This window comes from Mesorhizobium shangrilense (assembly GCF_028826155.1).
Lineage (GTDB): Bacteria > Pseudomonadota > Alphaproteobacteria > Rhizobiales > Rhizobiaceae > Arvimicrobium > Arvimicrobium flavum.
Genome location: NZ_JAQGPN010000001.1, coordinates 997,501 through 1,054,308 on the forward strand (window position 1 = coordinate 997,501; position 56,808 = coordinate 1,054,308).

Genomic DNA, 56,808 nt, shown 5'->3' on the forward strand with positions numbered 1-56,808 from the left:
TTATCTCTATGGATGTCTAACCGCGGCCCGTCATCCGGGTCCGGGACAATGTATGGTGGGTAGTTTGACTGGGGCGGTCGCCTCCTAAAGAGTAACGGAGGCGCGCGATGGTGGGCTCAGAACGGTCGGAAATCGTTCGCTGAGTGCAATGGCATAAGCCTGCCTGACTGCGAGACTGACAAGTCGAGCAGAGACGAAAGTCGGTCATAGTGATCCGGTGGTCCCGCGTGGAAGGGCCATCGCTCAACGGATAAAAGGTACGCCGGGGATAACAGGCTGATGACCCCCAAGAGTCCATATCGACGGGGTTGTTTGGCACCTCGATGTCGACTCATCGCATCCTGGGGCTGGAGCAGGTCCCAAGGGTATGGCTGTTCGCCATTTAAAGCGGTACGTGAGTTGGGTTCAGAACGTCGTGAGACAGTTCGGTCCCTATCTGCCGTGGGTGTAGGAATATTGAGAGGATCTGTCCCTAGTACGAGAGGACCGGGATGGACGTATCTCTGGTGGACCTGTTGTGGCGCCAGCCGCATAGCAGGGTAGCTATATACGGACGGGATAACCGCTGAAGGCATCTAAGCGGGAAACCCACCTCAAAACGAGTATTCCCTGAGAGTCGTGGAAGACGACCACGTTGATAGGCCGGGTGTGGAAGTGCGGCAACGCATGAAGCTTACCGGTACTAATAGCTCGATCGACTTGATCGTTCTCATTCTCAATGCTCATCTGCGATGAGCATCCAGCTTTCCTGTCCTCACGGCCGTATCGGCTGGCTCACGCCAGCCTGGCCTCCGGACGGGGCACGCCATCAGGCGCGACGGCCAGTCGGCCTTGCGGGCGTCGCCCGAAGGACGGCTGTGCGGCACGAAACAGACAAAACAGCTTCTCGAAAAACATGCACTTTGCCGACCTGGTGGTTATGGCGGAGCGGCTGCACCCGATCCCATTCCGAACTCGGCCGTGAAACGCTCCAGCGCTGATGGTACTTCGTCTCAAGACGCGGGAGAGTAAGTCGCTGCCAGGTCTGCAAAATGCATGGAATAAGTCTTCTCGATACGCATGCCCGCCGGAAACGGCGGCTCAAGGGCCGCGCAAGCGGCCTTTTGTGTTGCAGCACTTCACTTCCGGTGGGCCAATGCCCATCTGTAAAAGGTTGACGCGGGGTGGAGCAGCCCGGTAGCTCGTCAGGCTCATAACCTGAAGGTCACAGGTTCAAATCCTGTCCCCGCAACCAATCTTCCCGAAACTATCCCAAACGCGTTGTCTGGCGCATCGGCTGCGCCGATGCTGGACAAGGTAGCTCCTCGTCCTGCGGACCATAACCTGAAGGTCACAGGTTCAAATCCTGTCCCCGCAACCAAATACCATAAACGGCCCGGCCCAGCCCGGGCCGTTTTTGTGTTCGACGGTCAACTGCTCGAGACTGTGTGACCAGCAATCAATCCGCCGCATCATCCGTCCTCCGCCTAACCGTTACGTGCAAGCCGAACGACATGGAGGGCCGCAGCACGCTTCAAATCATCTCCCCAGCGCCAAGGCCGCGGCGCATCGCCGCGGGCCTCTTTGCTTTGGCGATTCCGGTCACTGGATGCGGACATCGTGAAGCCTGCTGAGCTTGTCGGGGTTTCGCATGATGTAGATTTCATCTATCCGCCCCGATGCGTCATAAGAGAGCGACACGGTCGCCACCACTATCCCTGCCTGGCGCAGCACAAGTCCCAATGCGCCGTTGAGTTCGGCCAGCCGCCACTCATAGGGCTTCCACCATTCGCTGAACCGTTCAGTCAGGATCCGGATCACCTCCCTGCCGTGGCTGACATCGACCACGGTGGACGCCTTTCCTCCGCCATCCGCGGTCAGCCTCACATCGCTGACCAGCAGTTGCGCGAGGTCGTCGGGCTGACCGGTACGAACTGCGTCTTCGAATGCGGCAAGCAGTTCGCGCTGTCTGTCCCATGAAGGCGGGTGGCGTACCTCGTCGCGGCTGATGCGGGCGTTTGCGCGCGACACCAGCTTGCGACAGGCTGCTTCATTCATATCCAGGGCGGCGGCGACGTCGGCATAACCCACGTCGAAGATCTCGCGCAGCAGATAGGCCGCCCTTTCCTTCGGCGCGAGCCGTTCCAGAACGAGCAGGAACGCCGTCGAAAGAGAGGATGAAAGCTCCAGCATCTCAGCCGGATCAGATGATTCGGTGAGCGTCTGGACCGGTTCAGGAAGCCAGTTTCCGACGTAATCGACCCGCGTCCGATACGCGGACCGAAGCATGTCGACGGCTCGACGGGTGCAGACGGTCGTCAACCATGCGCCGGGTGATTTCATGGTTGCCTTCTCCGCGTTCTGCCATCGAAGATAGGTGTCCTGGACGGCATCCTCGGCCTCGGCATGGGAGCCGAGGATGCGGTAGGCGATGCCAAGCAGGCGGGGTCTCGCGGTTTCGAAGAACGTGACCCCGTGAGGGTCGTCTGTGGTGGTCCCAGCGCGATGGACGTGTTCGGCATCGTCAGTTCCTCTGTCCTCGCGCATCGGTCTGCTCCGCCTCTTCTCTTCTGCCTGGAAGGTGATGCCTAGGCGGTCGTTCCCTTGACCCATTGTGGCGTTGCGGCGCGGAATTCGGACGTGCCTGCAATAAGGGCGGCACTCTCGCGCTCGTAGTCTGCATACCAAGGTTGTTTCATGAACTCACCGGCGCTGTCAGCATCGGCATGGATCTGAAAGACCAGGATCGCGTCGGCATCATTGTCGTCGTAGCAATAGAAGTAGGCGGGTTGCCCGTCACTGCCGGCGACATAACCGCGAACGTACTTTTCCCAGACCTGGCGGAGTTCGTCACGCTTGCCGGGCTTGGCGGTGTGCTTGATGAAGAGGGCATTCTTGCTCATTTCCGGGTTCCTTTTGGTTGGCAACCCCGTGCGCGTTGATGAGGGCCTGGGCTGCTATGTCTTGACGTTCGAGGCCGCAGGTTTGTGACAGGCGAAACGAAATAGGTGCGCGCGGCCGCGGTTTCTCCGCCGCGCAGGCCATCGTGACCGGAGGGAGCACGATGCGAGACATCGCTCGCCGAGCGGTGCCGCTGGGGCGGTGCAGCGACGTACGTGGCGTTGATGTCGCGTCATCGTGGATCGTCGAACCCGGTCGCCCGGGCGGTAGGCGCGGCGGCCTAGTCTGACTTGACGATGAAGCGCAGCACCAGCTCCACCGCATGGCGGCGAAGCGTCTCCTGGCCTTCCGGCCGGTACAGCCTGTCGCCGAAGATGCGTGAGAAGGTCGCGCGGTTGGAGACGTTGAAAAAACTCAGCGCGCTGATCTGCCAGTGCAGTTCGAGCGGTTCGATGTCGTCGCGGAACAGGCCGGCCTCGCGGCCGCGCCGGCAGATGGCCTCGAGCTTCTCGATCGCGCCGGCGTTCAGTCCGGCGATCAGCTCCGACTGCTCCATGTAGACGCCGTGATGGATGTTCTCGATCATCACGATTCGAATGAAGTCGGGGTTGCGGCTGTGGTGGTCGAAGGTGAACTCGACCAGGCGCGTCAGGGCGTCAACGGGCGGCAGGTGCTCCAGATCGAGCTTCTGCTCGCCTTCGCGGACCGTGCGGTACGCTTCCTCGAGCACGCGGCGGTAGAGGCCGTCCTTGTCGCCGAAATAATAGTAGATCATGCGCTTCGACGTGCGCGTCTTGGCTGCGATCTCATCGATGCGGGCGCCGGAAAGACCGTTGGCGGCGAATTCCGCCATGGCGACGGCCAGGATGTTCGATTGGACGCCGGCGGGATCCTGCTTCCAGCCGCCGCGGCCGCCCTTTTCCGCCTCCAGACCCAGGCCGACCATTTTCGCAACTCCTCGTTCGCAGCGGCTCTTACACGATTTAACCGCTTCGTTCAAAGCGCTTGACCGAATTAACCAGGCAGTTCAAAGTGAGCCTTCCCGCATTCTGGCCCGATGCGGGAAATGGGAGGAGTTCCGCCATGGCGGACGGGGTTGTCGACCTTCTGCGTGAAATGGCGGCGCCGCGCGCAGCGGCGGCGTCCGGGGTTCGGCGCGTGCTGGTCGGCCTTGTGGGCCGCGCCATCCAGGCGTCGCGCACGCCGGCCATGCACGAGCGCGAGGCGACGCGTCACGGGCTCGACTGCACCTATGTGCTCATCGATTTCGACCGGCTTGGCCTCGCAGACGACAGGCTGGGCGATGTCGTCGCCGCGGCCGCCGAGTGCGGGTTCGACGGCCTCAACGTCACCCATCCCTTCAAGCAGGCCGCCATCGGCCATGTCGACGCGCTGGCGCCGGAGGCGGAGGCGATCGGCGCCATCAACACGATCGTGTTCGGGGAGGCGGGCCGTACGGGACACAACACCGACAGTTGGGGCTTCTCCGAGAGCTTTCGGGAAGGGCTGCCGGGCGTTCGGCTCGATCGCGTCGTCCAGTTTGGCGCGGGCGGCGCGGGCGCTGCTGTCGCCTGCGCCCTGATGGGGCTTGGCGTCGACGCGCTCGCCATTGTCGACAGCGACACAGCGCGGGCGGATCAGCTCGTGCGGCGCATGGCGCCGCGATTTGCGGGCCGGATCGAGTTGGCGCGCGATGCCGCCTCGGCCCTCGCCGCGGCGGACGGCATCGTCAATGCGACCCCGGTCGGGATGGCGAAATATCCGGGCATGTCGTTCGATGCCCGACACCTCACCCCGCGCCATTGGGTGGCGGAGATCGTCTATTTTCCGGAGGAGACCGAGCTTCTGCGCTGCGCCCGTGCGCTGGGCTGCCGCACGCTGGCGGGGGCCGGAATGGCGATCTTCCAGGCCGTGCGCGCCTTCGAACTGTTCACCGGCAGGACGGCGGACCGGCGCGCGATGGCCAGCCATTTCGAGGCGGCGGCATGACGGCGCTGCCTGAACTGGTCGAATGGGGCAGCTGGCAACGGTTGGCTGGCTGCCATGTCCGGAAAAGGAACACCACGCCTGGGAACTGATACCAACAACACAAGGGAGGAATGACATGAAACTGGATCTTACACGCCGCCAACTGCTCGCCGGGGCCGGCATACTGGCTGTGTCTACGGCGTTTCCGGCGCTCGCGCAGGACAAGCCGAAGCTGCGCTTTTCGGCCGTCTTCTCGGAGCAGGACATTCGCGCCGAGATGATGAAGAAGTTTGCGGAGGGGGTCACCGGCGACTTCGCCTTCGAGGGCTTTTATGGCGGCAACCTCTTCAAGCAGGGCACCGAGCTCGTCGCCCTCCAGCGCGGCAACCTCGAGATGGGCAATATCGCGCCCCAGGACATCTCCAAGCAGATCCCGGCCTGGTCGATCGTGACCGCCGGCTATCTGTTCCGGGACGCGGCTCATGTCAGGGCCTTCTTCAACAGCGAGGCGGGCGCGGAACTGAAGAAGATGGCCGCGGACCAGCTTGGCGTGGTGATCCTCGGTCCCACCTATTTCGGCGTGCGCCAGGTCGGCCTCAAGCCCGACAAGGAGATCAAGACCCCGAGCGACATGGCGGGCGTCAAGCTGCGCATGCCGGGAGGCGACGCCTGGCAGTTCCTGGGCGAAGCGCTCGGCGCAAACCCGACGCCGATGGCCTATGCCGAGGTCTACACGGGCCTGCAGACCGGGGCGATCGACGGCCAGGACAACCCGTTGCCCAACGTCGAGAACATGAAGTTCTACGAGGTGATGTCGCAGATCGTGCTGACCTCGCATCTCGTCGGCTTCGACCTGCTCACCGTTTCGAAGAAGGTGTGGGACGAGATGGGCGCCGAGAAGCAGGCGAAGTTCCAGGCAGCCGCCGATGCGGCGATCGATTTCTCGACCGAAAAGCACCTCGCTCGCGAGAAGGAGCTGGTCGAGACCTTCAAGGGCAAGGGCCTGAAGATCTACGAGCCCGACGTGGCCGCTTTCCGCAAGCACGTTCAGGAGAAGTACCTGGCCTCCGACCTGGCGAAGGACTGGCCGCAGGGCATGGTCGATAAGATCAACGCCCTCTGATCGTCCACGGCGCCGAACGCCCGCTCACCGGCGTTCGGCCGCTCCCGAAGAGAGCGGGGAGAACCATGTTGCAGAAACGGCTGCCCGACCTTGGCGCGTGGCTCTACAGACGGGCCGAGAACCTGCTCGCCGGGATGCTCGGCGCGATGTTCGCGGCCTTCCTGCTGCAGATCGTCTTCCGCTATGTGCTGAACTTTCCGATCGGCTGGACCAACGAGATCAGCGTCGTTCTCTGGCTGTGGCTGGTGCTCTTCGGGGCCGCATTCGTCCTGCGCGAGGAGGAGGAAATCCGCTTCGACCTGATCTATGCAGCGGTCAGCGGGCGGACGCGGCGTGTCATGGTCGTCGCCGCCGCAGCCTGCCTGCTCATTCTCTACGGCATGTCCCTGCCGGCCACCTGGGACTACGTGACCTTCATGAAGGTCGAGAGCATGGCCTATCTGAAGATCCGGTTCGACCTGCTGTTCTCGATCTACATCGTCTTCGTGCTAGCCGCGATCGCCCGATACCTGTGGCTGGCATGGCGGGCGTTGCGGGGCGATGCGCCCGGGGAATTCGATCCGACCAAGGCGGGATCGGGCGTATGAACCTCGCCAGTCCCTTCTCGCTCTCCATCGCGGCCATCACGCTTCTCGCCTTCCTGGGGCTGCCGATCGGCCATGCGATGATCGCGGGCTCGATCTTCTACCTCTGGCTCGCCGGCCTGGACATGGGGACGGCCGCCGAGCAGTTCCTCAACGGGATGTACTCCAACTACATCATCCTGGCGGTGCCGCTTTTCGTGCTCGCTGCCGAGCTGATGAACATCGGCTCGATGACGGAGCGCCTGCTTCGCTTCTGCGACGCCTTCATCGGCCGGTTCCGCGGTGGGCTCGCCCAGGTCAACGTCCTGCAGTCGATCATCTTCGCAGGCATGTCGGGTTCGGCCATCGCCGACGCCGCCGGCACCGGCAAGATGATGCAGAACATGATGACCAAGGACGACAAGTATCCGGCGAGCTTTGCGGCGGCGCTGACTGCCGCGACCGCGGTGATCGGCCCCATCATCCCACCTTCGATCCCGATGGTGATCTACGCGCTCGTGTCGGATGCCTCGATCGGCTATCTGTTCCTTGGCGGGGTCATTCCTGGTCTTCTGATGGCGCTGTCGCAGATGGCGATCGTCGCCGTCGCCGCCCGCCGGCGCAACTTCCCCGTCGAAACGCCGACGCCGCTGCGCGAACTGCCCGGCATCACCTGGCGCGCCTTCCCGACCCTGATGATGCCGGTCGTGCTGCTGGGCGGCATCTACACCGGCGCGACGACGCCGACCGAAGCGGCGGCGATCGCAGCCGCCTATGCGCTGCTCATCTCGGTGGTGCTCTACCGCAGCGTCAGCTTCGGCGACTTCTACCGGTCGCTGCTGGCGAGCGCGCGCACCTCGGCTTCGATCGGCATGCTGATCGCTGGAGCGCTCGTCTTCAACTACGTCGTCACCGTCGAGAACATCCCCAACGACCTGCGGCTGCTGCTCACCGCCTGGGACCTGTCTCCGCTGGGCTTCCTCATCCTGGTCAACGTGATCCTGCTGCTGCTCGGCTGCGTGCTGGAGGGCACGACGATCCTGCTGGTGATCGTGCCCGTCTTCATCCCGACCGCGCAGTCGCTGGGCATCGACATGGTGCATTTCGGGGTGGTCGTGGTGGTAAACATCATGCTGGGCCTCATCACGCCGCCCTACGGGCTGCTGCTCTTCATCATGACGCGCATCGCCGAGGTTCCGTTGAAGGACATCGTCAGCGACGTGCTGCCCTTCCTCTGGGCGATGTTGGCGGCGCTGGCGCTCATCACATTGTTTCCCGACCTGGTGCTTTGGCTCCCGAGGCTGCTCGGCTACGGCGGTTGAACCGAGAGAGGATGACGACATGACTGACAGCAGGCCGATCTTCATCCTCAACGGGCCGAACCTGAACCGGCTTGGCATGCGCGAGCCCGAGATCTACGGCCGCACCACGCTGGCCGAGATCGAGGCCATGTGCCGCAAGGCCGCCGCCGCCCGCCCCGTGCGCTTCCACCAGACGAACGCCGAGCATCAGCTCGTCGACTGGGTCCATGAGGCGATCGACGAGGGAGCCGGGATCCTCATCAATCCGGCTGGACTGAGCTTCCGGTCGATCCCGCTGCTGGACGCGCTGAAGATGTTCCGCGGCCCGATCGTCGAGCTGCACATATCGAACATTCATCGGCGCGAGGAGATCTACCAGAAGTCGCTCGTCTCGACGGTCGCCACCGCGGTCATCGCCGGCCTCGGCGCGCGCGGCTACGGGTTCGCGGTGAAGGCGCTGATCGAGATGATCGAAGAGCGCGCCGCATGAAAACCTCGATCGCCACGGTCTCCATCAGCGGCGACCTGCGCGAGAAGCTGCAGGCGATCGCGGCGGCGGGATTCGACGGTGTCGAGATCTTCGAGAATGACTTCCTCGCCTTCGACGGCAGCCCGCGGGACGTTGGCCGGATGATCCGGGACTACGGGCTGGAGATCACGCTGTTCCAGCCGTTCCGTGACTTCGAGGGTATGCCGGAGCCGCAGCGCGCCCGCACCTTCGATCGTGCGGAACGCAAGTTCGACCTCATGCAGGAACTCGGCACCGACCTGATGCTGGTCTGCTCCAACGTTTCGCCGCTGTCGCTCGGCGGCATCGACCGGGCCGCAGCGGATCTGCGCGAGCTCGGCGAACGGGCTGCCCGCCGCGGCCTACGTGTCGGCTATGAGGCGCTCGCCTGGGGCCGCCACATCAGCGATCACCGCGACGCCTGGGAGATCGTCCGGCGCACCGATCATCCAAGTATCGGCCTGATCCTGGATTCCTTCCACACGCTGGCCCGCAGCATCGACGTGAACTCGATCCGCTCCATCCCGGCCGACCGCATCTTCATCGTCCAGCTTGCTGACGCGCCGCGGATCGACATGGACCTGCTCTTCTGGAGCAGGCATTTCCGCAACATGCCCGGCGAAGGCGACTTGCCCGTCCTCGATTTCATGCGGGCAGTCGCCGCGACCGGCTATGATGGGCCGCTTTCGCTCGAGATTTTCAACGACCAGTTCCGCGGCGGCTCGCCCAAATCGATCGCAGTCGACGGTCGCCGCTCGCTCGTCTACCTGATGGACCAGGTGCGGCGGACCGAGCCGGATATCGCTATTGCCGTGCCGGACATGCCGGACCGCGTGCGGGCAAGCGGCGTCGAGTTCGTGGAGTTCGCCGCCGACGAGGCGGAGGCGGAGGAGCTCTGCGCACTCCTCCATGCGATGGGCTTCGCCAAGGCCGGCCGGCACGTCTCCAAGGAGGTTGTCCTGTGGCGGCAGGGAGCGATCAACCTCGTCGTCAATACCGAGCGCGAGGGGTTCGCGCATTCCTCCTATCTCGTGCATGGCACGTCAGCCTACGCACTGGGGCTGACGGTGGAAGACGCCGCCGCGACGGCAGCGCGCGCCCGTGCGCTCGGAGCCGAGCCATTCGAGCAAGCGACCGGACCGGGAGAGCTCAAGATACCTGCGATTCGCGGTGTCGGGGGCGGAGTGATCTACTTCGTCGACCGCAAGTCGGAACTCGGGCGCGTCTGGGACATCGAGTTCGAACCGGGCGACGGCGAGGCGCCGCCGCAGCCGGTCGGCCTCCAGACTGTCGATCACGTCGCGCAGACGATGAACTACGAGGAAATGCTGACCTGGCTCTTGTTCTACACCTCGATCTTCGAGATGCATAAGACGCCGATGGTCGACATCGTAGACCCCGCCGGGCTGGTGCGCAGCCAGGCGATCGAGAATGCCGAAGGCTCGTTGCGGATCACCGTCAACGGAGCGGAGAACCGCCGCACCCTCGCCGGACATTTCATCGCCGAGACGTTTGGCTCGAGCGTCCAGCACCTCGCTTTCCGCACCGAGGAGATCTTCGCCACGGCTGGAGCGTTGAGAGCCAACGGCTTTGCACCGCTCCCCATCTCGCAAAACTACTATGACGACCTGGAGGCCCGCTTCGGCCTCGACGCGGACCTTGCCGAGAGGCTGCGCGCCGAAAACATCCTGTACGACCGCGACGGGCACGGCGAATATTTCCAGCTCTACAGTCCGAACTACGGCGAGGGCTTTTTCTTCGAGATCGTCGAGCGTCGCGGCGGCTATCGCGGCTACGGCGCTTCCAACGCCCCGTTCCGAATCGCCGCCCAGAAGCGCTACATCAGGCAGAAGGGCATGCCCCGCGTCTGAGCTGTGGCAGACCGCTGGAAACGTCCCCTATGACGCGCGCCGGGGTCAGCCGCAGAGCAGCGGCTCGCAGTGGAGATAACGTGCGACCTTGCGCTTCGCGCCAATGTCGATCCACACTTTCTCGACGTCTTCTTCCCGGAGCGATACCGCCTGCGCCACCTCCGCTGCGGGGATGCCGTGATCTAGGGCGTGGAGGCACAGGTCCATCTTGTCGTAAGGCAGCGCGAAATAGAACTCTTCCTGAGTCTGCGCGAGCGAATAGGTGTCGGTCGTGGGCGGGCGGCGGCGCACCGCTTCCGGTACGCCCAGATATTCGGCGAGCTGGTAGACCTGCGACTTGTAGAGGTGGGCGATGGGCTTTGCGTCTGCCGCTCCATCGCCATTCTTGACGAAGAAGCCCTGGTCGTATTCCAGCCGGTTCGGCGTACCCAGGACGGCGTAGTTCAGCCGGTCGGCGTGGTAGTATTCGAGCTGCTTGCGCGTGCGTTGCTTCATGTTCGTGGCGGCCACGATGCCCAGATAGACAGGGGCGGGCATGCGGACCGTCTGTACATGGCCGTCAGGGCTTTCCACGACGAGCGAGGAGAGATTGTAGCCGCCGGTGCTGAGCACGCTCGCCAGCACGATCTTCGACTTCCAGCCGGGTCCGTATTCCGGCACGGCGTGCCGGATGAAGCTGTCGCGTCGGCTGTAGCAGCCCATCGCCTCCAGGGCCGGGCCGATATCTTCCACGATGCTGGCAAGTCCGAAGGTCTCGGCGACCAGCCGGCCGAGCCGAAGGCTTTCAGGGTCGGAATCATTCTCCGGCATGAAGAGACAAAAGACCTTTTGCGGGCCCGCGGCGCGGGCGGCCAATGCGGCGCAGACGCTGGAATCGATGCCGCCGGAAAGCCCGAGCACGAGGCCCCGCTTGCGCAGGGGCCCGCGAAGCTGGGCGCGCAGCGTGGCCACGATGCGCTCGGTCTCCGCGGCGGGATCGATCGCGAGGGTGGCGGCGGAAAAAGCCGGGGTGGTCGTCTGCATCCGGTCATTCTCCCGTGGCGGTTGTCTGGCGGCGGATGACCTTGCCGCTCATCGTCTTTGGCAGTTCGGCGCGGAACTCGACGCTTCGGGGCACCATCACGTCCGGCAGGAGCTCCCTGCAATGGCGCAGCACGGCGCGTTCGGTCAAGGCAGGGTCGGCGGCGACGACCATGGCGTGAAGCATCGTTCCGAGGACGGGATCGGGCAGGCCGATCACCATCGCCTCCGTCACGCCCGGGCAGGCGTGCAGCACCGATTCCACCTGCAGCGGCGCCACCTTTTCCCCGCGGATCTTGAGGATGTCGTCGTTGCGCCCGACGAAATGTAGAAAGCCGTCGGCATCCGCGCGGAAAAGGTCGCCGGTGCGCAGGCGCCGTTCGCCTGGCCGTCGTCCGGGGGCGATGGCGGCAGCCGTTGCCGCCCCGTTTCGCCAATAGCCCTGCATCACATGCGGGCCGACGACGATCAGTTCACCCACGGCTCCCGGCGCTGCGGGACGGCCTGCCTCGTCGACGACGAACGCCTCGGTTCCGGGGATCGCCTTGCCGACGGATTCGGGTCGCCGGTCCAGCTCCTTAGGCGGCAGATAGGTCGCCCGCGCGCATTCGGTGAGGCCGTACATGGAATAGAGCTGCGCGTCCGGAAAGCGGCTGCGCAGCTCCTTGACATGGGCAGGCGGCAACGGCGCCGCGGCGTTCGTGATGTAGCGCAGCGTCGGAAGCTCGACGGCGTCGCGCATGGCAAGGATCATCGCAGCCATGGTCGGCACCAGCGGCAATCCGGTCACGCCTTCGGCGCGCGCCCTTTCCAGGACGGCATAGGCGAATGCAAAGCTCTTCTCCAGAACCATCGTTGCCCCGACGCGGACCCCGACGAGCAGCTGGTACAGTCCATAGGTGAAGGAGAGCGGCAGGGCGTTGAGCACGACGTCGTCGTCGGTGTTTTGCAGATAGGCGGCGATGGCGCTCGATGCAGCGTCCATGCTGGCATGGCTCATCATCACGCCCTTGGGCTCGCCGGTCGAGCCCGACGTGTGGATGATCATGGCAAGGTCGGCATCCGCGCCGCCCGCTGGGGGGAGGCGGGTCTGATGGCGGATGCAGTCCTCGAAGGCCAGCCCGTCGGGCGTCGGCGCGCCCTGCGCGCAGATGACCAGCAGGGCGGAGGAGGAAGCGGGCGTCGCCTCGGCCAACAGGCCGGCGTACTTTCCCTGCGTCAGCACCGCCTTCGGCTCGCAGTTGCCAAGGATGAAGCGCAGCGCCTCGGCCTTTGTCGTCGGGTTGACGGGGCAGAAGACTGCGCCCGCCTTGACGACGGCGAAGATGGCGACCGCCGCCTCCCAGATGTTCTCCATCAGGATCACGGCGCGCTCGCCGTCACGCACCCCCCGCTCATGAAGCACGGCGGCCAGGTGGTCGGACGTCTCGTCGAGCTCGGCATAGGTCAGCCGTGTCGCACCCGCGACGATTGCTGCCTTGCCGGGATCAGCCGCCGCGCTCTGCCGGAGGAACGTCTCGATGCGCATCGCCCGCGCCTCAGCCAGCCGCTGCGCTTCCCGCCAGGCGCTTGCGGGTGACGAAAGCGGCGATGCGGTCAAGGGAGTCGAGATTGTCGGGTACGATCTCGGCCTCCGACAACACGATCCCGAAGCGTTCCTCCAGGAACGACACCAGCTCCAGGATGCCCGTGGAATCGATGAGATCGTTCTCGACAAGGGAATAGGAGTCTTCGAGAGGATGCGCGTCGTCGCCGAACAGGAAGTTCTCGACAATGAAGGAGCGGACCTCTTTCTTGATTTCGTCGGGCATGGGCAGGCCTTTTCCGGAGGGGATATCAGGCGGTCAGGGCGCCAGCTGATTGTTGACTGGCAGAGGTGAACGTGGCGGACCAGAGTTGCGCCGACACGATGCCGACGAAGGCGGCATTGTCGCGGAAACCGGTGATGGCGCCGCGGCGGCCTTTTTCCATCAGCTTCGCGACGGCCTGCGGATTAAACAGGCCCGCCTGGGCAAGCGCCTGCGACGACAGCGCGTGGTCGAGATAGGCTGCGCCGGGGCCGCGAAAGGAGGCGCTGTCGGGCGCACGGTAGGGCTGTTTGATGCGTGTCGCGATCGCAGGCGGAAGAAGATCTGCTCCGGCCCGGCGCAGGATGTGCTTCTCGCTAAGCCCGCGCAGCTTGAGACGCGGCGGGATGCGCGCGGCAAGCTCCACCAGCCGGTGATCGAGGAAGGGGAACCGCGTCTCCACGCCATGGGCCATGTTCATGCGGTCGCCCTGGCTCGACAGGATGTAGCCCGGCAACAGGTGCCGCGTCTCGATGAACTGCGCCTGGTGCAGCGGATGCCAGCGACCGAAGGCTTCCGGCAGCGAGGCGGCAAGCTCCTCCGCCGCGTCATATCCGGCGAGCATCGAACGCAGGTCGGGCGAGAAGAATATCTTCGTCCCGGCTGTCGCGCGGATGCGCGGCCGATGCGAGAACAGCGGGTCGTCCTGCGCATCCGCCCCGACGCCAAAGAAGGCTGCGAGATATTCGGGCGTCTGCTGCTGGAGCGAGGCAATATAAGGATAGATCTTCCGAAAAAGGTGGGGGCGAATGCGCGAGGCCGGCTGACGGGCGCAAAAGCGGCGGATCGCCGCCTCCTTGAAGATGTCATAGCCGGCGAAGACCTCGTCTGCGCCCTCGCCCGACAGCACGACCTTCAGCCCACGCTCCCGCACGAGGCCGGAAAGTGCATGGAGCGGGGCAGGGGCCGTCCTTAGGACCGGGCGCTCCATATGCCGCCCGACGGCCGGAAAGAGGGCGGCGATGTCCTCCGTGCTGCAGCGGATCGCGTGGTGACTGGCGCCGATCATGCGCACCACACTTTCCTGATAGAGGCTTTCGTCGAACGACGGGTCCTCGAAGGTGACGGAGAACGTGCTCAGGCGTCCCGGCGCCATCCGTGCCGCCAATGCGGCAATGAGCGAGGAGTCCAGCCCGCCGGAGAGGAAGGCGCCTACCTCGACATCGGCGCGAAGGCGGATGCGGGTGGCGTCTTCGAGCAGCGCGCGCACCTCCTCCGATACTTCGACGTCGCTGCGCATGTCGCTCTCGCGCGCATCCGGGAAGGCAAGCGACCAGTAGGTCCGGTTCCGCACCGCTCCATCCTCCACGATCATCGTCTCGGCCGGTGGAAGCTCGGATATGCCCTGGAAGGCGGTGCGCGGCGGGATCGGCGCCCAGAGCGTGAAGATCTGATCGAGTGCGATCGGGTCGGGGGCTGCTTCGATGCCAGGCACCGTGAGCAAGGCCTTCACCTCGGAGGCGAAATAGAAGACGCCGCGATGCCAGGTGTAGAAGAGCGGCCGCACGCCCATGCGGTCTCGCGCCAGGAACATGCGCTTTCGGCGCTGGTCCCAGATGGCGAAGGCGAAGTCGCCGTTGAGCAGCGCCGGAAAATCGTCGCCCACCTCCTCGTAGAGGTGCAGGAGCACTTCGGTGTCGGACTCTGTGCGAAAGCGGCGGCCACGCGCTTCGAGCATCGTGCGCAGTTCGAGATAGTTAAAGATCTCGCCGTTGTAGGTGATCCATGTCGCGCCGTCGGAACTGGCCATTGGCTGGGCGGCTGCCGGCGACAGGTCGATCACCGCGAGACGCCTGTGACCGAGTCCTGCGCCGACGCCGACATGTATCCCTTCTCCATCCGGGCCGCGATGGGCGATGGCGCTGCACATGCGACGCAGCATCGCCGAAGCTTCGTGGCGCGGCGGGTTGGCCCCCCAATATCCGGCTATCCCGCACACGGTGTCCGGCTCCTCTCGCCCTCGCAGCAACGCGCTCGCACGGTCTTCTGAACCCGCTGGAAAAGCCGCCTAGTCAAAGCGGTCCCCGATCAGCCGCGACCAGGATTCGCCGGCAAAGCCGTTGAAGAAGGCGCGTCCGGCGAGGAACGGTTCGAGCAACGTGCGGTCGCGGGCATGTGCGATGCTGGACGAGGCGTGCAGGAACATGAACGGCCCGCCGAGCATCGCCTGGAGTTGGTCGGGCATGGTGCGCCCGCGCAGCGCCGCGAGGCCGCGTTCATCTGCATGGGCCAGCATGCTGTCGATCACCGCGCCAGCCTGCCCGGGAGCCGCGACCAGCTGTATGACGCGGCCGATGCGCCGCGGGTCTCCATAGTAGACGAAAAGGCCGACCGGGCGGCCGTTCCGGGCGCGTACGATGCGCCTCACCATGCCGCCATAGAGGGCCTTGCGCCGGGCGTGAGCGAGCATGCGCCGCAATTCCTCCTGCTGCCACTGCGGCCGCGCGGCAAAGCGTTCCGTCAGGGTCACCAGGAGCGCGGCGATCGCCTCCTCATCAGCATCCTCGCTAGGCATGGCGCTGGTCGCCGCGACGGGACGCCACCAGCGGTTGGCCAGCTTTTCGTGTCGTGCGAGCAGGTCTAGCGGCTGCCCGAGAAAGGAAAGCAACCTACCGCCGGGGACGGCTCGCGCTGCCATTTCCGCCAGAAAGGCGGCGGGACGGAGGATGCGCAGCCACTCCAGGCTATGCTCGGCCAGGATGGCGGCGTTCATCTTTCGCCACATCGCCGTCGAGACCTCGTTGGCCGTTTCCGAAAGCGAGATGTCCTGCGGGCCGGCGAGAAAGGCGCGCATCAGCCGCGCCCCGGCAAACGGGTCGCTGACATGTCCGTCCACCATGAATGTGCCGCAGACCGCAGCTCTCACCGGCTTCGAGTCGATCGACATCCGCATCGGCATGACGCCCATGAAGCCCGCCACGGCTCCATCGTCGCGGACGTACACGTTGGACCTGATGTCGCAATCGCGCTCATCGCCCAGGAAGACGTCGGCGAGATAGGTCTCCAGGTCGGACGTGGCGGGCCCACGCGTCTTGCGCAGGATGCGCTGGAACAGGCGCGCCACAGCGGGCACGTCGGCAAGCGCCATCGGTCTGACGTTACTTGTGCTGACCGGTAGTCCCACTATTCCACTCGATCGGAATCGCCACCATGAGGTCACGTCCTAAGCTCAACAGGTTAGACGCGGATTAACGGCCAGATAGGATCGACGCCGGCGACGCTTTCGTCGGCCGGTTCTGCGTGACCTCGACCGCGGCAAACGTGTCGCCGCTACAGTCGTCAAGAAGGTCGTTTTCCAACCCTTGCGAGCAATCGCGTCAAGACGGCGATTCGAGCGACAGCGTCGCGACCGACCGAATCAACGTCGCCAGTTCAGGTTCGTCGATCAGCGTCGCGGCATCGGCGGGGGAGAGCCAGGCGCGCTGGCGGGCGGACGCCTCGTCCCAGTCGGCCAGCGTCTCGTCGGCGGCGAGCAGATACGCGGTCACCTCGACCAGCACGAAGCTCTCCGACAGGCGCTTCCAGTAGGTGTACCTGCCGAGCGGCTCCTTCAGGGTGTGGCCGGCGACGCCGGCTTCCTCGCGCGCCTCGATCAGCGCGGCCTGGCGTCCGCTCTTGCCCTTCATGGGCCACCCCTTCGGCACGATGAAGCGCTTCGTGGTCCGGGACGTGACCAGCATGACCTCCACCTTGCCGTCCTGAACGCGGAAGGGGACCGCCGCCACCTGGCGGATCGGCTTGCCCTTCTTCGCCTTTCGCAGCGCCTTCTTCTCCTTGGCCATGTCCTCCCCTTCAACGCCTGCAACCGTGACCCGTCGCCCGCCGCTGCGGATCCCTGTGATCCGCCCGGCACTCGCACGAGCCGAAACTTCCCGCAACCGCGCCAATTCGCTTGCCCTCCGGCGAACCCCTGTTAATCATTAGACGACAAAACAAAAAAGGGAGGAACTGAAACAATGGCGAAGTTGTATCCGGCATCCGCCGCGCTGGCCTTCAGCATGCTTGCCAGCACTGCAGTCGCCCATGCAGACAGCCTGACGCTCTATTGCTCGGCCGACGAGGCGTGGTGCCAGCAGATCAAGACCGGTTTCGAGGAAAAGACCGGCATCACCGTCGACATGACTCGCAAGAGCTCCGGCGAGACCTATGCGCAGGTGCGCGCGGAAGCGGGCAACCCGAAGGGCGACGTATGGTGGGGCGGCACCGGCGACCCGCATCTGCAGGCTGCCGAGGAGGACCTGACCGTCGCCTATGAATCGCCGATGCGAGGCGAGCTTCACGAGTGGGCGATCAAGCAGGCCGAGGCCGGCGGCAACAAGACCATCGGCGTCTATTCCGGCGCGCTGGGCTTCGGCTACAACAAGGACCTGCTGGCCAAGAACAACCTGCCCGAGCCGAAATGCTGGGCCGATCTCACCAAGCCCGAGTTCAAGGGCCATATCCAGATGGCCAACCCCAACTCGTCCGGCACCGCCTACACCATGCTGGCCACGATGGTGCAGCTGATGGGCGAGGACCAGGGTTTCGAGTACCTGAAGGCGCTGCACAAGAATATCAACCAATACACCAAGTCGGGCTCCGCGCCGATCAAGGCGGCGGGCCTCGGCGAGACGACGGTCGGCATCGTCTTCATGCACGACGCCGTGTCGCAGACGGCCGCCGGCTTCCCGATCGTGACGGTCGCGCCCTGCGAGGGCACCGGCTACGAGATCGGCTCGATGTCGCTGATCAAGGGTGCGCGCAATGAGGAGGCCGCCAAGCAGTTCTACGACTGGGCGCTGTCAGCGGACATGCAGGGCAAGGCCAAGGACGTGAAATCGTTCCAGCTCCCGTCCAACAAGTCGGCCGCCGTCTCCGAGCTGACGCCCGACCTGTCGACGATCAAGCTGATCGACTACGATTTTGCGAAGTACGGCTCGAGCGACGAGCGCAAGCGCCTGCTCCAGAAGTGGGACACGGAGGTGTCATCGCTGCCGCAGTGAGGGCAAGGCGGTCCGTGCTGACCATCCTGAACGCCTTCGCCCCCTCCACCGCCTTTGGCGGTCCCCCTCCCCCGCTCCGCAGGGGAGGATCCGCTGCGGTGTGGCTGGCGCGACCTGGTTCCTCCCCCGTTTACGGGGGAGGGGGACCATGCGAAGCATGGTGGAGGGGGCATGCTTCTTCCAACTTCCAGGCGTCCGCCCTCCATGCGTTCTGAAGCCGCTTTCCCCGCCCTTCACCCCACACTCACCCTGTGGACCGCAATCGGGCTGGTCGGCTACGTGCTGCTGCCCTGGTACGGGATCGACAGCAACTTCTTCACGCTGTCGTGGCTTGCCGACGGCTATCCGTTCGACGACGACGTCGCGCCGGCATTGTTCCTGGTGCTGCAGGGGCAAAAACCGTGGCTCGCGCCGCTCGGCCTGCTCTTGCTCGCGCCGCTCCTGCTCTGGGGGCGCAAGAAGGGCGATCCGCTCTTCGGACGGCTGCTGGTCGTGATCGGCGCACTCGGCTTCGGCTACCTCCTGTTCCAGGGTTTTGCCATCGGGCTGCGCGGCTGGAACTGGCAATGGCTGGCAGCGCTGTTCGGGGAGCTCGACGACCGCCAGTTCGGCATGGGCTGGGGCGCCTTGCTGGTCAGCGGCGCGTTCCTGTTCCTGCTGACGCTCGGCCTCGCCGCGCGCGGCGCGGTGGGCGGCGACGAGTTCGTGGTCGGCTCGATCGGCTTCGTGGTGGCGGTCGTCGGCATCTTCATCTTCATGCCGATCCTGCAGATGCTGGCGAGCGCGCTGGTCACCCAGGACGGCGACTATTCGCTCTCGGTGTTCCTCTCAAAGCTTCTCAGCGAGCGGCTCTGGGGGCTCGGCTGCCTAGCCGGCGGCCCGCGCTGCGGGGTCGCCTGGAACTCGCTGTTCCTGGCCGTGCTGGTCGGCCTCATCACCACCGCGCTCGGCCTCGTCTTCGCGCTGATGGTGACGCGCACCGGCTTCCGGCACGGCGCGCTCCTGAGGGCACTCACCGTGCTGCCCATCATCACGCCGCCCTTCGTGATCGGCCTCGCCATCATCCTGCTCTTCGGCCTGTCGGGCGTCGTCACGCAGGGTTTTGCGGAACTGTTCGGCATTCAGCCGACGCGCTGGGTCTACGGCTTGCCCGGGCTGCTGATCGCGCAGACGCTGGCCTTCACCCCGATCGCCTTCCTGGTGATGATCGGGGTGGTCGAAGGCGTCAGCCCGTCGATGGAGGAGGCGGCGCAGACGCTGCGCGCCAACCGCTGGCAGACCTTCGTCACCGTGTCGCTGCCGCTGATGCGCCCGGGCCTCGCCAACGCCTTTCTGCTCGGCTTCATCGAATCTATGGCCGATTTTGGCAATCCGCTGGTGCTCGGCGGCAATTTTGACGTGCTGTCGACGGAGATCTTCTTCGCCATCGTCGGCGCGCAATACGACCAGGCGCAGGCGGCGATCCTGGCGCTGGTGCTCTTGTTCTTCACGCTCGGCGCCTTCTATGCGCAGCGCTTCTGGCTCGGGAGAAAATCCTACACGACGGTGTCGGGCAAGGGCGACGCCGGCGTGCATCCGCACCTGCCCGCGGGCCTGCGCAACGGCGTCTATGGCGTTGCCGGATTCTGGACGCTGTTCACGCTTCTGGTCTATGCGACGATCTTCTACGGCAGCTTCGTAAAGCTATGGGGCGTCGACTTCTCGCTGACCTTCGACCACTACGTGAAGGCCTTTGCGGTGGGGTGGAACGAGTTCGGCATCCACTGGCGGGGCTCGGCCTGGAGCTCTTTCTGGACGACGATGCAGATCGCGCTGATCTCGGCCCCGCTGACGGCGGCGATCGGCCTGCTCACGGCCTATCTGCTGGTCCGCCAGAATTTTGCCGGCAAGGATGCCTTCGAGTTCGGCACCATGCTGTCCTTCGCCATTCCCGGCACGGTGATCGGCGTCTCCTACGTGATCGCCTTCAACGTGCCGCCGATCGAGCTTACCGGAACGGGCATCATACTGGTGCTCTCCTTCATCTTCCGCAACATGCCGGTCGGCGTCCGCGCCGGCATCGCCTCGATGTCGCAGATCGACCGCAGCCTCGACGAATCCTCGCTGACGCTGGGCGCGAGCTCGTGGCAGACGTTCCGGCGGGTGGTGCTGCCGCTGCTCAGGCCGGCGATCCTGGCGGCGCTGGTCTATTCCTTCGTGCGCGCAATGACGGCGATCAGCGCCATCATCTTCCTGGTCAGCGCCAGGTACGACATGTCGACCAGCTACATCGTCGGCCGCGTCGAGAACAACGAATACGGCATCGCCATCGCCTACTCGGCGGTGCTGATCGGCGTGATGCTGGCGGTGATCGGGCTCATGCAGCTGGCGGTCGGCCGCCGCGACATCGGCCGCCGGAGCATGGAGGGCGACCTGTCGCAGTCGCGCACAAATGTCAGCCTGCCGGGGCAGGGTCAGCCGGCGCTTACGGGGGGAGGATGACGATCTTGTTGCCGGGAGTAGGTATACCCCCACCCCTGACCCCTCCCCACAGGGGGGAGGGGGACGCTAGCGAGCCTATCGGCCTCGGCGGAGCTGGGCTCGTCGAATCCCCCTCCCCCTTGTGGGGAGGGGTTAGGGGTGGGGGTGATCTCAGCTCCGGACATTCGACGATCATGGGAGGCGGCTGATGGCCGGGATCAAGAGCAACGCCGCCTCGGTGGAGTTCCGGAACGTCACCAAGATCTACGGCAAGAGCAAGGTGGCCGCGGTCAGCGACATCTCGCTCGCCATCGAGGCGGGCAAGCTGGTGACGCTGCTCGGGCCTTCGGGTTGCGGCAAGACGACGACGCTCAGAATGATCGCCGGGCTGGAGTTGGCGACCAGCGGCCAGATCCTGATCGGCGGAGCCGACGTGACGCGCCTGCCGGCCACCGACCGCGACGTCTCGATGGTATTCCAGTCCTATGCGCTCTTCCCCCACATGACGGTGCGCGAGAACGTCGAGTACGGCCTGCGCTTCTCGGGCTTCGACAAGCAGAGGCGGGCGGAGAAGGCGCGCGCCGGGCTCGAGCTGGTCGGTCTCGCGGGCTATGGCGACCGGCTGCCCTCGCAGCTTTCCGGCGGCCAGCAGCAGCGCGTCGCGGTGGCCCGCGCGCTGGTGCTCGAGCCGCAGGTGCTGCTGTTCGACGAGCCGCTCTCCAACCTCGACGCCAAGCTGCGCCGGCACGTACGCGAGGAGATCCGCGAGATCCAGCAGTCGCTTGGGCTGACCGTCGTTTACGTCACGCATGACCAGGAGGAGGCGCTGGCTGTCTCCGACCGGATCGTCGTCATGAACAACGCGGTGATCGCGCAGGACGGGACGCCGCGCGAGCTCTACGACCGGCCGGCCGACGCCTTCGTCGCGGACTTCATCGGCGAAGCCAACATTTTCGACTGCGAGGTGGCCGCCATCGACCGCGGCGAGGCGACGGTGCGGCTCGGCCCGGTGACGCTGAGGCTACCGGCGGGCGGACGCCGTCCCGGGCCGGCGAAACTCGCCGCTCGCCCCGCACGCATCCTGGTGCGCGAGGCGGGGGCTGCCGGAACACTCGCCGGCACGCTCGAGAAGGTCACCTATGTCGGCAGCCACCTCGAGTTCCGCATCGGGACAGCGCTCGGTCCGGTCTTCGCGGTGTCACCCGACGTCGACGCGTCGTTCACGATCGGGCAGGACGTCGGGGTGGGGTTTCCCGAGAAGGGGCCGGTGCTGATCGGAGGGTGAGGGTCCGATCAAGTCGGCCGCGCATGGTCGCTCGCATCCCGGGCGGGGATTTGATGCTGAGGAACAGCCGCGATATCATACAAAGACTGAAGGCCGGCGGCTTCGTGCTGGTGTCCGTTCGCGGTTCGCACCACAAGTTCCGGGACGCGACAGGGAGGATCGTGATCGTGACCCACCCGCGCAAGGACATTCCGGCAGGCACGGCAGCCTCCATCTACCGCCAGGCCGGCTGGCAGAAGGATTGAGCATGGCTACGCACTACATCGCGCTGATCCACAAGGAGCCCGGCAGCGGCTACGGCGTCTCCTTCCCGGACATTCCCGGCGTCACGGCGGTCGCCGACACGCTGGACGAAGCGCTTCACGAGGCGTCTGTCGCGCTGGGCTTTGCCTTCGAAGATTGGGAAGGCGCTTGCCCCTCTGTACGTTCGCTGGACGAACTGCGGGCCGACAGCGACTTCCTCGACATGTCCAAGGATGCGGTTGTCGCAGCCGTCACGCCAGCGGCAAGCCTCAAGGATGCCGCCTGATCGGGGCCTTCCCTTACCCGAACGTGTCGAACGACTCCGTCGAAAGCTCGCGGATCCTGCCGAAGACGCCGGGCCCGCCGGCGATCGCTACCGTCCCGTTGGCGATGACGTCGCCGCGGTTGTAGGGCTCAACGATGCCGCCGGCTTCCTCGATGATGAGCATGGCGGCGACGCAGTCCCAGGCGTTCATGTGCTCCTCGGTGTAGCCGATGAGGCGGCCTGCGGCGACGTAGGCCAGCATGATGGCGCCCGACGCGTTGCGGAAGAACACGCCGCCGTCGGCGATGATCGAGGCGATGATCGGCAGCACGTTGCCGGCATTGGTGCGGCCGTTGAAGCCGACCCCGACGGAGCCGTCGCTGACGCTTTGCGAGGCGGAGACCTTGATCGGCCGGTCGTTGACGAAGGCGCCGCCGCCGCGACGGGCGAAGAAGGTTTCTCCCGTGGCCGGCTCATGCACGACGCCGACCTCGCACTTGCCGTCCTTCATGCAGGCGATGACGACCGCCCACGCGGGAATGCCGCGGACGAAGTTCGCGGTGCCGTCGATCGGGTCTATCACCCAGGTGTAGCCCGACGTGCCCACGACCGCGGCGTGCTCCTCGCCGACGATGCCGTCGTCGGGATAGTGCTTCGCCAGCTCGGCCCGCACGAACAGCTCCACCTCCTTGTCGCCGTTGGAGACGAGGTCCTGGTGTCCCTTGCTCTCGATGGTGAGCTTGTCGAGCTCGCGGAAGAAGACCATGCCGAGCTCTCCCGCGCGGCGCGCGAGGTCGATGGTGAAGCGAAGCCGCGCCTCGTCCTGTGCCGTCACTGCAGTTCTCCGTTGAGATGATGAGGATATCTGCAGGCCATGCAGCACATCGCATGGCGCTGCGTCAATCGGCTGGTGCGATCGGGACAGGACAACCGCTTGCTCCGCCCCTCACCCTTACCCTTGCCTGGGCGACCCGCTCAGCCGCCCACCGCCAGCGCGATCACGCCGCAGCCGACGATCATTGCGGAGAACAGTCGCAGCCCCCACGGACGCTCCTTGAACAGCACGAGGCCGATCAGGGACGCAAAGATGACGCTCGATTCGCGCACCGCCGAAACCGCGCCGAGCGGCGCGATGGTCTTGGCGTAGAGGACGAGGCCGTAGGCCAGCACCGACAGCGCGCCGCCAACCAGTCCGATCGCGAAGACCTTGCGCGATACCGCCAGGCGCAGTCGCCGCCGGCGCAGCAGCACGGCAAGGCCCACCGGGAACTCGAACAGGAACAGCCATCCGATGTAGCCCATCGGGCTCTCGGCATGGCGTATGCCGATGCCGTCGACAATGGAATAGGCGGCAATGGTGATGCCGAGCACGGTGGCGATGCCGATCGCGCGTGGGTCGGCGGTGTTGGCGCCGCGCGGGAAGGCCAGGATGGCGATGCCGCAGGAGATGGCGAAGAGGCCCGCCCAGCCGAGCGGCGACAGGCTTTCCCCGATGAGCACGAAGGCGCCGAAGGCGACGAGCGCCGGCGCGAGGCCGCGCGAGATCGGATAGACTTGGCTGAGGTCGCCAAAACGATAGGCCTGGAAGAGCAGGAAATAGTAGGCGTAGTGGATGAGCGTGGAGAGGAAGATGTAGATCCAGCTCGCGCTCGTCGGCGGCGGCGCGAAGGCGATGAGGGTCAGCCCGGCGACCGCGTGTGCGAGCGCCACTGCGGCAAGCGTGACGGCGCGGTCGGACGCGCCCTTGACCACCGCGTTCCAGCTCGCGTGGAGCACGGCGGCAAAGAGGACGATGAGAAGCGCGTGGCCGGACATGGGTGAGCTGGATCGCGTGGACGGAATCGCGAGCATCCGCAACGCGGAAGGCGCGGGAAATGGTTAGCCAGCAATGCAGCAGGGCGGGCCAAAAGGCAAAGGGGAAACGCTGAGCCAGGGGACGCTGCCCCTCACCCTATCCTCACCCGTGCGGGGGCGGAGAGGGAGGCGTCGACGTTGCGGCCGTTGGTCTTCTCCCCGTCCTTCAAGGGGAGAAGATGCCGGCTGATGAGGGGGCTGATACGCCCTGCCTCAGTGCCGGAAGTGCCTCACGCCAGTGAACACCATGGCGATGCCGCTGGCGTCGGCTGCGGCGATGACCTCCTCGTCCCGCATCGAGCCGCCCGGCTGGATGACGGCGGTCGCGCCGGCCTCGACGGCCGCCAGCAGACCGTCGGCGAAGGGGAAGAAGGCGTCGGAAGCGACGACGGAGCCCTTGGTGAAGGGGATTTCGGCGCCCGCGGCCGCCGCGGCGTCCTCGGCCTTGCGCGCGGCGATGCGGGAGGAGTCGACGCGGCTCATCTGGCCGGCGCCGACGCCCACCGTCGCGCCGTCGCGGGCATAGACGATGGCGTTCGACTTGACGTGTTTGGCGACGCGGAAGGCGAACTTGAGGTCGACCAGCTCCCGTTCGGTCGGGGCGCGCTTCGTCACGATCTTCAAGTCCATGCCGTCGACGCTCGCCGCATCACGCGACTGCACCAGTAGGCCGCCGGCGACGGATTTTACGGCGATGCCGGGCGCGCGCGGGTCGGGCAGGCCGCCGGTGACCAGCAGGCGCAGGTTCTTCTTGGCGGCGACGAGCGCGACCGCCTCGGGCGAGGCGTCCGGCGCGATGATGACCTCGGTGAACGTCTTCACGATCTCCTGGGCCGCCTCGGCGTCGAGCAGCCGGTTGACCGCGACGATGCCGCCGAAGGCGGAGACGGGATCGCAGGCGAGTGCCGCGAGATAGGCGTCGCGCAGTGTGGCCGCCTCCGCGACGCCGCACGGGTTGGCATGCTTGATGATGGCGACGGCCGCGGTGCGCGCCGGATCGAATTCGGCGACCAGCTCGAAGGCGGCGTCGGTGTCGTTGATGTTGTTGTAGGAGAGCACCTTGCCCTGAAGCTGCCTGGCGGTGGCGACGCCTGGCCGGTTCTCCCCGGTCACGTAGAAGCCGGCCGACTGATGCGGGTTCTCGCCATAGCGCATGACCGTGTGGAGCCTGCCGCCGAAGGCGCGCCAGGCCGGCTCTTCGACCTGCAGCGTCTCGGCGAACCAGTTGGAGATCGCCGCGTCATAGGCGGCGGTGCGGGCGAAGGCTTTGGCCGCGAGCTTCTTGCGGAACTCGAGCGACAGGCTGCCGATGTTTACCTCGAGCGCGTTGAGCACGGCGGCGTAGTCCTCAGGGTCGGTGACCACGGCCACGTAGGCGTGGTTCTTCGCCGAGGCGCGCACCATGGCGGGGCCGCCGATGTCGATGTTCTCGACGACGGAAGCATAGTCTGCGCCCGAGCTGCGGACTTCCTCGAAGGGGTAGAGATTGACGACGACGAGGTCGATCGGCTCGATGCCGTGCTGGTGCATCGCTTCCTGGTGCCCGGGGTCGTTGCGGATGCCGAGCAGCGCGCCATGCACGGACGGATGCAGGGTCTTGACGCGGCCGTCCATGATCTCCGGGAAACCGGTGAGTTCGGAGACGTCTCGCACCGCGATGCCTGCCGCGGCGATCGCCTTGGCGGTGCCGCCGGTCGACACCAGCTCGACGCCGCGTGCCGCAAGCGCGGAGGCGAAATCCAGCAGGCCCGTCTTGTCCGACACCGACAATAGGGCGCGGCGTACCGGCACCAGATCGGGCGCCGGAATGTTCTTGGACGGCACGGCCATGGCAATTTCCCCGGGGCTGGAAGCTTCGGGCGCGGCCTACCACATGCGGGCGGGATGTCAAAGGCGATGGGGGGTCGCAGGCGGCGAGGCGCCACCGCTCAGTGCGGAATGCTCTTCGAGAACAGGTTGATCACGCCGACGCCGGCGATGATGAGGCCGATGCCGATGAGGGCCGGCGTGTCGAGCGACTGCCTGAACAGGACCCAGCCGACCGCCGTGATCAGCACGATGCCCGCGCCCGACCAGACCGCATAGATGATGCCGACAGGCATGGTGCGCAGCGGTAGCGACAGGAAATAGAAGGCGAGCGCATAGCCGACGATGCACAGGATGGACGGCAGCAGCCGCGTGAAGCCGTCGGTGGACTTCAGCGCAGTGGTCGCCAGCACCTCGAAGGCGATCGCCACGCCGAGATAGAAATAATTCGCGTTCATTTACGTTCTCGGCGTTGGAGGGCACGGCCGCGAGCGTGGCACTCCCTGAAAAGTCAGGCCATGCGACCTCATTTCCCGTTCGTCCCGTTCTCGACCGGGGTGCGTGTGAACCGCCAGCGGACCTCGCCGCGTTCGGACGCGTTGAACGACAGCACGATCTGTCGGGTACGCCGGGGGCCGCCCAGAGAGGCGAAGAAGATGGATTCCTCGACAGCCGGCGTCGCATCAGGAGAGGCCAGCGTCCAGCGCTCGAGTTGCGGCGTCGCCAGCACTAGGCGGTCGCGGTCGTCGCGGAAGAGTTCGATGTCCGGATGCAGGTGGAAGCGCACGCTGACGGCGTCGCCCTTCTCGGCCCGCACCGTTTCGCCTTTCGGCCCGAAGAAGCGGTCGATGCCGGTCAGCACGTTGCCGCCTTCGGAAAGGCTGATCTCGCGCTCGTGAAAAACACCGAAGCGCGCCACATAGCCGTCGTGGCTGGCGACGAAGCCTTGGCGTCCTGCCTTGTCGGTACGGACCGAACGCGGGTTCTTGGGGCCGTCAACCAGGACCGTTCCGATCCATCCGGTGATCTGTTCGGGCAGGTTGAATCGCGCCGAGGAGGTGTCGTTCAACGTAGCGGTCGAATGCGCCGCCGTGGCGCGTGCCAGCGGGCGGAAGTCGTCGAGGCCATAGGTGTCCACGCCCGAATTGACGATGATGTTCTGGCGGCCGGATGACATCTCGAAGGCGAGGAAACCGGCATGGGCGCGCATCGATACGTCGAGCGGCGGCGTCGTGCCCGTGTCTGCGACCACGATCGTCGAGCCGACCGACAGACGCTCGTAGCCTGAATGCGGCGCCTGCAGCAGCGGCGCGCCGGCGGTGTCGTCGTGGCGCAGGATGGCGGCGATGCGATCCGGGATCGTCGCGCCCATGCCGTTGAAGCGGGCCAGCGAACCGTCGCCGTGCCGAAAGAAGCGCAGCGCCGGCAGCATGCGTTCAACCGCGCCGATCAGCTCGGCGGGCGGCGTCTCGGCCTGATTGGCGTAGGTCTGGCGCAGCGGCAGCAGATCGGCCAACAGCTCGAGCACATTCATCGGATTCCGCGAGATATGGCCGCCGTCCGGCAGGATCTGCCGGTCGAGCTCGGTCGCCAACTGGCGGGTCGCGCCGCGCAGGATGTGCACCGGCGCAGGCAGCGACAGCGCGGCGAAGGCCAGTGCGATGCGGCCGCGCAGCCGGTCTCTGCCGTCTGGCGCGTCGGCGACGACCGAGCGCAGGTAGCGGATCTGGACGGCCAGCGACTTCAGGAAGGCGCGGTAGAAGGGGAACTCCGCGCCTTGCAGCACGACCGAGGAATGCTGCAGCCATGCAATGATGCGCTTGGCGGTGGTGCCCGGCTCCCAGGCAATGCCGCGGATATTGCGGCCGTGTACGGAAATCCAGTCCGAGACCAGCGAGCGCGCGTTCGCGGCGGCCAAGTCCGAGCCGGCCGCCCGCATATGCCTCAGCCAGCGGAAGCCGTGGAGACTGTGCAGCCAGTTGCGGTTCGTAACCTCGAGATGGAAGGGCGAGTCGCCTCCGGTCTCGACGAGCAGGCCAGCGAGAGGGAACCGGCCATGATAGATCTCGACGGCGATCTGCGGGTCGGCAAGGCGCAGATCCGGCGGCGCGATGAGCACGCGCTCAGGCGTGCGGCCCGCGTAGCGCCACCGATATGGGGGGCCGGCGCGCAAGCGGCGGCGTGTCCTGTGCCACATCTCGCGGCCCACCAGCGCCCATAGGCGCGGCGAGCCGCCGCCTCCACTCGCCAAAAGCCGCGTCTCCAGTCCGTTGTCCCTGGGGGTAGTTAAGGTGATTCAGAGCTTTCCGCGAGCCTGAAATCTCCCGATTCCTCAAGCATTTCGTACGAGTCGCGCTGCGAAGAAGCCGTCCAGGCCGGAAATCGATGGGTCCTCGAAGCGCAGGTCCGCCGGCGTGGTGCGCAGGTGGCCTTCATTGGTGACGAAACCAGCCACGCCCGGAAGCTCGTCGGGCCCGACCGGATCGGGCGCCGCGTCCGGATGCGCTTCAAGAAAAGCCCGCCAAAGCTCCTCTCCCTCCAGCGGGTCGAGCGAGCAGTTGGAGAAGACCAGCCGGCCGCCGGGCTTCAGCCAGGTGAAGGCGCGCGCCAGCAGCCGCGCCTGCAAGGCGGCCAGCTTGGCGATGTCGTCGGGGGACTTCGACCACGGCACATCGGGATGGCGGCGCACTGTGCCGGTCGACGAGCAGGGCGCATCGAGCAGGATGGCGTCGAACCGAGCCGGGGGCTGCCAGGCGAGGATGTCGGCGTTCACCAGCTCGGCCGTCAGCTTCAGCCGCTGAAGATTTTCGGTCATGCGCGCGAGGCGGCTTTTCGAGGTGTCCATGGCCGTCACCTTGGCGCCGGCCAGGATCAACTGCATGGTTTTGCCGCCGGGCGCAGCACAAAGGTCCGCGACGCGCATCCCGGTGACCTCACCCAGCAGCCGGGCGGGAAGGGCGGCGGCCGCATCCTGCACCCACCATCCCCCGTCCGCGAAGCCCGGCAGTTCCGGCACAGCTGCGGGGAGGCGGGCGACGCGCACCGAGCCTGTGGGCAATACGATGCCGCCGAATTTCTCAGCCCAACCCGCCGGATCGCGCTTGACGGTGAAGTCGACCGGAGGCTCTGCGCGATGCGCGGCAAGAATGGCCTTCCCCCGCGGCTCGCCATAGGCCTCGACCAGGCGGCTCCGGAACCAGTCCGGTGCGTCGTCAGTCTCGGCAAGCGCCTTGGGAAGCGACGTTTCCTTGTTGCGGGCGATGGAGCGCAGCACGCCGTTGACGAGGCCGGCGAAGCGGGTCGTGCGCGGATCGGACTTGGCGTGGGTCACGGCGAGATCGACGGCCGCACTGTCGGGGACGTCGAGGAAGAGGATCTGCGCCGCCGCGACATGCAGCACATGCATCAAGGTTGTGGCGTTGGCCGGCAGCGGCCGCTCGAGCTGGGCGGCCACTAGCCTGCCGATCGTCACGCGGAAGCGCAGCGCGGTGGTGAGGATGGCGCGGACAAGCGCCCGGTCACGCTGGTCGAGGGCGCGGAACTGCGGATGGCCGTGCTCCTGGTCGGTCAGGCCGTCGAGCGGCGTCCGGGCGTCGACCACCGCGGCAAGCAGCCGTGCGGCTGCCATGCGTGCGGGAAGGCCGGGCGCGGATGGCCTTTCTGGTCGGGAATTCGGATGGGGTTTCTTACGTCGCGGCGTCGCGCCCGACGCCGGCGGACGTTCGCTCACGACCATGGCCCTTTCGGGCCGGTGGGATTGCGGCCCCAGGGGCCGCCCTGCTTCTTCGGAGGCTCGGCCGGGGGCGGATCGGAGGGAGCGCCCCACGGTCCCTCCTGCTGCGGGTCGGCGCGGCGTTCACGCGTCGGGGCGGCAGTCGCTCCGCGGGCCTGCCTGCGCGGTGCGGGATTTTCCAGGCCGACGCCCTCGTTCGCCATGCGCTGGAGGGCGGCGATGCGATTGCCGGTGTCCGGATGGGTGGAGAACAAATTATCCATACGCTCGCCCGACAGCGGGTTGATGATGAACATGTGCGCAGTGGCCGGATTGCGCTCCGCCTGCGGGTTGTGGATGTGCTCGGCGGCGCGGGCGATCTTGTTCAGCGCGGAAGCCAGCCACATGGGGTTCCCGCAGATCTCGGCGCCGCGGCGGTCGGCCGAATATTCGCGCGTGCGGCTGATCGCCATCTGCACGATCATGGCGGCGAAGGGCGCGACGATCATCGCGACCAGCACGCCGATGCCGCCCATGGGGCTGTTGTTGTCGCGGTTGCCGCCGAAGAAGAGGGCAAAGTTGCCGAGCATCGAAATCGCGCCGGCCAGCGTCGCCGTGATCGTCATGGTCAGCGTGTCGCGGTTCTGGACGTGGGCGAGTTCGTGCGCCATAACGCCGGCGACCTCCTCGTAGGAGAGGCGCTCGAGCAGGCCGGTCGTCGCGGCGACGGCGGCGTTTTCCGGGTTGCGGCCGGTGGCGAAGGCATTTGGCTGCGGATTGTCGATCAGGTAGACCTTTGGCATCGGCAGCCCGGCGCGCTGGGAGAGTTCGGCGACGATACGGTGGTATTCGGGCGCCGTGCGCTGGTCGACCTCGACGGCCCCCTGCATCCGCAGCACCATCTTGTCGGCGTTCCAGTAGCTGAAGAGGTTCATGCCGGCCGCCATGAGGAACGCGATCATCATGCCGCCGGAGCCGCCGATCAGGTAGCCCACGCCCATGAACAGCGCGGTCATGGCCGCGAGCAGCATCGCTGTGCGCATCACGTTCATCTGTCACTCCAACAGCCGCCAGAGGTTGGGAGGCAGCCATGTTTCGCATATATGATGGTGCGAGGATTACCAGCTTTCAATGACGGTCGACGATGAACAATACCCCTGAAGCCCGGCCAGCGCCCGAGCAGGCACCCGACAAGGCGGCAGAGCCGTCTGCCGAAAGGACGCTGACGCCTGCGGCGCGCCGCGCACTGCAGGAGGCGGAGCAGCGCCGGGCCGAGTATGAGGCGAACGAGGCGCGCCTGCCCAAGGAGATCGGCGGCCGCAAGGGCCCCGAACCCGGCCGCTACGGCGACTGGGAGGTAAAGGGCCTGACCAGCGACTTCTGATCGGAGAAGCGATCCGGTCTGTTCGCCGCAGTGAAGATCCGGCAGGGAACCCTGCACGCCGACAGCGCGTTGTCTTCAGCGACTTCCCCTTCATGCGGATGCAGAGGACAGCGATGCAGATACGCCTCGGCTACGAGATCGCGATCGAATGCGAGAGGCCGACCCATGTCGTCTCATTGCTCGACATCCATCGCGAGCGCCAGCGCGACATCCAGCGGCAAACCCGGCTGCTGACGTCGCCGACGGTGCCGCTGACCTGCTATGTCGACGGCTTCGGCAATGCGTGCCGGCGGTTCATGGCCCCGGAGGGGGGCGTGCGGCTTCTCTATGACGCGGTCGTGTCCGACACCGGACTGCCGGACGAGGTGAACACGCTGGCCGGCGAGACCCCGGTCGAGAGGCTGCCCAGCGATGTGCTGGTCTACCTCCTCGGCAGCCGCTACTGCGAAACCGACCACCTGAGCCAGAAGGCGTGGGACCTGTTCGGCAAGGTGCCCGGCGGCTGGGCGCGGGCGCAGGCGATCGTGGACTACGTGCACGACTGCCTCTCGTTCAGCTACGGCTATGCGCGCGCAACGCGCACGGCGGCTCAGGCGCACGACGAGCGTGTCGGCGTCTGTCGCGACTTCGCCCACCTCGCCATCACCTTCTGCCGCTGCATGAACATGCCCGCGCGCTACGTGAACGGTTTTCTCGGTGACATCGGCGTGCCGCAGGACCCGGCTCCAATGGACTTTTCGGCCTGGATGGAGGTCTACCTGGACGGGAAATGGTACACCTTCGACCCGCGCCACAACGTGCCGCGGATCGGGCGGGTCGTGATCGCACGCGGCCGGGACGCGACCGACGTGCCGTTGCTGCACAGTTTCGGACCGCACCGGCTCGCCACGTTCAAGGTGTGGACCTACGAGCAGGAGAGCCACCCCGTCAGGCCGCCCGACCGGGGCATCGACCGGACGCTGACGACGCCGATGCTGGCGTAGGGCAAGGGGCGCGCATTGCTTCAGAAACAGAAAGGCCGCCGCTTCGTCCCGAAGCTGGCGGCCTTCCCGTGTTTTCGTCCAGCGCGCGACCGTCAGCGACGATCCAGGAGGATCATCGGCCGCACGTCATGCGCTTCAGCGAAGAGGCTGCTCCCCGCGAAGGCAATCCGCCGAGACCACGCACTGGCATACGAAATCACTCGACATCGGATCACCTCCTTTCAATTCGTTGAACACACCGTGAAGTTGGGGTGCTTCGCGCCGTTCTGCAAGTGCAAAACCGCAACAGACGCGCGCGAACCTCCCGAGGCCACTGCGGGGCCCTAGGCTCTGCCGCCCGCTTGACCCTCCCGCTCGATTGACTAGACCCGCCATATCGTCGATGAAAATGGGACGATGACGGCGTCCCGCCGGTACGGCCGGCAAAGCGTCATGCGCTAGGGAGAGACCGGTGGACCAGCATCACGTCATGGGCCGAGGACTGCTCTTTCCGGAAGGGCCTGTCGCCTGCGCCGATGGTTCGGTGCTCCTCGTCGAGATCCAGCGAAAGACGGTGACGCGGGTTCACGAGGACGGGCGCGTCGAGATCGTGGCCCAACTCGACGGCGGGCCGAACGGCATGGCCTTCGGACCGGACGGCGCGCTCTACGTCTGCAACAATGGCGGCTTCCTGTTCACAGAGATCGGCGGGCTGAACCGGGTGAAGCCCGGCGTTCCCGAGGGCTATGCGGGCGGCTGGATCGAGCGGCTTGAGCTGGCGACCGGCCGCCGCGACATCCTCTACCGGCGCTGCGGCGAGCATCCGCTGGTCGGGCCGAACGACATCGTGTTCGATCGTCACGGCGGTTTCTACTTCACCGATTTCGGCAAGCTCTATCCGCGGTTCCGGCCGAATGGCGGCGTCTACTATGCGCTGGCCGACGGGTCGCGCATCGTCGAGCTCGCCTACCCGATCATCATGCCCAACGGCATCGGCCTGTCGCCCGACGGCGCGACCGTCTATGCGGCGGAGACCGAGACGGGGCGCCTGTGGGCGTTCGACCTCGAGGAGCCGGGGAAGGCGCGCGTGCACCCCTCGATGGCGCCGCATGGCGGCCGGCTGGTGTGCGGGCTTCCGGGCTACCAGCGCTTCGACAGCCTGGCCGTCGACGCCGAAGGCAACATTCATGTCGCCACCCTCGTCACCGGCTGCATCACCGTCGTCAGCCCCGACGGAAACGTGCTCGACCAGATCATGACCGGCGACCCGATGACCACGAATGTGTGCTTCGGCGGGCCGGACATGAAGACGGCGTACGTCACGCTGTCGGGCAAGGGCGAGTTGGTCCGGATGCCGTCCGCGCGGGCCGGCCTGCCGCTCGCCTACGGCGATCCACGGGCGGGCGGGTAGCCAGTCAGAACAGGTTCGGAGCCTGGAGTGGGAAATGCCGGGCGCGCCGGATGCCGGCGCATCCGGCGCGCCTGAGGGCGCTTAGGCCCGCTTGTTCTGACGGTTGGCGACGAGGTCGTCGACGACCGCCGGATCGGCGAGCGTGGAGGTGTCGCCGAGTGCGCCGAAGTCGTCCTCGGCGATCTTGCGCAGGATGCGGCGCATGATCTTGCCCGAGCGGGTCTTCGGCAGGCCCGGCGCGAACTGGATCTTGTCGGGCGAGGCGATGGCGCCGATCTCCCTGCGGACGTGGCTGATCAGTTCCGCGCGCAGTTCGTCGGACCATTCTTCGCCGGCCATCAGGGTCACATAGCAATAGATGCCCTGGCCCTTGATGTCGTGCGGGTAGCCGACGACGGCGGCTTCCGAAACCTTGTCGTGGCTGACCAGGGCCGACTCGACCTCGGCGGTGCCCATGCGGTGGCCCGATACGTTGATAACGTCGTCCACGCGGCCGGTGATCCAGTAATAGCCGTCCTTGTCGCGGCGGCAGCCGTCGCCAGTGAAGTACTTGCCCTTGTAGGTCGAGAAGTAGGTCTGGATGAAACGCTCGTGGTCGCCGTAGACGGTGCGCATCTGACCGGGCCAGGACTCGGTGATGCAGAGGTTGCCGTCGGCGGGGCCTTCCAGCACGTTGCCCTCGTTGTCGACCAGTTCGGGCTGGACGCCGAAGAAGGGGCGGGTGGCCGAGCCGGCCTTGAGGTCGGTCGCGCCCGGCAGCGGGGTGATCAGGATGCCGCCGGTCTCGGTCTGCCACCAGGTGTCGACGATCGGCACCTTGCCCTCGCCAACGGTGTTGAAATACCACTCCCAGGCTTCCGGGTTGATCGGCTCGCCGACCGAACCCAGTACGCGCAACGTCTTGCGCGAGGTCTTCTTCACCGGCGCGTCGCCGGCTCCCATCAGGGCGCGGATCGCCGTCGGCGCGGTGTAGAAGATGTTGACCTTGTGCTTGTCGATCACTTCCCAGAAGCGCGAGGTGGACGGATAGTTCGGCACGCCCTCGAACATCAGTGTGGTGGCGCCGTTGGCAAGCGGTCCGTAGAGGATGTAGCTGTGGCCGGTGACCCAGCCGACATCGGCCGTGCACCAGTAGATGTCGCCGTCGTGGTAGTCGAAGACGTACTGGTGGGTCATTGAGGCGAAGACGAGATAGCCGCCGGTGGTGTGCAGCACGCCCTTCGGCTTGCCGGTCGAACCCGAAGTATAGAGGATGAACAGCGGATCCTCCGCATTCATCTGCTCCGGTTCGCACACGGCCTCAACGCTCGCAACCTCGTCGTGATACCAGTGGTCGCGGCCCGGCGCCCAGCCGACCTTGCCGCCGGTGCGGCGCACGACGAGCACGTCCTTGACCATGACGAAGTTCTTGGCAGCGATGTCGATCGCCTTGTCGGTGTTTTCCTTGAGGGGAATGGCCTTGCCGCCGCGCAGGCCCTCGTCGGCGGTGATGACGAAGGTCGACTCGCAGTCGACGATGCGGCCGGCCAGCGCGTCGGGCGAGAAGCCGCCGAACACCACCGAGTGGATGGCGCCGATGCGCGTACAGGCCAGCATCGCATAGGCGGCCTCGGGGATCATCGGCATGTAGATGGTGACGCGGTCGCCCTTCTTGACGCCGCGCTTCTTCAGCACGTTGGCGAGCCGGCAGACGTGCTCGTAGAGCTCGTTATAGGTGATCTTCTTGTCGTCGTAGGGGTTGTCGCCTTCCCAGATGATCGCGACCTGGTCGCCACGCGTTTTCAGGTGGCGGTCGATGCAGTTATAGGAGACGTTGGTCAGCCCGTCCTCGAACCACTTGATCGAGACATCACCGCTGAAGGAGGCGTTCTTGACCTTGGTGAAGGGCTTGAACCAGTCGATGCGCTTGCCGTGCTCGGCCCAGAACGCGTCGGGGTTCTTCACGCTCTCGGCGTACCATTTCAGGTACGTCTCGTTGTCGATGAGCGCGTTCTCTTTCCACGCCGGCTGGAGTTTGTGGACGTGAGCGTCGGACATGTTTTCCTCTCCCCCGCGGACCGGACGGCCGCATGCTAACAGTCTGGGCATCCAGAACAACATAGGTGCAGCGCTGCTCTAGTATCAGAGCCGGCGCGAGGGCAACATTAGACTTCGGAATATGCCACGCAAAGGGATGTGGGCACGCACTTTGCCGCAGACAGGGTGAAAGCGGCACTTGACGGAGCCGGGCCGTCGGCTTCTGCTGACGACATGGCCCTTGAATGCAACGTCCGGAGGTAGCCATGGCCAAGGTCCGCGCCCTCGTTCTCGAACGTCAGCACCAGCTCGCGCTCAGGGACATCGACCTGCCGATGGAGGTCGGCCCCAGGCAGGTCAAGGTCGCGATCCACACGGTCGGCGTCTGCGGGTCGGACGTGCACTACTACACGCATGGGCGCATCGGGCGCTTCGTCGTGGAGGAGCCGATGGTGCTGGGCCATGAGGCGGCCGGAACGGTGGTCGAGGTCGGCGCCGGCGTGAGCCATCTGAAGGTCGGCGACCGCGTCTGCATGGAGCCCGGCATTCCCGATGCGAACTCCAGGGCGAGCCGGCTCGGGCTCTACAACGTCGATCCAGCGGTGACCTTCTGGGCGACGCCGCCGGTGCACGGAGTGCTGACGCCACACGTCGTCCATCACGCCGCCTACACCTATCGCTTGCCGGGCAATGTCAGCTTTGCGGAAGGCGCAATGGTGGAGCCCTTCGCGGTCGGCATGCAGGCGGCGGCGAAGGCGCGGATCGCACCGGGCGACACGGCAGTGGTGCTGGGCGCGGGACCGATCGGGACAATGGTGGCGATCGCAGCACTTGCCGGCGGCTGCGCCCGGGCCATCGTGGCAGACCTCGCACAACCCAAGCTCGACATTGCGGCCAAATACCAGGGCGTCGTCCCGGTCAATATCCGGGAAGCCAACCTCGTCGAGAAGGTGGCGCGGCTGACCGATGGCTGGGGCGCCGACGTTGTTTTCGAATGCTCCGGTTCGGCGAAGGCCTGGGAAACGGTCTTCGACCTTCTGCGGCCGGGCGGCGCGATCGTCGCGGTCGGCCTGCCGGTCGCGCCAGTGCCGGTCGACATCTCGACGGCGACCACCAAGGAGGCCCGCATCGAAAGCGTGTTCCGCTATGCGCACCAGTACGAGCGGGCGATCGCGCTGATGGCGTCGGGCCGCGTCGACCTGAAGCCGCTGATCTCAGAGACCTTCGCCTTCGAGGATGCGATCAGGGCGTTCGACCGGGCTGTCGAGGCGCGGCCGTCCGACGTGAAGCTGCAGATCAGGCTGGAGGAGTAGGTCGCCAGCTTCACGCCAAATCGCCTCCTCCTTGAATTCGACGGATCCCAACAAAAAACCCGGCCTCGCGACCGGGTCTTTTGATTTCGAGGTCCTGAAGCCGGCTCAGGCGGCTTCGTCCTGCTCGGTCTCTTCGTTGTCGGCCTTGGCGCCGCGCTTCGGGCCCTTGGCGAGGTTGGCCTCGATCAGGCGGACGGCTTCCGTCTCCGACATGCGATTGACGGCTGCGATCTCACGCGCCATGCGGTCGAGCGCGGCCTCGTAGAGCTGGCGCTCGGAATAGGACTGCTCGGGCTGGTTGTCGGCACGGTAGAGATCGCGCACGACCTCCGAGATCTGGATCAGATCGCCGGAGTTGATCTTCGCATCATATTCCTGCGCACGGCGCGACCACATGGTGCGCTTGATGCGCGCGCGGCCCTGCACGACCTTCAGCGCGCGGTCGACATAGTCGGTCTCGGACAGCTTGCGCATGCCGATGGACGCGGCCTTCGCGACCGGAACCTTGAGGCGCATCTTGTCCTTCTGGAAATCGATCACGAAGAGTTCAAGCTTGTGTCCTGCGACTTCCTGCTCGTCGATGGAGACGATCTGGCCCACGCCGTGCGCGGGGTAAACAATGAACTCGCCCGTCTTGAAGCCGTTGCGTCCTGCCGCCGGCTTCTTCTGCTGGGTGGTTGTTGCCATTACGCCCATTACTCCTTCGTATGCGGCCGACCTTCGAAGTCAGCCCTTCTTGCGGCCGGAGAGGCCGTGTCTGATGCCGTTTGAAGAGGAGCCAGACAATCCGGATCGACAAGAGCATGCACCGTGCTAAAAGCTACGGCGCCGGCTCAAGCTGACCTGATCCGAGGAATCTGAGAACACCTTTCAGTGATTAGGCAACCCGTCGTACGACGTCGTGCCACCGGCATGTGCTGCATGGGATAGCACAAAAAGGCGACAGAATCAAGAATTTGCCTAACACGCGAACAACCTGCCGCATGTCAACCCTGTTGACGCGGCTTGCAAGCGGATATCCGCATGCGCCCGTGCGGGCGTCAGCTCAGTCGCCCTCGCCAGGCTCCGGCGAGAAGTAGTTTTCGTACTTTCCGGCGACGCCGTCAAACTCCTTGGCGTCGGCGGGAGCATCCTTCTTGGTCGTTATGTTCGGCCATTTTTCGGCGTATTCGGTGTTGATCTTCAGCCATTTGTCGAGCCCGGACTCGGTGTCCGGCTTGATCGCCTCGGCAGGGCATTCGGGCTCGCAGACGCCGCAATCGATGCACTCGTCCGGGTGGATGACGAGCATGTTCTCGCCTTCGTAGAAGCAGTCGACCGGACAGACCTCGACGCAGTCCATGTACTTGCACTTGATGCAGTTGTCGGTGACGACGTAGGTCATTCTCTGAAGCCTGTAGCGAACCTTTTCAGGGCTTTGCAGCGCCCTTCAGGGTTGAGGTAGACCCTTTGGAGAGAGCGTGCAAGAGTGACGCGTGCGCCGGGTCGGGCCAAGCTGGAATGACTTTGCCTCAACCCGCGCCAAGCCGGATTACTCTTCCACGGGCGGTTCGCGGTCCGCGCCGCGACGCTCTTTTCTCGTCGGACGCCCGCCCGAGACGTCGCGGATGGGAGCGACGGCGTCAGGCAGCGAACGGTCATTCGGTGATCGCTCGGGCGACAGGTCCTCGTAGAGTAAACGCGCTTCTTCGTAGGGTCCGCGCCGATCGCCCGGCGCCAGCACGCGCAGGACGCCGATGCGGCGGTCGAGGTTGACGGTCAGCACATCGCCGGGCTTGACCAGGTCAGACGCCTGCTCCGCTTTTTGCCCGTTCACCCGCACCCGCCCGGACTGGACGAGCTTGGCCGCGAGCGACCGCGACTTTATGACGCGCGAGAAGAACAGCCACTTGTCGATGCGCTGGCGTCCCGCGCCGGGCATCACTTCTTGAGCTGGTCGCGCAGCGCGGCGAGCTTGGCGAAGGGCGAGTCAGGGTCGAAGCGCGCCGGCCTCTCCTCCCGCGGCTTCGCCTGGAAGGACGGCTTGCCGCCCTTGTTGCGGAAGTCAGGCTTGTTGCGGTCCGGCCGCTCGCCGCGTTCCGGTCTGTCGGCGTGCTGCGGCCGCCCTCCGTGCTTCTGACCATCCCGGCGCTCGGCGCCGTTGCCGGCCTGCTCGCCGCCCTTCTGGCGGTTGCGGTCGAAGCGCGGTTTGCCTTGGCGGGGGCCGCGCGCCTCCGCTCCGCCTTCGGCCTCGCCGGCGCTCGGTTGACCCTGCCGGCCGCGCTGGTTCTGGCGATTGCGGTCGCCGTGGCGATGGCGCTGGCGCTGATCGAAACGCTGCGGACGCCACAGGAGGATCGGCTTCGGCTCCTCGCCAGCTTCGGCGGGTGCTGCTTCGGCTTCCGGTGCGGCTTCCACGTCGCCCGCAACGACGCTGTCAGGCGCGGCCTCTTCCTCGAGGGAAGGTTGGTCAGGCGACGCCTGATCGAGTGGGGCAGCCTCAGGAGTCGGCTCGACTGCACTCTCCGCGGCTTCAGTCTCCAGACGATCAGCCGTCGCGGTGTCGGAAACCGCGTCGCCGGAAACCGCGTCGAGCGCTGCATCGGCACCCCCCTCCGCCCGCTCCGCGGGCGCCTCCCCCTCAAGGAGGGAGGGGGCGTCGGCGTCTGCCTCGTCTGCGACGTGAGCGTCAGCATCCGCCTCGGCACGCGCCTCTGCTGTTTCGTCGGCCGTAGCGCCCTCGGCGTCAGACTGCGCCTGGGCGGCCCGCTCGGCGCCCAGCGCCTCGGCCTTTGCGGCAGCTTCGGCCGCGGCCCTTTGCGCCGCCTCGTCCATCGCCTCCAGCTTCGCCTTCACTTCGGCGGCCGGCTTCGCCTCTGCACGGTAACCGAGACCTTTCAGGATCTCTTCCATGTCGTCGGCATTGGCGCCGAGGATCGACATCATCGGCGGCGTCACCATGAAGGCCGCGCCATCAAACGCGCCGTCTGGCCGCGCGCCGGTTCCGGCGCGCCAGGAAAGTGCGGGGCGGATCAGGTCGGCGAGACGTTCGAGGATGTCGACGCGCACGGCGCGGCGGCCGAGGATGCGGAAGCCGGCCAGCTTGTAGAAGGCCGGATCAAAAGACTGGTTGACCACCACCGAGGTGCGCCCCGACGCCAGCAGGTGGACGATGTCGCCAAAGCCCGGCTTTTCCTTGCCGTCGTTCTGCAGCGCCCAGAGCAGGGTGACGAGGCTGGCGGGCGCCGGCTTCAGCAGCGCCGGCGCGAAGATGTGGTAGGCGCCGAAGCGTACGCCCAGTCGTCGCAGGGCCGCGCGGCCCTCCTGATCGAGAGACTTCACGTCGTCGGCGATGGCGCGGCGCTCGATCAGCCCGAAATTCTCGACGAGGCGGAAGGCGATGCCGCGTGCGATGCCGGACAGCTGTTCCGCCGATTTCAGGTCGACCAGCGGCTTCAGGAAGGTTTCCACCTGGAAGCCGACAAAGCGCTCGGCGCGGGCCATGACCTTGTCGCGGGCGTGTCCGGTGAGCTGTTCATCGGTGAGGAGGATGACGCGCGGTTTCAGCGGGTCCTCGCCGGCAGCCAGCGTCGCGATCGGCGCGCCGATCCAGCGCAGCACGCCGTCGGAGCCAAGCGCGATGTCGTTGTTGGCGCAGATCGAGAAGCGCTCGGCGCGGGCGTCGAACTCCAGCGCGAGCGCCTTCTGCGCGGCAGTGCGGACGGCTTTTGCGTCCTCTCCCCCGGCGCTCTGGTCCGCCGTGAATCGGAACCCCTGTAGGTCGCCGACGTGGTGACCTTCGACGGTCACCGTTCCGGCAGGGCTGATTTCGGCTTCAAGCATGCTGTTCTCTCTCAGGCGCCTCATGAGCACGGATGTCCTGCGATCAACGAAGCGTTTCGTCAACCGGTCATGCAGCGCATCGGACAGCCTGTCTTCGATCTCGCGCGTTTTTTCCTGCCAGTGTGCCGGATCGGCAAGCCAGCCCGGCCGATTCGACACGAATGTCCAGGTACGGATTTGTGCGATGCGATGCGACAGCGTGTCGATGTCGCCGTCGGTGGAATCGGCGCGTCGCACCTGTTCGGCCATGTAGTTCTCGTCGACATGGCCGCGCTTGGCGATGTCGAAATAGATCTGGGCGATGATGTCGGCGTGCTGCGCCGGCGCGATCTTGCGATAGTCGGGCAGCGCGCAGGCTTCCCACAGCAGGGCGACGCGGTTCGGCGTAACCGCCAGCCGGCGAACTTCCTCGTCCTTCGAGAGATACTCCAGCGCCTGCGCGTCGACTGCCGGAAGAGCCCGGGTCAGGCCCTCGATCGGCGAGGGCGTCTCGATCGAGCGCTTGAGCGCGTCGAGGCTGGCGAAATCGAAGCGCGCGGTGCGCCACTGCAGGACCTTCACCGGATCAAAATCGTGGCTCTCGATCCTCTCGACCAGTTCCTCCGGGAACGGATCGACCTGGCCGGTAACGCCAAAGGTGCCGTCGCGCATGTGGCGGCCGGCGCGGCCGGCGATCTGCCCAAGCTCGCCCGCATTGAGGTCGCGGAACTGATAGCCGTCGAATTTCCGGTTCTGGGCGAAGGCGACGTGGTCGACGTCGAGGTTGAGGCCCATGCCGATGGCGTCGGTGGCGATCAGGTAATCCACGTCGCCGGACTGGAACAGCGCGACCTGCGCGTTGCGCGTGCGGGGGCTGAGCGCGCCGAGCACGACGGCTGCACCGCCGCGCTGGCGACGGATGAGCTCGGCGATGCCGTAGACCTCGTCGGCGGAGAAGGCGACGACGGCCGAGCGGTTGGGCAGCCGCGTCAGCTTCTTCGAGCCGGCATAGGCCAGATGCGAGAGCCGCGGGCGGGTGACAACCGAAATGCCCTTCAGCAGCCTCTGCAGGATGCCCTGCATGGTGGCGGCGCCGAGCAGCAGGGTTTCCTGGCGGCCGCGCAGATGCAGCAGGCGGTCGGTGAAGATGTGGCCGCGCTCGAGGTCGCCGGCCAACTGCACCTCGTCAATGGCGACGAAGGCGGCGTCCGTTTCGCGCGGCATCGCTTCGACGGTGCAGACCGAGTATTTCGCGCCCGGCGGCACGATCTTTTCCTCACCGGTGATCAGCGCGACCTTGTGCGCGCCGACCTTTTCGCAGACGCGGCCGTACACCTCGCGGGCGAGCAAGCGCAGCGGCAGACCGATCAGGCCCGTCTCATGGGCGACCATGCGCTCGATGGCGAGATGCGTCTTGCCGGTATTGGTTGGCCCGAGAACCGCCGTCACGTCGCGTCCCGACAGGACAAGCGGTTCGCCCGGCTTAGTCTGAATGTTCATCTTCGGAAATGGCGGCCTTTCTGGCTCCGCGGCTTCTCATCCGAACGGCGCGAGCTGGCCGTTCTGCCGGGCTGTTGGCGTCGTTCGACAGATAGGCACTCGCGCGCCAAAACGAAAGCAAAATGTTCCGGATTAATGCTTGGAACGAGTCTGGAACGAATCGGCGACGAATCGCTGACTCCGGCAGATTCAGGGTTTGTTCACCCCAACATGTAGCGGTGCCGCTATATGTGGTGACAATATGCTGAATCAGCTTGGCAGGTTTTGCGAACGGCAGGGCGAAGAAGGCGTTAACGGCTGCCGGGGAGTGCCGAAGCAGCCGGGCGCGGCGCGGTAAGATCATGGAAACGTTCACTTTTCCTAATGGCGGATTAACGCCGAGTGTACCGTATTCGTACGTCTCACTTAACAAGGAGCCCAAAGCCGGAACGAATCAGCGACGAATCGCTGATGGGACGCGATTCCGGATTTGTTCTCACACGATCTTGGGGACCGGCAGGTTCCTGCACCAAGCTGTAGAAATGGGACGGGCCGCTTTCGTGCGAAAGCGGCCCGCAAATGTTAACGGGAGCACTGGAGAGGGCAGCGAGGCCGCCCTTGGACGCGACGGGTCAACCCTAGCGCCCAATGTCCGACCTACATGTGGATCGGCTTGGCGAATGTAGCGAGCGCCGCTTCCTTGACGGCTTCCGACATGGTCGGGTGGGCGTGGCAGGTGCGGGCCAGATCCTCCGAGGATCCGCCGAACTCCATCAGCACCGCCGCCTCATGGATCATCTCGCCTGCGCCGAAGCCCATGATGTGGACGCCGAGAACCCGGTCGGTCTTCTTGTCGGCCAGAACCTTGACGAAGCCGTCGGTGTGAAGCGAGGCGCGGGCGCGGCCGTTCGCCGAGAAGGGGAATTTTCCGGCATTGTAGGCGATGCCCTCGGCCTTCAGCTGCTCCTCGGTCTTGCCGACGGAGGCGATCTCGGGGCTGGTGTAGACGACGCCCGGGATGACGTCATAGTTCACGTGGCCGGCCTGCCCGGCGATGATCTCCGCCACCGCAACGCCCTCTTCCTCGGCCTTGTGGGCGAGCATCGGGCCGGCGATCACGTCGCCGATGGCGTAGATGCCCGGCACGTTGGTGCGCAGGTGGCCGTCGGTCTTGACGCGGCCGCGCTCGTCGACCTCGACGCCGGCCTCCTTCAGGCCGAGCCCGTCCGTGTAAGGCCGGCGGCCGGTGGCGACCAGCACGGCGTCCGCCTCGATGGTTTCGGCCGCGCCGCCCTTGACCGGTTCGAAGGTGACGCTGGCGCCCTTCTTGCCCTTGGTCACCGCGGTGACCTTGGCGCCGAGCTTGAAGTCGAAGCCTTGCTTGCCGAGCATGCGCTGGAACTGCTTTGCGATCTCGCCGTCCATGCCGCCCAGGATGGTGTCGAGATATTCGACCACGGTGACCTTGGCCCCGAGCCGCGCCCAGACCGAGCCGAGCTCCAGCCCGATGACGCCGCCGCCGACGACGATCATGTGGCCGGGGACCTTCTCGAGGTCGAGCGCGCCGGTGGAGGAGAGGATCACCTTCTCGTCGAACTCGACCTTGACGCCCGGGATGCCGGCCACGTCCGAGCCGGTGGCGATGACGATGTTCTTCGTGTCGACTTGCTGGACCTTGCCGTCGGCGGCGGTCACCGCCACCTTGCCGGCGGCGACGACGCTGCCGGTGCCGCGCAGCACGTCGATCTTGTTCTTCTTCATCAGGAAGTCGAGGCCCTTTGTGTTCTGCTCGACCGTCTGTGCCTTGTGCGCCAGCATCTGCTTCAGGTTGAGCTTGGGCGTGCCGACCTCGATGCCGAGGGCCTGGAACGAGTGCTGCGCCTCCATGAACATCTCGGACGCGTGGAGCAGCGCCTTCGAGGGAATGCAGCCGACATTCACGCAGGTGCCGCCATGCGTCGGCAATTTCTCGACGACCGCGGTTTTCAGCCCGAGCTGGGCCGCCTTGATCGCGCAGACATAGCCCCCAGGGCCGGTTCCGATGACGACGACGTCATAAGCCATAGTCAGTATCCTTGCTTCAAATCTGGACGGGCCGGCTCAGCGGCCGCCCGTCACGTTCAAGATGGCGCCGGTCGTGTAGGACGCGGCGTCGGAGAGCAGCCAGACGATCGCCTCGGCGACTTCGTCGGCAGTCCCCGGACGCTTCATCGGCACCATGGCGCCCAACACTTTCGCGCGGTCGGGAGCCCCGCCGGAGGCGTGGATGTCGGTTTCGATGATGCCGGGAGTAACGGCATTCACACGAATGCCTTCGGTCGCCACCTCACGCGCCAGTCCGACCGTAAAGGTCTCGATGGCCCCTTTCGAGGCGGCATAGTCGACATACATGCCGGGGGCGCCTAGCGTGGCCGCCGCCGAGGAGAGATTGACGATCGCGCCGCCACGCCCGCCCTTCGCGGTGGACATGCGCCTGACCGCTTCGCGCGCGCAGAGAAAGGAGCCGATGATGTTGATGCGCATCATGCGCTCCAGCCGCGCGTTGCTCATTTCGTCGACTCGCGCGGCCTGGTCCACCACGCCGGCATTGTTGACGAGGCCGTCGAGGCGGCCATAGCGGGCGTCCACCGCCTCGAACATCGCCAGTATGTCTTCTTCGCTCCCGACGTCGCCCTTGACCGCGAACGCCTCGCCGCCTGCGTCGGAGATCGATTTCACGACTGCATTCGCCGCCGCCTCGTTCGAGGCGTAGTTGACGGCAACGCGCCAGCCCTGACTGGCTGCGAGCAGCGCGGTCGCCGCGCCGATACCGCGGGAGGCTCCCGTCACCAGAAGCGTCTTCTGACCTGCAGCAGCGTTCATTCCTGACACCCATCGAGAGAGAAGACGTCCCACGGCTTCTTCGCGAGGCCGAGCGGCTGCAGGGCCGGCGAAGCCGCGACGGAAGGGCCGAGATCCGCAAAGAGCAGGAGGTCGGGCGCGGGCTCGCCCTCAGCCGGCAACAGGCCGATCTTGCCGGCCTTGTCGGAGGCGTAGACGACGCCTTCCCACACGGTGCACGCGGCGATTTCCTCGCCGGTGACATCGCCGCTGGGGCACTTGTACATCAGCATGCCATAGGAGCGGGACACGCCCTCCGTCCACATCACGATGCCATCCAGCACGACATCGTCGCCGAGCAGCATCCTGAAGCTGTTGGTGACGGCCGCGCTTTCGACAACAGGCGTGAACTCGACGCGTGCGCCGGACTCAGGCTCGCCATAGGTTGCGAGTTCGACCGGGCAGGCGGCCAGGGCAGGGGAAGCACCGCTCGAAATCCCGCATGCGACCGCCGCTGCGACCGCCTTGCGATATGCCGCCGTTCGACCGGACACCTTCACGCCATCAACCTGATCAGCATCATCAGCAGGCCGACGATGGAGGCCAGCCAGGCCAGCGTCCGCCACACGGGGATGCCCAGCGCGTAGAGCACGACATAGACGATGCGTGCCGCCAGCCACAGCCATGCGCCGGTCGCGGCGATGCCACCCCCCTTGCCGGTGACGACCAGCGCCAGCGCAAGCGCCACGAAAGCAGGATAGGTCTCCAGAAGATTGCGTAATGCACGAGAAAGACGGCCGGACACGACGTATCGCGAGGTGCGCCCCTCGTCGCGCGGACTGAACAGGTATTTTGGGCCGAGGTCGTAGGTGGAGAAGGCCTGCGCGACAACCTGAACCAGCAGGAGCACGACGCTCCAGCCGAGTACGGTCATCTCAGTCGAGGCGGCAGCGGTTTCCATCACTGTTCCCCTTGGCAACGGCGCCCCAGGGGCGGGGCGCCGCCAATCAACCTAGCCTAATCCCGGCTGGAGGGAATGGCCCCAACGCGGATCAGAGATCCAGCACCAGCCGCTCCGGATCCTCCAGCGTCTCCTTGACACGGACGAGGAAGGTCACGGCTTCCTTGCCGTCGACGATGCGGTGATCGTAGGAGAGCGCCAGGTACATCATCGGGCGGATGACGATCTGGCCGCCGACGACAACCGGACGCTCCTGGATCTTGTGCATGCCGAGGATGCCGGACTGCGGCGCGTTCAGGATCGGCGTCGACATCAGCGAGCCGTAGACGCCGCCGTTCGAGATGGTGAAGGTGCCGCCCTGCATGTCGGCGACGGTCAGCTTGCCGTCACGTGCGGCGAGGCCCAGCCGGCCGATCTCCTTCTCGATCTCGGCGATTCCCATCTGGTCGGCATCGCGCACCACCGGAACCACGAGGCCCTTGTCGGTGCCCACGGCGACGCCGATGTGGGCGTAGTTCTTGTAGATGATGTCGGTGCCGTCGATCTCGGCATTGACCGCCGGAATCTCCTTGAGAGCATGCGTCACGGCCTTGGCGAAGAAGCCCATGAAGCCGAGCTTCACGCCATGGCGCTTTTCGAACAGGTCCTTGTACTTCGAGCGCAGGTCCATCACCGGCTTCATGTCCACCTCGTTGAAGGTGGTGAGCATGGCGGCCGTGCTCTGGGCGTCCTTAAGGCGGCGCGCGATGGTCTGGCGCAGCTTGGTCATGCGCACGCGCTCCTCACGCACCTCGTCGGACGGAGCCGAAGCGACGCGCGGCGCGGCCGGCGCGGCCTTCGGCGCCTCTGCGGGCTGCGACGGCGCGCCCTTGGCGATCGCCTCGAGCACGTCGCCCTTGAGCACCTGGCCGCGTTTGCCTGAACCCTGCACCTGGTCGACGGCCAGGTTGCTTTCGGCCAGCAGCTTGGCTGCGGCCGGGGCCGGCGGAGCCTTGCGCTCTTCGACCGGACCAGCGTCGCCGGCGGTCTTGGCGATCTGGGCAGCGGCTTCCTTGGTCGTGGATGCAGCGGTCGGCGCGGAGGCCTGGGCCACTGCCGTCTCCTGCTTCGGCGAGGGGGCGGTCGCCTTGGCGCCAGCCGCGCCGATGGTGCCAAGCAGGGCGTTCAGCCCGACGGTTTCGCCTTCCTGGGCGGCGATCTCGGCGAGCGTGCCCGCAGCAGGCGCCGGCACTTCGACCGTCACCTTGTCGGTTTCGAGTTCGACCAAAGGCTCATCGGCGGCGATCGCATCGCCGACCTTCTTGAACCACTTGCCGACGGTCGCTTCCGTGACCGACTCGCCGAGGGTGGGTACGCGGATTTCGGTGGCCATCTGTCTTTCCGATCTCTTTCTATTCGCCGAGGGCGTCTTCGAGCAGCTGTGCGAGCTGCGCCAGGTGCTTCGACATCAGGCCGGTCGCCGGGGACGCCGCCGCCGGGCGTCCCGTGTACCTGACGCGCTGATGCTTGGCGTCGATATGGGCAAGCACCCACTCCAGATAGGGGTCGATGAAGGACCAGGCGCCCATGTTCTTGGGCTCCTCCTGGCACCACACCATCTCCGCGTTGCGGAAACGCGAAAGCTCGGTGATCAGCGCCTTGGCCGGGAACGGGTAGAGCTGCTCGACGCGCAGCAGGTAGATGTCGTTGATGCCGCGCTTCTCGCGCTCCTCGTAGAGGTCGTAGTAGACCTTGCCCGAGCAGAGCACGACCCGGCGGATCTTGGAATCCTTGACCAGCTTGATGGGCTGGTCGCCGAGATACTGCGCGTCGTCCCAAAGCAGCCGGTGGAAGGTGGATTCGCCCGACATGTCGGCCAGCGTCGACACCGCCTTCTTGTGGCGCAGCAGCGACTTCGGCGTCATCAGGATCAGCGGCTTGCGGAAGTCGCGCTTCAGCTGCCGGCGCAGGATGTGGAAGTAGTTCGCCGGCGTGGTGACGTTGGCCACCTGCATGTTGTCTTCCGCGCAAAGCTGCAGGAAGCGCTCGAGGCGCGCCGAGGAGTGCTCGGGGCCCTGGCCTTCGTAGCCGTGCGGCAGGAGGCAGACGAGGCCGGACATTCTGAGCCACTTGCGCTCACCCGACGAGATGAACTGGTCGAAGACCACCTGGGCGCCGTTGGCGAAGTCGCCGAACTGGGCTTCCCAAAGCGTCAGCGCCTTCGGCTCGGCCAGCGAATAGCCGTACTCGAAGCCCAGCACCGCCTCTTCCGAGAGCATGGAGTTGATGACCTCGTAGCCCGCTTGCGCCGCCGAGAGGTTGTTCAGCGGGATGTAGCGGTTCTCGTCGCGCTGGTCGTAGAGCACCGAATGACGCTGGCTGAAGGTGCCGCGCTCCGAATCCTGGCCCGAAAGCCGGACCGGGTTGCCGTCGAGCAGCATCGAGCCGAAGGCGAGCGACTCGGCGGTCGCCCAGTCGATGCCCTCGCCGGAGTCGATCGCCTGGCGGCGATTTTCGAGGAAGCGGCCGATCGTCCGGTGGACCTCGAAGTCCTTTGGCACGTCCGTCAGCTTCTTGCCGATCTCCTTCAGCACCTTCATCGGCACCGCGGTCTTGCCGCGACGCTGTTCGTCCTGGTTGTCCGCCGTGCGCAGCCCGGTCCAGGCGCCGTCCAGCCAGTCGGCCTTGTTCGGCTTGTAGGACTGGCCGACCTCGAACTCGGTCTCCAGGTGGGCGCGCCACTCGGCCCTCATCTGGTCGAGCTCGTCGGCTGTCAGCAGACCTTCGGCCATCAGCTTGTCCGCATAGAGCTGCACGGTCGTCCTGTGCGCGCGGATGCTGCGGTACATGATCGGCTGCGTGAACGCCGGCTCGTCGCCCTCGTTGTGGCCGAAGCGACGGTAGCAGAGCATGTCGACTACGACCGGCTTGTGGAACTTCATCCGGAATTCGGTGGCGACCTTCGCCGCGAACACCACGGCCTCGGGGTCGTCGCCGTTCACGTGGAAGATCGGCGCCTCGATCATCTTCGCCACGTCCGACGGATAGGGCGAGGAGCGCGAGAAGCGCGGATTGGTGGTGAAGCCGATCTGGTTGTTGATGATGAAGTGCAGCGTGCCGGCGACGCGGTGGCCGCGCAGGCCGGACAGGCCGAGGATCTCCGCGATCACGCCCTGGCCGGCGAAGGCAGCATCGCCGTGCAGCAGCAGCGGCATGACTTTGACGCGTTCTTCCAGCGGCACGATCTCACCGCGGGCGCGGCCGAACAGCTGGTCCTGCTTGGCGCGTGCCTTGCCCATCACGACGGGGTCGACGATCTCGAGGTGGGACGGGTTCGCGGTCAGCGACAGGTGGACCTTGTTGCCGTCGAACTCGCGGTCCGACGAAGCGCCCAGATGGTACTTCACGTCGCCCGAGCCCTCGACGTCGTCCGGTGCGAACGAGCCGCCCTTGAACTCGTGGAAGATGGCGCGGTGCGGCTTGCCCATCACCTGGGACAGCACGTTGAGGCGGCCGCGGTGGGCCATGCCGAGCACGACCTCCTTCAAGCCGAGCTGGCCGCCGCGCTTGACGATCTGCTCGAGCGCCGGGATCAGCGACTCGCCGCCGTCGAGGCCGAAACGCTTGGTGCCCTTGTACTTGACGTCGATGAACTGCTCGAAGCCTTCAGCCTCCAGCAGCTTGTGGAGGATCGCCTTCTTGCCCTCGGCTGTGAAAGCAATGCCTTTGTCGGGGCCCTCGATGCGCTCCTGGATCCAGGCCTTCTCCTCGGGGTCGGAGATGTGCATGAACTCGACGCCGAGCGTCGAGCAGTAGGTGCGCTTGAGGATCTCCAGCATCTGCCGGATGGTGGCGTACTCGCCGAGGCCCAGCACCTTGTCGATGAAGATCGGGCGGTCGTAGTCGGCTTCGCTGAAGCCGTAGTTCTCGGGCGACAGTTCGTTGTAGTCCTCGAGCGGCTTGGCAATGCCCAGCGGATCGAGGTCGGCATGCAGGTGGCCGCGCATGCGGTAGGCGCGGATCATCATGATGGCGCGGACGGAATCGCGTGCGGCGCTCTGCAGATCTGCCTCGGAGACGCCCTTTCCGCCGTCGGCGGCCTTCTCGCGAATCTTCTTGTCGATGTGCTTCTCGACCAGGCCCCAGTTGCCATCGAGCGCGGAGACCAGCTCGCCGTTCGTCTGCAGCGGCCAGGACGGGGTCGCCCAGGAGGCGCCCTTGGCGTTCTTGCGGATGTCGTCTGCGTCGTCCTTCAGCGCACCGAAGAAATCGCGCCATTCGGGATCGACCGAGCTCGGGTCGTCGAGGTAGGCGGCGTGCAGCGCCTCAATGTAGTCGGCGTTGCCGCCGTACAGGAACGAAGTGAGAGAAAACTGGTCGTTGCCCTGATCCTGCCGTGCCATGACTGACAGCATCCTTTCATGCAGTTTTTTGCGAGCCCCCGGACGCTACCGCGCCGATGGCCCGCTTGCCCTATTTTTCCGTTTTCGTCGTCGACCCCAGCAGAGCGAAAAGCTGCCCCGGGCCAGGCCGGCGCGCAAGCAATGCGCGCGCGGCATGACCTTGGAACGGCTTTCGGCTTGCGTGAGCCCCACAACCGCTAGCCCTTGAGGGCTTCGACGAGCGTGGTGCCGAGGCGCGCCGGGGACGGCGACACCTTGATGCCTGCGGATTCCATTGCCGCGATCTTGTCCTCGGCGCCGCCCTTGCCGCCCGAGATGACCGCGCCGGCGTGGCCCATGGTGCGTCCGGGAGGCGCCGTGCGCCCGGCGATGAAGCCGGCCATCGGCTTGCTGCGGCCGCGCTTCGCTTCGTCCTTGAGGAACTGCGCCGCATCCTCTTCGGCCGAGCCGCCGATCTCGCCGATCATGATGATCGACTTGGTCTCGTCGTCGGCCAGGAACATCTCGAGCACGTCGATGAACTCCGTACCTTTCACCGGATCGCCGCCGATGCCGACCGCAGTCGTCTGGCCAAGGCCGGCATTGGTGGTCTGGAACACTGCTTCATAGGTAAGCGTGCCGGAGCGGGAAACAACGCCGACCGAGCCCTTGCGGAAGATGTTGCCCGGCATGATGCCGATCTTGCACTGGTCGGGCGTCACGATGCCCGGGCAGTTCGGACCGATCAGGCGAGACTTCGACTTGTCGAGCCGGGCCTTGACCTTGACCATGTCCATCACCGGGATGCCCTCGGTAATGCAGACGATGAGCGGGATCTCGGCCTCGATCGCCTCGATGATGGCGGCGGCAGCGCCTGCCGGCGGCACGTAGACGACCGAAGCGTTTGCGCCCGTCTTCTCCTTGCCTTCCGCAACGCTCGCAAAGATCGGCAACTTCTCGCCTGCGGCGCCTTCCCAGGTCTCGCCGCCCTTCTTCGGGTGGATGCCGCCGACCATCTGGGTGCCGTGGTAGGCGAGCGCCTGCTCGGTGTGGAACGTGCCGGTCTTGCCGGTGAGCCCCTGCACCAGGATCTTGGTGTTCTTGTCGATCAGGATGGACATGCGTTCAGTTTCCCTTCACCGCCGCGACAATCTTCTTGGCGGCATCGTCCAGGTCGTCCGCCGGCACGACGTTGAGGCCGGACTCGCGGAGTATCTTCTTGCCGAGATCGACATTGGTGCCTTCGAGGCGCACCACCAGAGGCACCTTGAGGCCGACTTCCTTGACCGCCGCGACGACGCCCTCGGCGATCACGTCGCACTTCATGATGCCGCCGAAGATGTTGACCAGGATGCCCTTCACGGCCGGATCGGCGGTGATGATCTTGAACGCCGCCGTCACCTTCTCCTTCGAAGCGCCGCCGCCGACGTCGAGGAAGTTGGCGGGCTCGGCGCCGTAGAGCTTGATGATGTCCATGGTCGCCATGGCGAGGCCTGCGCCGTTGACCATGCAGCCGATATTGCCGTCGAGGGCGACGTAGGCGAGATCGTGCTTGGACGCCTCGATCTCCTTCTCGTCCTCTTCGGTCGTATCGCGCAGTTCCATCACTTCGGGATGACGGAACAGCGCGTTGTTGTCGAACGACACCTTGGCGTCGAGGACACGAATCCGGCCGTTCGTCATGACGATCAGCGGATTGATCTCGAGCAGGCTCATGTCCTTCTCGACAAAGGCCTTGTAGAGGGCCGGGAACACCTTCTCGCCGTCCTTCGCCGCGTCGCCCGTGAGCTTCAGCGCCTCGTTGAGCGCCTTGACGTCGGCGTCGGTGACGCCGGTCTGGGGATCGATCGCGACAGTGATGATCTTCTCGGGCGTGTCGTGCGCTACGGCCTCAATGTCCATGCCGCCCTCGGTCGAGACGACGAAGGCGACTCGGCCGACGGAGCGATCGACCAGGATCGACAGATAGAGCTCGCGGTCGATGTCGGCGCCGTCCTCGATGTAGAGGCGGTTGACCTGCTTGCCGGCGGGGCCGGTCTGCTGGGTCACCAGCGTGTTGCCGAGCATCTCGTTGACGTTCTTGACGACCTCATCGACCGACTTCGACAGCCGCACGCCGCCCTTGGCGTCGGCGCCCAGTTCCTTGAACTTGCCCTTGCCGCGGCCGCCGGCGTGGATCTGGCTCTTCACGACATAGAGCGGGCCCGGCAGCGACTTCGCCGCCGTCTCGGCCTCGCTGGCGTTGAGCACGGCGACGCCATCGGCCACCGGCAGGCCGTAGCCCTTGAGCAGCTGCTTTCCCTGGTACTCATGGATGTTCATGAATGAAATCCTTACTTGGAGGCCAGCGCCGGGGCGATTTTCAGGCAGGCGTCGCACAGCCCCTGGACCGCCTCGACCGACTTGTCGAACATCGCCTGCTCGGTCTTGTTGAAGTCGATCTCGATGATGCGCTCGACGCCGCCGGCGCCGATCACCACCGGCACGCCGACATACATGTCCTTGAGGCCGTACTGGCCGGTGAGGTGCACGGCGCAGGGCAGCACGCGCTTCTTGTCCTTCAGGTAGCTCTCGGCCATGGCGATGGCCGATGCGGCCGGAGCGTAGTAGGCGGAGCCGGTCTTCAGCAAGCCGACGATCTCGCCGCCGCCCTTGCGCGTCCGCTCAACGATGGCGTCGAGCTTCTCCTGCGAGGTCCAGCCCATCTTGATCAGATCGGGCAGGGGGATGCCAGCGACCGTCGAGTAGCGCACGAGCGGAACCATGTCGTCGCCGTGGCCGCCGAGCGTCATGGCGGAGACGTCCTCGATCGAAACGTTGAATTCCTCGGACAGGAAGTAGCGGAAGCGCGACGAATCGAGCACGCCGGCCATGCCGACCACGTGGCTCGCCGGCAGGCCGGAGAACTTCTGCAGGGCCCAAACCATCGCATCCAGCGGGTTGGTGATGCAGATGACGAAGCTGTTCGGGGCATACTTCTTGATGCCGGCGCCGACCTGCTCCATGACCTCGAGGTTCTTGCTCAAGAGGTCGTCGCGGCTCATGCCGGGCTTGCGCGGGAAGCCGGCGGTGACGATGCAGACGTCCGCATCGGCGATCGCCGAGTAGTCGTTCACGCCGACGTAGCGTGCGTCAAAGCCCTCGACTGCCGAGGACTGCGCGATGTCGAGGCCCTTGCCCTGCGGTGTGCCTTCCATGATGTCGAACAGGATGACGTCGCCGAGTTCCTTCAGGCCGACGAGGTGGGCGAGGGTGCCGCCAATCATGCCGGAGCCGATGAGCGCGATCTTGTTGCGTGCCATGTCGAGGAGATTTCCCTTGTCTGAGCCGTGCCTGGACGGCAAGATAACGAGGCATAGGGTCAGGGCCAGTGGGCCGGAGCGGGAACGCCTTAGCCCTCGCCTCGTAAAATATCAACCGATTATTTCCGCTCCAAATATTTCAATCGGTTAGAGGCAACTGGATTTACGTAAACGTCAAAATTTTTCGTGATCCCAAGCGTAATATGCAGAGGGAAGTTACCATACGATTACTGACGCAGGCGGATGCGGACCTTCTCGATCGCGTCCATGACGGCGTTTTCGACGAGCCCATACATCCGGAGCGTTTGGCCGCCTATCTCAGCGAACCCGGACATCTCATGATGGTTGCGCTGCATGATGGCGCGGTCGTCGCCCAGGTTGCCGCCGTCATCCACCGGCATCCCGACAAGCCGACTGAACTCTACATCGACGAGGTGGGGGTCGCCGGCCCGTGGCGCAGGCTCGGCCTCGCCACCGAGATGGTGCGAAAGATGCTCGCACATGGCCGCTCAGTCGGCTGCGAGGAGGCGTGGGTCGGCACCGAACCTGACAACCTGCCCGCGCGGCGGCTGTATGACGGCCTGCGCGGCGTTTCCGACGCCGATCCGGAGACCTTCGTGATGCAGGTTTATGATCTCCGCAAGGTCTTGCGGGGCGATGCGTCCGGATAAGGGGGGCGGCTTGCCGCCGCGTCGATGAGCGAGGCGGCGGGACGGCTGCCCCCGGCCCGCGGCAGAAGGGGCTATGCCCCGTCGGCGGCGCTGCCTTCGATATAGGCGATGCGCAGCATGTTCGTCGCGCCCGGCGTCCGCAGCGGCACGCCGGCGGTTATGATGATGCGGTCGCCGGGTTTGCCGAACTGCTCCTGGTGGGCGATGCGGCAGGCGCGGTTCACCATGTCGTCGAGGTCCGAGGCGTCGGGCGACACCACGCAGTGGGTGCCCCACAGCAGCGAGAGACGGCGGGCCGTGTTGAGGATGGGCGACAGGGCGATGATCGGCACCTGCGGCCGCTCGCGCGCGGCCCGGATGCCGGTCGTGCCGGATGCGGTGTAGGTAACGATCGCCGCGAGCTTGAGGGTTTCGGCGATCTCTCGGGCCGCGAGCGAAATCGCATCGGGTCCGGTCGCCTCCGGCTTGCTGCGCTGCGAGCTGATGATGGTGGGGTAGGTCGGGTCCTTCTCCACCTGCTCGGCGATGCGGTTCATGGTCGACACGGCCTCGGCCGGATACTGGCCCGCCGCGGACTCGGCCGACAGCATGATGGCGTCGGCGCCCTCGAAGACGGCGGTGGCGACGTCGGACACCTCCGCGCGGGTGGGCACCGGCGCGCTGATCATCGATTCCAGCATCTGGGTGGCGACGACGACCGGCTTGCCGGCGCGGCGCGCCGCACGCGTGATCTGCTTCTGGATGCCGGGCACCGCCTCGAGCGGCATCTCGACGCCGAGGTCCCCGCGCGCGACCATAAGGGAATCGGACAGGTCGATGATCTCGGCCAGCCTGGCGACCGCCTGCGGTTTCTCGATCTTCGACATCAGCAACGCGCGGCCGCGGGCGATCTTGCGGGCCTCTGCGAGGTCCTCGGGGCGCTGGATGAAGGACAGCGCGACCCAGTCGACGCCGGCTTCGAGCACTGCGTCGAGATCGGCGCGGTCCTTGTCGGTGAGCGCGCCGACGGGGAGTTCGGTGTCGGGAAGGCTGACGCCCTTCCTGTTCGAAATACCGCTGCCCGCCACGACGGTCGCCACGATCGACCTGCCGTCGCATTTCGTCGCCCTGAGCTCCAGCTTGCCGTCATCGATCAGCAACCGGTCGCCGGCCTGGACCGAGGTGAGGATCTCCGGGTGCGGCAGGTGCACCCGCGTCGCATCGCCAAGCTCTGGACTGTCGTCGAACGTGAAGGTCTGGCCGACGACAAGGTCCTCCTTGCCATCCTTGAACTTTCCGACCCTGAGCTTGGGTCCTTGCAGGTCTGCCAGGATGCCGATCGGCCGCCCGACACGCTCCTCGACGTTACGGATTCGCCCGACCAACGCGCGCATGCCGTCGTGGTCCGTATGGCTCATATTGATGCGGAACACGTCGGCGCCGGCGTCGAACAGCTTGCCGATCATCTCTTCAGAGGAAGATGCGGGGCCGAGCGTGGCCAGAATCTTGACTTTGCGGGTACGTCTCATTGACCTTCGGTTCCAGTCGGGGCGTCGTCGCCGTTCGACACCGTCTCGCCGGAGAGCTGGACCATCCAGCTCGACTGCTCGCCGGTGTCGTACTCCTGAAAGCCGGCCCGCTGGAAGCCGCGGGCGAAGCAGTCGTTGACGCCGTTTATCTTGAATTCTTTTTCGGCCACGCACATGTTGATCGGGCCGTCCCAACGGCCGCCTTTTTCGGCGTCCTCGGCATAGAGGTAGAAATAGCGGGACGAGAGCGGTCCTTCGATCAGCGTCTTGCAGCTCGAGGCCGCGATGTGCCACCAGCCCTCGCTCACCCAGCCTGCCTTGGCGCGATAGCCGATGGCGACGCCGACGAGGCTCTGCGTGCCGTTGCACACCCGGAAGTCAGCGTGCGCGGCGTTCGTGCCGAGCGACGGCAGGGCAACTCCCGCCAGGGCCAGGCAGAACAACGCCGAGCCCGCGCGACGCATCTTGCGTCCCAACGCCATTTTTTCGCCCATTGTGCGTGATGTCGCCATGTTGGTGACCCTTTTCGGCAAAGTCCGCGCCCATGTCAACGCGCGCCCAAGCCGGTTCCAATCGATTTAGGGCGACCGTGGCGGGCATGTGACCAAAGTCCTCGCGTGTTTCGGAAAAGATTGACAAAACGACGACATTCGGACTGTCTCACCGGCGTTTGATTTGCGACATCCCCACCGCATGAGGAATGTTGTCTGAATGGTGCGCACTGCCGTTTTCCCGCCCTTCGAGATCATCGAGGGGGATCGCAGCCGCGGCCTCGTGCTGCTGGCGGATCATGCCGGGCGGGCGCTTCCGGACGAATATGGCGATCTCGGCCTGCCGACCACGGAGTTCGACCGCCACATCGCCTACGACATCGGCGTGGAGCGGGTCACCCGGCAACTCGCCAGACTGACCGGCGCGCCGGCGCTGATGGCCAATTTCTCGCGGCTGCTGATCGATCCGAATCGCGGCGAGGATGACCCGACGCTCATCCGCCAGCTCTATGACGGGACCGTGGTGCCGGGAAACTATCCTATGGGCGCAGAGGAGCGCGAGCGACGGCTCGACCGCTTCTACCGGCCCTATCACGATGCCGTGGGCGCGATGATCTCCTCGGTCCACGAGGCGACCGGC

General features: G+C 65.8%; 49 protein-coding genes, 1 tRNA gene and 2 rRNA genes (2 of these 52 cut by a window edge). 20 read left to right on the top strand and 32 right to left on the bottom strand.

The window, feature by feature from the left end; genetic code table 11:
• The 3 genes from PD284_RS04910 to PD284_RS04920 form a co-directional block, all read left to right on the top strand.
• Positions 1-707 (top strand): 23S ribosomal RNA (locus tag PD284_RS04910) (it extends 2,098 nt beyond the left edge of the window).
• Between the two features lie 202 nt (positions 708-909).
• A 5S ribosomal RNA gene (rrf, locus tag PD284_RS04915) occupies positions 910-1,024 on the top strand.
• 133 nt (positions 1,025-1,157) lie between these two features.
• A tRNA-Met gene (locus PD284_RS04920) sits at positions 1,158-1,234 on the top strand.
• 347 nt (positions 1,235-1,581) lie between these two features.
• Here the strand turns inward: PD284_RS04920 and sigJ are convergent.
• The 3 genes from sigJ to PD284_RS04935 form a co-directional block, all read right to left on the bottom strand.
• Positions 1,582-2,526 carry an RNA polymerase sigma factor SigJ gene (sigJ, locus tag PD284_RS04925; protein ID WP_274627104.1) on the bottom strand — a complete coding sequence of 315 codons (945 nt, stop codon included), beginning with the start codon at positions 2,524-2,526 and terminating at the stop codon, positions 1,582-1,584.
• A gap of 41 nt (positions 2,527-2,567) precedes the next feature.
• Positions 2,568-2,882: a putative quinol monooxygenase gene (locus PD284_RS04930; protein WP_274627105.1), complete on the bottom strand. Its 315-nt coding sequence runs from the start codon at positions 2,880-2,882 to the stop codon at positions 2,568-2,570.
• 278 nt (positions 2,883-3,160) lie between these two features.
• Complete coding sequence (locus PD284_RS04935; protein ID WP_274627106.1) at positions 3,161-3,826, bottom strand: TetR/AcrR family transcriptional regulator; 666 nt, start codon at positions 3,824-3,826, stop codon at positions 3,161-3,163.
• A 137-nt stretch (positions 3,827-3,963) separates the two neighbouring features.
• Here PD284_RS04935 and PD284_RS04940 point away from each other — a divergent pair, with 137 nt between their 5' ends.
• The 6 genes from PD284_RS04940 (at position 3,964) to PD284_RS04965 (ending at position 10,214) form a co-directional block, all read left to right on the top strand.
• A complete protein-coding gene (locus tag PD284_RS04940; RefSeq protein WP_338036634.1) occupies positions 3,964-4,869 on the top strand; it encodes a shikimate dehydrogenase in 906 nt (301 codons plus the stop codon).
• A gap of 115 nt (positions 4,870-4,984) precedes the next feature.
• A complete protein-coding gene (gene dctP, locus PD284_RS04945; protein ID WP_274627107.1) occupies positions 4,985-5,971 on the top strand; it encodes a TRAP transporter substrate-binding protein DctP in 987 nt (328 codons plus the stop codon).
• A 65-nt stretch (positions 5,972-6,036) separates the two neighbouring features.
• A complete protein-coding gene (locus PD284_RS04950) occupies positions 6,037-6,558 on the top strand; it encodes a TRAP transporter small permease (RefSeq protein ID WP_274627108.1) in 522 nt (173 codons plus the stop codon).
• Positions 6,555-7,856: a TRAP transporter large permease gene (locus tag PD284_RS04955; RefSeq protein WP_274627109.1), complete on the top strand. Its 1,302-nt coding sequence runs from the start codon at positions 6,555-6,557 to the stop codon at positions 7,854-7,856. The genes PD284_RS04950 and PD284_RS04955 overlap by 4 nt, the downstream gene beginning before the upstream one ends.
• A 19-nt stretch (positions 7,857-7,875) precedes the next feature.
• Complete coding sequence (locus tag PD284_RS04960) at positions 7,876-8,325, top strand: type II 3-dehydroquinate dehydratase (RefSeq protein WP_274627110.1); 450 nt, start codon at positions 7,876-7,878, stop codon at positions 8,323-8,325.
• Positions 8,322-10,214, top strand: a complete 1,893-nt coding sequence (locus tag PD284_RS04965) for a bifunctional sugar phosphate isomerase/epimerase/4-hydroxyphenylpyruvate dioxygenase family protein (RefSeq protein ID WP_274627111.1) — start codon at positions 8,322-8,324, stop codon at positions 10,212-10,214. Before PD284_RS04960 ends, PD284_RS04965 begins: the two co-directional genes overlap by 4 nt.
• Before the next feature lie 45 nt (positions 10,215-10,259).
• Here PD284_RS04965 and nadE read toward each other — a convergent pair whose 3' ends face one another.
• The 6 genes from nadE to PD284_RS04995 form a co-directional block, all read right to left on the bottom strand.
• Positions 10,260-11,237, bottom strand: coding sequence for an NAD(+) synthase (gene nadE, locus PD284_RS04970; protein ID WP_274627112.1), 978 nt, complete (start codon positions 11,235-11,237; stop codon positions 10,260-10,262).
• Positions 11,238-11,241: 4 nt separating this feature from the next.
• The gene (locus PD284_RS04975) at positions 11,242-12,762 is read right to left on the bottom strand and encodes a class I adenylate-forming enzyme family protein (protein WP_274627113.1); all 1,521 of its coding nucleotides are present in this window, start codon (positions 12,760-12,762) and stop codon (positions 11,242-11,244) included.
• Positions 12,763-12,772: 10 nt separating this feature from the next.
• Positions 12,773-13,045 (bottom strand): acyl carrier protein, encoded by a 273-nt coding sequence (locus tag PD284_RS04980; RefSeq protein ID WP_274627114.1) that lies wholly within the window; start codon positions 13,043-13,045, stop codon positions 12,773-12,775.
• A 25-nt stretch (positions 13,046-13,070) separates the two neighbouring features.
• The gene (asnB, locus tag PD284_RS04985; RefSeq protein WP_274627115.1) at positions 13,071-15,020 is read right to left on the bottom strand and encodes an asparagine synthase (glutamine-hydrolyzing); all 1,950 of its coding nucleotides are present in this window, start codon (positions 15,018-15,020) and stop codon (positions 13,071-13,073) included.
• Positions 15,021-15,089: 69 nt separating this feature from the next.
• Positions 15,090-16,169 (bottom strand): hypothetical protein, encoded by a 1,080-nt coding sequence (locus PD284_RS04990; protein WP_274627116.1) that lies wholly within the window; start codon positions 16,167-16,169, stop codon positions 15,090-15,092.
• Between the two features lie 229 nt (positions 16,170-16,398).
• On the bottom strand, positions 16,399-16,863 hold the full coding sequence (locus PD284_RS04995; RefSeq protein ID WP_274627117.1) for an NUDIX hydrolase: 465 nt from the start codon (positions 16,861-16,863) through the stop codon (positions 16,399-16,401).
• 174 nt (positions 16,864-17,037) lie between these two features.
• Between PD284_RS04995 and PD284_RS05000 the strand changes: the two genes are divergently transcribed.
• The 5 genes from PD284_RS05000 (at position 17,038) to PD284_RS05020 (ending at position 22,337) form a co-directional block, all read left to right on the top strand.
• Positions 17,038-18,063 carry an ABC transporter substrate-binding protein gene (locus PD284_RS05000; RefSeq protein ID WP_274627118.1) on the top strand — a complete coding sequence of 342 codons (1,026 nt, stop codon included), beginning with the start codon at positions 17,038-17,040 and terminating at the stop codon, positions 18,061-18,063.
• A 204-nt stretch (positions 18,064-18,267) separates the two neighbouring features.
• Positions 18,268-20,544, top strand: a complete 2,277-nt coding sequence (locus PD284_RS05005; protein WP_274627119.1) for an ABC transporter permease — start codon at positions 18,268-18,270, stop codon at positions 20,542-20,544.
• A 187-nt stretch (positions 20,545-20,731) separates the two neighbouring features.
• Positions 20,732-21,808: an ABC transporter ATP-binding protein gene (locus PD284_RS05010; RefSeq protein ID WP_274627120.1), complete on the top strand. Its 1,077-nt coding sequence runs from the start codon at positions 20,732-20,734 to the stop codon at positions 21,806-21,808.
• 53 nt (positions 21,809-21,861) lie between these two features.
• Positions 21,862-22,053: a type II toxin-antitoxin system HicA family toxin gene (locus tag PD284_RS05015; protein WP_274627121.1), complete on the top strand. Its 192-nt coding sequence runs from the start codon at positions 21,862-21,864 to the stop codon at positions 22,051-22,053.
• Between the two features lie 2 nt (positions 22,054-22,055).
• Positions 22,056-22,337, top strand: coding sequence for a type II toxin-antitoxin system HicB family antitoxin (locus PD284_RS05020; protein ID WP_274627122.1), 282 nt, complete (start codon positions 22,056-22,058; stop codon positions 22,335-22,337).
• 13 nt (positions 22,338-22,350) lie between these two features.
• Here the strand turns inward: PD284_RS05020 and PD284_RS05025 are convergent, their stop codons facing one another.
• The 7 genes from PD284_RS05025 to htpX all read right to left on the bottom strand — a co-directional run bounded on the left by PD284_RS05025 (position 22,351) and on the right by htpX (position 30,740).
• Positions 22,351-23,151, bottom strand: coding sequence for an inositol monophosphatase family protein (locus PD284_RS05025; RefSeq protein ID WP_274627123.1), 801 nt, complete (start codon positions 23,149-23,151; stop codon positions 22,351-22,353).
• Between the two features lie 140 nt (positions 23,152-23,291).
• Positions 23,292-24,131, bottom strand: coding sequence for an EamA family transporter (locus PD284_RS05030; RefSeq protein ID WP_274627124.1), 840 nt, complete (start codon positions 24,129-24,131; stop codon positions 23,292-23,294).
• A gap of 252 nt (positions 24,132-24,383) precedes the next feature.
• Positions 24,384-26,000 carry a bifunctional phosphoribosylaminoimidazolecarboxamide formyltransferase/IMP cyclohydrolase gene (gene purH, locus PD284_RS05035; protein WP_274627125.1) on the bottom strand — a complete coding sequence of 539 codons (1,617 nt, stop codon included), beginning with the start codon at positions 25,998-26,000 and terminating at the stop codon, positions 24,384-24,386.
• 98 nt (positions 26,001-26,098) lie between these two features.
• The gene (locus tag PD284_RS05040; RefSeq protein WP_274627126.1) at positions 26,099-26,434 is read right to left on the bottom strand and encodes a DMT family transporter; all 336 of its coding nucleotides are present in this window, start codon (positions 26,432-26,434) and stop codon (positions 26,099-26,101) included.
• Between the two features lie 68 nt (positions 26,435-26,502).
• The gene (locus PD284_RS05045; RefSeq protein WP_274630543.1) at positions 26,503-28,173 is read right to left on the bottom strand and encodes a heparinase II/III family protein; all 1,671 of its coding nucleotides are present in this window, start codon (positions 28,171-28,173) and stop codon (positions 26,503-26,505) included.
• Between the two features lie 135 nt (positions 28,174-28,308).
• Entirely contained in the window at positions 28,309-29,712 is a 1,404-nt protein-coding gene (locus tag PD284_RS05050) for an RsmB/NOP family class I SAM-dependent RNA methyltransferase (RefSeq protein WP_274627127.1), read from the bottom strand.
• Entirely contained in the window at positions 29,703-30,740 is a 1,038-nt protein-coding gene (gene htpX, locus PD284_RS05055; protein ID WP_274627128.1) for a zinc metalloprotease HtpX, read from the bottom strand. Before htpX ends, PD284_RS05050 begins: the two co-directional genes overlap by 10 nt.
• A 92-nt stretch (positions 30,741-30,832) precedes the next feature.
• Between htpX and PD284_RS05060 the strand changes: the two genes are divergently transcribed.
• From PD284_RS05060 to PD284_RS05070, 3 genes are all read left to right on the top strand, one after another.
• Positions 30,833-31,072, top strand: coding sequence for a DUF1674 domain-containing protein (locus PD284_RS05060; protein ID WP_274627129.1), 240 nt, complete (start codon positions 30,833-30,835; stop codon positions 31,070-31,072).
• A gap of 113 nt (positions 31,073-31,185) precedes the next feature.
• Complete coding sequence (locus tag PD284_RS05065; protein WP_274627130.1) at positions 31,186-32,055, top strand: transglutaminase-like domain-containing protein; 870 nt, start codon at positions 31,186-31,188, stop codon at positions 32,053-32,055.
• Between the two features lie 469 nt (positions 32,056-32,524).
• The gene (locus PD284_RS05070) at positions 32,525-33,445 is read left to right on the top strand and encodes an SMP-30/gluconolactonase/LRE family protein (protein WP_274630544.1); all 921 of its coding nucleotides are present in this window, start codon (positions 32,525-32,527) and stop codon (positions 33,443-33,445) included.
• Between the two features lie 81 nt (positions 33,446-33,526).
• Here PD284_RS05070 and acs read toward each other — a convergent pair whose 3' ends face one another.
• Positions 33,527-35,482 (bottom strand): acetate--CoA ligase, encoded by a 1,956-nt coding sequence (gene acs / locus PD284_RS05075; RefSeq protein WP_274627131.1) that lies wholly within the window; start codon positions 35,480-35,482, stop codon positions 33,527-33,529.
• A gap of 245 nt (positions 35,483-35,727) precedes the next feature.
• Here acs and PD284_RS05080 point away from each other — a divergent pair, with 245 nt between their 5' ends.
• Complete coding sequence (locus PD284_RS05080; RefSeq protein ID WP_274627132.1) at positions 35,728-36,774, top strand: NAD(P)-dependent alcohol dehydrogenase; 1,047 nt, start codon at positions 35,728-35,730, stop codon at positions 36,772-36,774.
• Positions 36,775-36,879: 105 nt separating this feature from the next.
• Here the strand turns inward: PD284_RS05080 and PD284_RS05085 are convergent, their stop codons facing one another.
• The 13 genes from PD284_RS05085 to mdh all read right to left on the bottom strand — a co-directional run bounded on the left by PD284_RS05085 (position 36,880) and on the right by mdh (position 53,498).
• Positions 36,880-37,461, bottom strand: a complete 582-nt coding sequence (locus tag PD284_RS05085) for a CarD family transcriptional regulator (RefSeq protein WP_274627133.1) — start codon at positions 37,459-37,461, stop codon at positions 36,880-36,882.
• 358 nt (positions 37,462-37,819) lie between these two features.
• Entirely contained in the window at positions 37,820-38,158 is a 339-nt protein-coding gene (gene fdxA, locus PD284_RS05090) for a ferredoxin FdxA (protein ID WP_274627134.1), read from the bottom strand.
• Positions 38,159-38,305: 147 nt separating this feature from the next.
• Positions 38,306-38,695 (bottom strand): RNA-binding S4 domain-containing protein, encoded by a 390-nt coding sequence (locus tag PD284_RS05095; protein ID WP_274627135.1) that lies wholly within the window; start codon positions 38,693-38,695, stop codon positions 38,306-38,308.
• On the bottom strand, positions 38,695-42,075 hold the full coding sequence (locus tag PD284_RS05100; RefSeq protein WP_274627136.1) for a helicase-related protein: 3,381 nt from the start codon (positions 42,073-42,075) through the stop codon (positions 38,695-38,697). Before PD284_RS05100 ends, PD284_RS05095 begins: the two co-directional genes overlap by 1 nt.
• Before the next feature lie 636 nt (positions 42,076-42,711).
• The gene (gene lpdA, locus PD284_RS05105; protein ID WP_274627137.1) at positions 42,712-44,118 is read right to left on the bottom strand and encodes a dihydrolipoyl dehydrogenase; all 1,407 of its coding nucleotides are present in this window, start codon (positions 44,116-44,118) and stop codon (positions 42,712-42,714) included.
• 36 nt (positions 44,119-44,154) lie between these two features.
• On the bottom strand, positions 44,155-44,916 hold the full coding sequence (locus PD284_RS05110) for an SDR family oxidoreductase (RefSeq protein WP_274627138.1): 762 nt from the start codon (positions 44,914-44,916) through the stop codon (positions 44,155-44,157).
• Entirely contained in the window at positions 44,913-45,428 is a 516-nt protein-coding gene (locus tag PD284_RS05115) for a hypothetical protein (RefSeq protein WP_274627139.1), read from the bottom strand. The genes PD284_RS05110 and PD284_RS05115 overlap by 4 nt, the downstream gene beginning before the upstream one ends.
• A 2-nt stretch (positions 45,429-45,430) precedes the next feature.
• Entirely contained in the window at positions 45,431-45,835 is a 405-nt protein-coding gene (locus PD284_RS05120) for an MAPEG family protein (RefSeq protein ID WP_274627140.1), read from the bottom strand.
• A 91-nt stretch (positions 45,836-45,926) separates the two neighbouring features.
• On the bottom strand, positions 45,927-47,207 hold the full coding sequence (gene odhB, locus PD284_RS05125; protein WP_274627141.1) for a 2-oxoglutarate dehydrogenase complex dihydrolipoyllysine-residue succinyltransferase: 1,281 nt from the start codon (positions 47,205-47,207) through the stop codon (positions 45,927-45,929).
• Positions 47,208-47,226: 19 nt separating this feature from the next.
• Complete coding sequence (locus PD284_RS05130) at positions 47,227-50,217, bottom strand: 2-oxoglutarate dehydrogenase E1 component (protein WP_274627142.1); 2,991 nt, start codon at positions 50,215-50,217, stop codon at positions 47,227-47,229.
• Between the two features lie 197 nt (positions 50,218-50,414).
• Positions 50,415-51,317: a succinate--CoA ligase subunit alpha gene (sucD, locus tag PD284_RS05135; protein ID WP_274627143.1), complete on the bottom strand. Its 903-nt coding sequence runs from the start codon at positions 51,315-51,317 to the stop codon at positions 50,415-50,417.
• A 4-nt stretch (positions 51,318-51,321) separates the two neighbouring features.
• Positions 51,322-52,518: an ADP-forming succinate--CoA ligase subunit beta gene (gene sucC, locus PD284_RS05140; protein ID WP_274627144.1), complete on the bottom strand. Its 1,197-nt coding sequence runs from the start codon at positions 52,516-52,518 to the stop codon at positions 51,322-51,324.
• Positions 52,519-52,529: 11 nt separating this feature from the next.
• Complete coding sequence (gene mdh / locus PD284_RS05145; RefSeq protein ID WP_274627145.1) at positions 52,530-53,498, bottom strand: malate dehydrogenase; 969 nt, start codon at positions 53,496-53,498, stop codon at positions 52,530-52,532.
• A gap of 203 nt (positions 53,499-53,701) precedes the next feature.
• Between mdh and PD284_RS05150 the strand changes: the two genes are divergently transcribed.
• Positions 53,702-54,169 (top strand): GNAT family N-acetyltransferase, encoded by a 468-nt coding sequence (locus PD284_RS05150; protein WP_274627146.1) that lies wholly within the window; start codon positions 53,702-53,704, stop codon positions 54,167-54,169.
• Positions 54,170-54,240: 71 nt separating this feature from the next.
• Here the strand turns inward: PD284_RS05150 and pyk are convergent, their stop codons facing one another.
• Entirely contained in the window at positions 54,241-55,677 is a 1,437-nt protein-coding gene (gene pyk, locus PD284_RS05155) for a pyruvate kinase (RefSeq protein WP_274627147.1), read from the bottom strand.
• Complete coding sequence (locus PD284_RS05160; protein WP_274630545.1) at positions 55,674-56,141, bottom strand: DUF1036 domain-containing protein; 468 nt, start codon at positions 56,139-56,141, stop codon at positions 55,674-55,676. The genes pyk and PD284_RS05160 overlap by 4 nt, the downstream gene beginning before the upstream one ends.
• Before the next feature lie 247 nt (positions 56,142-56,388).
• On the opposite strand from PD284_RS05160, the gene PD284_RS05165 reads away from it, so the two are divergent.
• Positions 56,389-56,808, top strand: partial view of an N-formylglutamate amidohydrolase gene (locus PD284_RS05165; RefSeq protein WP_274627148.1) — the 5' portion only. The gene runs 390 nt beyond the window's last position; only the first 420 of its 810 coding nucleotides appear in the window; it begins with the start codon at positions 56,389-56,391; its stop codon lies off the right edge, out of view.

Coding starts and splice junctions, on each gene's coding strand:
- pyk (WP_274627147.1), bottom strand. CDS start 55,677: ATGAGACGTACCCGCAAAGTCAAGATTCTGGCCACGCTCGGCCCCGCA.
- PD284_RS05130 (WP_274627142.1), bottom strand. CDS start 50,217: ATGGCACGGCAGGATCAGGGCAACGACCAGTTTTCTCTCACTTCGTTC.
- mdh (WP_274627145.1), bottom strand. CDS start 53,498: ATGGCACGCAACAAGATCGCGCTCATCGGCTCCGGCATGATTGGCGGC.
- PD284_RS04995 (WP_274627117.1), bottom strand. CDS start 16,863: ATGGCCAAGGAGAAGAAGGCGCTGCGAAAGGCGAAGAAGGGCAAGCCG.
- PD284_RS04975 (WP_274627113.1), bottom strand. CDS start 12,762: ATGCGCATCGAGACGTTCCTCCGGCAGAGCGCGGCGGCTGATCCCGGC.
- PD284_RS04965 (WP_274627111.1), top strand. CDS start 8,322: ATGAAAACCTCGATCGCCACGGTCTCCATCAGCGGCGACCTGCGCGAG.
- htpX (WP_274627128.1), bottom strand. CDS start 30,740: ATGAACGTGATGCGCACAGCGATGCTGCTCGCGGCCATGACCGCGCTG.
- PD284_RS05065 (WP_274627130.1), top strand. CDS start 31,186: ATGCAGATACGCCTCGGCTACGAGATCGCGATCGAATGCGAGAGGCCG.
- odhB (WP_274627141.1), bottom strand. CDS start 47,207: ATGGCCACCGAAATCCGCGTACCCACCCTCGGCGAGTCGGTCACGGAA.
- PD284_RS04950 (WP_274627108.1), top strand. CDS start 6,037: ATGTTGCAGAAACGGCTGCCCGACCTTGGCGCGTGGCTCTACAGACGG.
- PD284_RS05070 (WP_274630544.1), top strand. CDS start 32,525: ATGGGCCGAGGACTGCTCTTTCCGGAAGGGCCTGTCGCCTGCGCCGAT.
- dctP (WP_274627107.1), top strand. CDS start 4,985: ATGAAACTGGATCTTACACGCCGCCAACTGCTCGCCGGGGCCGGCATA.
- PD284_RS05120 (WP_274627140.1), bottom strand. CDS start 45,835: ATGGAAACCGCTGCCGCCTCGACTGAGATGACCGTACTCGGCTGGAGC.
- PD284_RS04930 (WP_274627105.1), bottom strand. CDS start 2,882: ATGAGCAAGAATGCCCTCTTCATCAAGCACACCGCCAAGCCCGGCAAG.
- sucD (WP_274627143.1), bottom strand. CDS start 51,317: ATGTCCATCCTGATCGACAAGAACACCAAGATCCTGGTGCAGGGGCTC.
- PD284_RS05020 (WP_274627122.1), top strand. CDS start 22,056: ATGGCTACGCACTACATCGCGCTGATCCACAAGGAGCCCGGCAGCGGC.
- acs (WP_274627131.1), bottom strand. CDS start 35,482: ATGTCCGACGCTCACGTCCACAAACTCCAGCCGGCGTGGAAAGAGAAC.
- PD284_RS05015 (WP_274627121.1), top strand. CDS start 21,862: ATGCTGAGGAACAGCCGCGATATCATACAAAGACTGAAGGCCGGCGGC.
- PD284_RS05030 (WP_274627124.1), bottom strand. CDS start 24,131: ATGTCCGGCCACGCGCTTCTCATCGTCCTCTTTGCCGCCGTGCTCCAC.
- PD284_RS04960 (WP_274627110.1), top strand. CDS start 7,876: ATGACTGACAGCAGGCCGATCTTCATCCTCAACGGGCCGAACCTGAAC.
- nadE (WP_274627112.1), bottom strand. CDS start 11,237: ATGCAGACGACCACCCCGGCTTTTTCCGCCGCCACCCTCGCGATCGAT.
- PD284_RS05095 (WP_274627135.1), bottom strand. CDS start 38,695: ATGCCCGGCGCGGGACGCCAGCGCATCGACAAGTGGCTGTTCTTCTCG.
- PD284_RS05150 (WP_274627146.1), top strand. CDS start 53,702: ATGCAGAGGGAAGTTACCATACGATTACTGACGCAGGCGGATGCGGAC.
- PD284_RS05080 (WP_274627132.1), top strand. CDS start 35,728: ATGGCCAAGGTCCGCGCCCTCGTTCTCGAACGTCAGCACCAGCTCGCG.
- PD284_RS05010 (WP_274627120.1), top strand. CDS start 20,732: ATGGCCGGGATCAAGAGCAACGCCGCCTCGGTGGAGTTCCGGAACGTC.
- fdxA (WP_274627134.1), bottom strand. CDS start 38,158: ATGACCTACGTCGTCACCGACAACTGCATCAAGTGCAAGTACATGGAC.
- sigJ (WP_274627104.1), bottom strand. CDS start 2,526: ATGCGCGAGGACAGAGGAACTGACGATGCCGAACACGTCCATCGCGCT.
- PD284_RS04940 (WP_338036634.1), top strand. CDS start 3,964: ATGGCGGACGGGGTTGTCGACCTTCTGCGTGAAATGGCGGCGCCGCGC.
- PD284_RS05005 (WP_274627119.1), top strand. CDS start 18,268: ATGCGTTCTGAAGCCGCTTTCCCCGCCCTTCACCCCACACTCACCCTG.
- PD284_RS05050 (WP_274627127.1), bottom strand. CDS start 29,712: ATGGTCGTGAGCGAACGTCCGCCGGCGTCGGGCGCGACGCCGCGACGT.
- PD284_RS05000 (WP_274627118.1), top strand. CDS start 17,038: ATGGCGAAGTTGTATCCGGCATCCGCCGCGCTGGCCTTCAGCATGCTT.
- PD284_RS05085 (WP_274627133.1), bottom strand. CDS start 37,461: ATGGCAACAACCACCCAGCAGAAGAAGCCGGCGGCAGGACGCAACGGC.
- PD284_RS05160 (WP_274630545.1), bottom strand. CDS start 56,141: ATGCGTCGCGCGGGCTCGGCGTTGTTCTGCCTGGCCCTGGCGGGAGTT.
- lpdA (WP_274627137.1), bottom strand. CDS start 44,118: ATGGCTTATGACGTCGTCGTCATCGGAACCGGCCCTGGGGGCTATGTC.
- PD284_RS05100 (WP_274627136.1), bottom strand. CDS start 42,075: ATGAACATTCAGACTAAGCCGGGCGAACCGCTTGTCCTGTCGGGACGC.
- PD284_RS05110 (WP_274627138.1), bottom strand. CDS start 44,916: ATGAACGCTGCTGCAGGTCAGAAGACGCTTCTGGTGACGGGAGCCTCC.
- PD284_RS04990 (WP_274627116.1), bottom strand. CDS start 16,169: ATGGCGCTTGCCGACGTGCCCGCTGTGGCGCGCCTGTTCCAGCGCATC.
- PD284_RS05040 (WP_274627126.1), bottom strand. CDS start 26,434: ATGAACGCGAATTATTTCTATCTCGGCGTGGCGATCGCCTTCGAGGTG.
- PD284_RS04980 (WP_274627114.1), bottom strand. CDS start 13,045: ATGCCCGACGAAATCAAGAAAGAGGTCCGCTCCTTCATTGTCGAGAAC.
- PD284_RS05045 (WP_274630543.1), bottom strand. CDS start 28,173: ATGTGGCACAGGACACGCCGCCGCTTGCGCGCCGGCCCCCCATATCGG.
- PD284_RS05060 (WP_274627129.1), top strand. CDS start 30,833: ATGAACAATACCCCTGAAGCCCGGCCAGCGCCCGAGCAGGCACCCGAC.
- PD284_RS04955 (WP_274627109.1), top strand. CDS start 6,555: ATGAACCTCGCCAGTCCCTTCTCGCTCTCCATCGCGGCCATCACGCTT.
- PD284_RS04935 (WP_274627106.1), bottom strand. CDS start 3,826: ATGGTCGGCCTGGGTCTGGAGGCGGAAAAGGGCGGCCGCGGCGGCTGG.
- purH (WP_274627125.1), bottom strand. CDS start 26,000: ATGGCCGTGCCGTCCAAGAACATTCCGGCGCCCGATCTGGTGCCGGTA.
- sucC (WP_274627144.1), bottom strand. CDS start 52,518: ATGAACATCCATGAGTACCAGGGAAAGCAGCTGCTCAAGGGCTACGGC.